The 50,284-nt window shown below is 45.0% G+C and carries 42 protein-coding genes and 1 tRNA gene (1 of these 43 running past the window's edge); 16 read left to right on the top strand and 27 right to left on the bottom strand.

The window, feature by feature from the left end; translation table 11 throughout:
* Window positions 1-993: the 3' end of a carboxypeptidase regulatory-like domain-containing protein gene (locus P2W76_RS13370; protein ID WP_276348328.1), read on the top strand. 1,725 nt of this gene lie to the left of the window's left edge; only the last 993 of its 2,718 coding nucleotides appear in the window; its start codon lies beyond the left edge, outside the window; its stop codon occupies window positions 991-993.
* Window positions 994-1,161: 168 nt separating this feature from the next.
* Here the strand turns inward: P2W76_RS13370 and lepB are convergent, their stop codons facing one another.
* From lepB to P2W76_RS13395, 5 genes are read right to left on the bottom strand one after another with little or no spacing between them, the layout of a single operon-like run.
* Entirely contained in the window at window positions 1,162-2,268 is a 1,107-nt protein-coding gene (gene lepB, locus P2W76_RS13375) for a signal peptidase I (RefSeq protein WP_276348329.1), read from the bottom strand.
* A gap of 21 nt (window positions 2,269-2,289) precedes the next feature.
* The gene (gene dapB / locus P2W76_RS13380) at window positions 2,290-3,033 is read right to left on the bottom strand and encodes a 4-hydroxy-tetrahydrodipicolinate reductase (protein ID WP_276348330.1); all 744 of its coding nucleotides are present in this window, start codon (window positions 3,031-3,033) and stop codon (window positions 2,290-2,292) included.
* Between the two features lie 33 nt (window positions 3,034-3,066).
* Window positions 3,067-3,687, bottom strand: a complete 621-nt coding sequence (locus P2W76_RS13385; RefSeq protein ID WP_276348331.1) for a DUF5683 domain-containing protein — start codon at window positions 3,685-3,687, stop codon at window positions 3,067-3,069.
* Window positions 3,687-4,589, bottom strand: a complete 903-nt coding sequence (locus tag P2W76_RS13390; protein WP_276348332.1) for a ParB/RepB/Spo0J family partition protein — start codon at window positions 4,587-4,589, stop codon at window positions 3,687-3,689. Before P2W76_RS13390 ends, P2W76_RS13385 begins: the two co-directional genes overlap by 1 nt.
* 7 nt (window positions 4,590-4,596) lie before the next feature.
* The gene (locus tag P2W76_RS13395; RefSeq protein ID WP_276348333.1) at window positions 4,597-5,400 is read right to left on the bottom strand and encodes an AAA family ATPase; all 804 of its coding nucleotides are present in this window, start codon (window positions 5,398-5,400) and stop codon (window positions 4,597-4,599) included.
* 177 nt (window positions 5,401-5,577) lie between these two features.
* Here P2W76_RS13395 and P2W76_RS13400 point away from each other — a divergent pair, with 177 nt between their 5' ends.
* On the top strand, window positions 5,578-6,099 hold the full coding sequence (locus P2W76_RS13400) for an NADPH-dependent FMN reductase (protein ID WP_276348334.1): 522 nt from the start codon (window positions 5,578-5,580) through the stop codon (window positions 6,097-6,099).
* Window positions 6,100-6,316: 217 nt separating this feature from the next.
* Here P2W76_RS13400 and P2W76_RS13405 read toward each other — a convergent pair whose 3' ends face one another.
* The 3 genes from P2W76_RS13405 to leuS all read right to left on the bottom strand — a co-directional run bounded on the left by P2W76_RS13405 (window position 6,317) and on the right by leuS (window position 12,752).
* Complete coding sequence (locus P2W76_RS13405; protein WP_276348335.1) at window positions 6,317-7,246, bottom strand: cobalamin-binding protein; 930 nt, start codon at window positions 7,244-7,246, stop codon at window positions 6,317-6,319.
* A gap of 108 nt (window positions 7,247-7,354) precedes the next feature.
* Window positions 7,355-9,844 carry a TonB-dependent receptor gene (locus P2W76_RS13410; RefSeq protein WP_276348336.1) on the bottom strand — a complete coding sequence of 830 codons (2,490 nt, stop codon included), beginning with the start codon at window positions 9,842-9,844 and terminating at the stop codon, window positions 7,355-7,357.
* A 121-nt stretch (window positions 9,845-9,965) separates the two neighbouring features.
* Entirely contained in the window at window positions 9,966-12,752 is a 2,787-nt protein-coding gene (gene leuS, locus P2W76_RS13415) for a leucine--tRNA ligase (protein WP_276348337.1), read from the bottom strand.
* A gap of 252 nt (window positions 12,753-13,004) precedes the next feature.
* Between leuS and P2W76_RS13420 the strand changes: the two genes are divergently transcribed.
* The 7 genes from P2W76_RS13420 (at window position 13,005) to P2W76_RS13450 (ending at window position 18,978) form a co-directional block, all read left to right on the top strand.
* Window positions 13,005-13,883, top strand: coding sequence for a permease-like cell division protein FtsX (locus tag P2W76_RS13420; protein ID WP_276348338.1), 879 nt, complete (start codon window positions 13,005-13,007; stop codon window positions 13,881-13,883).
* The gene (locus tag P2W76_RS13425; RefSeq protein WP_276348339.1) at window positions 13,883-14,119 is read left to right on the top strand and encodes a DUF3098 domain-containing protein; all 237 of its coding nucleotides are present in this window, start codon (window positions 13,883-13,885) and stop codon (window positions 14,117-14,119) included. The genes P2W76_RS13420 and P2W76_RS13425 overlap by 1 nt, the downstream gene beginning before the upstream one ends.
* Window positions 14,119-14,913, top strand: a complete 795-nt coding sequence (locus P2W76_RS13430) for an undecaprenyl-diphosphate phosphatase (protein ID WP_276348340.1) — start codon at window positions 14,119-14,121, stop codon at window positions 14,911-14,913. The genes P2W76_RS13425 and P2W76_RS13430 overlap by 1 nt, the downstream gene beginning before the upstream one ends.
* On the top strand, window positions 14,913-15,638 hold the full coding sequence (gene truB, locus P2W76_RS13435) for a tRNA pseudouridine(55) synthase TruB (protein ID WP_276348341.1): 726 nt from the start codon (window positions 14,913-14,915) through the stop codon (window positions 15,636-15,638). Before P2W76_RS13430 ends, truB begins: the two co-directional genes overlap by 1 nt.
* Before the next feature lie 35 nt (window positions 15,639-15,673).
* Window positions 15,674-16,615 carry a bifunctional riboflavin kinase/FAD synthetase gene (locus tag P2W76_RS13440; protein ID WP_276348342.1) on the top strand — a complete coding sequence of 314 codons (942 nt, stop codon included), beginning with the start codon at window positions 15,674-15,676 and terminating at the stop codon, window positions 16,613-16,615.
* Between the two features lie 41 nt (window positions 16,616-16,656).
* Window positions 16,657-17,712 (top strand): DUF2157 domain-containing protein, encoded by a 1,056-nt coding sequence (locus tag P2W76_RS13445; protein ID WP_276348343.1) that lies wholly within the window; start codon window positions 16,657-16,659, stop codon window positions 17,710-17,712.
* A gap of 426 nt (window positions 17,713-18,138) precedes the next feature.
* Complete coding sequence (locus P2W76_RS13450; RefSeq protein ID WP_276348344.1) at window positions 18,139-18,978, top strand: sugar phosphate isomerase/epimerase; 840 nt, start codon at window positions 18,139-18,141, stop codon at window positions 18,976-18,978.
* A gap of 79 nt (window positions 18,979-19,057) precedes the next feature.
* Here the strand turns inward: P2W76_RS13450 and P2W76_RS13455 are convergent, their stop codons facing one another.
* From P2W76_RS13455 to P2W76_RS13505, 11 genes are all read right to left on the bottom strand, one after another.
* Window positions 19,058-19,591 carry a YceI family protein gene (locus P2W76_RS13455; RefSeq protein WP_276348345.1) on the bottom strand — a complete coding sequence of 178 codons (534 nt, stop codon included), beginning with the start codon at window positions 19,589-19,591 and terminating at the stop codon, window positions 19,058-19,060.
* Window positions 19,592-19,817: 226 nt separating this feature from the next.
* On the bottom strand, window positions 19,818-20,234 hold the full coding sequence (locus tag P2W76_RS13460; protein WP_276348346.1) for an OsmC family protein: 417 nt from the start codon (window positions 20,232-20,234) through the stop codon (window positions 19,818-19,820).
* 87 nt (window positions 20,235-20,321) lie between these two features.
* Window positions 20,322-21,572, bottom strand: coding sequence for a GTP-binding protein (locus tag P2W76_RS13465; protein WP_276348347.1), 1,251 nt, complete (start codon window positions 21,570-21,572; stop codon window positions 20,322-20,324).
* A 2-nt stretch (window positions 21,573-21,574) separates the two neighbouring features.
* Window positions 21,575-22,480: a sulfate adenylyltransferase subunit CysD gene (gene cysD, locus P2W76_RS13470; RefSeq protein WP_276348348.1), complete on the bottom strand. Its 906-nt coding sequence runs from the start codon at window positions 22,478-22,480 to the stop codon at window positions 21,575-21,577.
* A gap of 107 nt (window positions 22,481-22,587) precedes the next feature.
* The gene (locus tag P2W76_RS13475; protein WP_276348349.1) at window positions 22,588-23,286 is read right to left on the bottom strand and encodes a phosphoadenylyl-sulfate reductase; all 699 of its coding nucleotides are present in this window, start codon (window positions 23,284-23,286) and stop codon (window positions 22,588-22,590) included.
* Between the two features lie 10 nt (window positions 23,287-23,296).
* Window positions 23,297-24,463 carry an aminotransferase class I/II-fold pyridoxal phosphate-dependent enzyme gene (locus P2W76_RS13480; protein WP_276348350.1) on the bottom strand — a complete coding sequence of 389 codons (1,167 nt, stop codon included), beginning with the start codon at window positions 24,461-24,463 and terminating at the stop codon, window positions 23,297-23,299.
* A 24-nt stretch (window positions 24,464-24,487) separates the two neighbouring features.
* Window positions 24,488-25,225 (bottom strand): bifunctional precorrin-2 dehydrogenase/sirohydrochlorin ferrochelatase, encoded by a 738-nt coding sequence (locus P2W76_RS13485; protein ID WP_276348351.1) that lies wholly within the window; start codon window positions 25,223-25,225, stop codon window positions 24,488-24,490.
* The gene (cobA, locus tag P2W76_RS13490; protein ID WP_276348352.1) at window positions 25,209-25,988 is read right to left on the bottom strand and encodes a uroporphyrinogen-III C-methyltransferase; all 780 of its coding nucleotides are present in this window, start codon (window positions 25,986-25,988) and stop codon (window positions 25,209-25,211) included. Before cobA ends, P2W76_RS13485 begins: the two co-directional genes overlap by 17 nt.
* Window positions 25,985-28,087, bottom strand: a complete 2,103-nt coding sequence (locus P2W76_RS13495; protein ID WP_276348353.1) for a nitrite/sulfite reductase — start codon at window positions 28,085-28,087, stop codon at window positions 25,985-25,987. Before P2W76_RS13495 ends, cobA begins: the two co-directional genes overlap by 4 nt.
* 218 nt (window positions 28,088-28,305) lie before the next feature.
* Window positions 28,306-28,749 carry an Rrf2 family transcriptional regulator gene (locus P2W76_RS13500; RefSeq protein WP_276348354.1) on the bottom strand — a complete coding sequence of 148 codons (444 nt, stop codon included), beginning with the start codon at window positions 28,747-28,749 and terminating at the stop codon, window positions 28,306-28,308.
* A 101-nt stretch (window positions 28,750-28,850) separates the two neighbouring features.
* Window positions 28,851-30,131: an MFS transporter gene (locus tag P2W76_RS13505; RefSeq protein ID WP_276348355.1), complete on the bottom strand. Its 1,281-nt coding sequence runs from the start codon at window positions 30,129-30,131 to the stop codon at window positions 28,851-28,853.
* Between the two features lie 234 nt (window positions 30,132-30,365).
* On the opposite strand from P2W76_RS13505, the gene P2W76_RS13510 reads away from it, so the two are divergent.
* Window positions 30,366-31,463, top strand: coding sequence for an SGNH/GDSL hydrolase family protein (locus P2W76_RS13510; RefSeq protein WP_276348356.1), 1,098 nt, complete (start codon window positions 30,366-30,368; stop codon window positions 31,461-31,463).
* A 17-nt stretch (window positions 31,464-31,480) separates the two neighbouring features.
* Here the strand turns inward: P2W76_RS13510 and uvrA are convergent, their stop codons facing one another.
* A complete protein-coding gene (uvrA, locus tag P2W76_RS13515; RefSeq protein ID WP_276348357.1) occupies window positions 31,481-34,285 on the bottom strand; it encodes an excinuclease ABC subunit UvrA in 2,805 nt (934 codons plus the stop codon).
* Window positions 34,286-34,535: 250 nt separating this feature from the next.
* Here uvrA and P2W76_RS13520 point away from each other — a divergent pair, with 250 nt between their 5' ends.
* From P2W76_RS13520 to recA, 3 genes are all read left to right on the top strand, one after another.
* Window positions 34,536-35,123, top strand: coding sequence for a sigma-70 family RNA polymerase sigma factor (locus P2W76_RS13520; protein WP_276348382.1), 588 nt, complete (start codon window positions 34,536-34,538; stop codon window positions 35,121-35,123).
* Between the two features lie 442 nt (window positions 35,124-35,565).
* Window positions 35,566-36,354, top strand: coding sequence for an endonuclease III (gene nth, locus P2W76_RS13525; protein WP_276348358.1), 789 nt, complete (start codon window positions 35,566-35,568; stop codon window positions 36,352-36,354).
* A 61-nt stretch (window positions 36,355-36,415) separates the two neighbouring features.
* Window positions 36,416-37,426: a recombinase RecA gene (gene recA, locus P2W76_RS13530; RefSeq protein ID WP_276348359.1), complete on the top strand. Its 1,011-nt coding sequence runs from the start codon at window positions 36,416-36,418 to the stop codon at window positions 37,424-37,426.
* Between the two features lie 85 nt (window positions 37,427-37,511).
* On the opposite strand, the gene P2W76_RS13535 is transcribed toward recA, so the two are convergent.
* From P2W76_RS13535 to tsaD, 4 genes are all read right to left on the bottom strand, one after another.
* Window positions 37,512-38,813 carry an acetylxylan esterase gene (locus tag P2W76_RS13535; RefSeq protein ID WP_276348360.1) on the bottom strand — a complete coding sequence of 434 codons (1,302 nt, stop codon included), beginning with the start codon at window positions 38,811-38,813 and terminating at the stop codon, window positions 37,512-37,514.
* 230 nt (window positions 38,814-39,043) lie between these two features.
* Window positions 39,044-39,307: a hypothetical protein gene (locus tag P2W76_RS13540; RefSeq protein WP_276348361.1), complete on the bottom strand. Its 264-nt coding sequence runs from the start codon at window positions 39,305-39,307 to the stop codon at window positions 39,044-39,046.
* 122 nt (window positions 39,308-39,429) lie between these two features.
* Entirely contained in the window at window positions 39,430-39,603 is a 174-nt protein-coding gene (locus P2W76_RS13545; RefSeq protein WP_276348362.1) for a hypothetical protein, read from the bottom strand.
* A 33-nt stretch (window positions 39,604-39,636) separates the two neighbouring features.
* Entirely contained in the window at window positions 39,637-40,638 is a 1,002-nt protein-coding gene (tsaD, locus tag P2W76_RS13550; RefSeq protein WP_276348363.1) for a tRNA (adenosine(37)-N6)-threonylcarbamoyltransferase complex transferase subunit TsaD, read from the bottom strand.
* A gap of 105 nt (window positions 40,639-40,743) precedes the next feature.
* Here tsaD and P2W76_RS13555 point away from each other — a divergent pair, with 105 nt between their 5' ends.
* Complete coding sequence (locus P2W76_RS13555) at window positions 40,744-45,171, top strand: translocation/assembly module TamB domain-containing protein (RefSeq protein ID WP_276348364.1); 4,428 nt, start codon at window positions 40,744-40,746, stop codon at window positions 45,169-45,171.
* Here P2W76_RS13555 and P2W76_RS13560 read toward each other — a convergent pair whose 3' ends face one another.
* The 3 genes from P2W76_RS13560 to P2W76_RS13570 form a co-directional block, all read right to left on the bottom strand.
* Complete coding sequence (locus tag P2W76_RS13560; protein WP_276348365.1) at window positions 45,172-46,377, bottom strand: bifunctional 3,4-dihydroxy-2-butanone-4-phosphate synthase/GTP cyclohydrolase II; 1,206 nt, start codon at window positions 46,375-46,377, stop codon at window positions 45,172-45,174.
* 289 nt (window positions 46,378-46,666) lie between these two features.
* The gene (locus P2W76_RS13565) at window positions 46,667-48,094 is read right to left on the bottom strand and encodes an LptF/LptG family permease (RefSeq protein ID WP_276348366.1); all 1,428 of its coding nucleotides are present in this window, start codon (window positions 48,092-48,094) and stop codon (window positions 46,667-46,669) included.
* Window positions 48,095-48,123: 29 nt separating this feature from the next.
* On the bottom strand, window positions 48,124-48,504 hold the full coding sequence (locus tag P2W76_RS13570; protein WP_276348367.1) for an START-like domain-containing protein: 381 nt from the start codon (window positions 48,502-48,504) through the stop codon (window positions 48,124-48,126).
* 275 nt (window positions 48,505-48,779) lie between these two features.
* Between P2W76_RS13570 and P2W76_RS13575 the strand changes: the two genes are divergently transcribed.
* Both P2W76_RS13575 and P2W76_RS13580 read left to right on the top strand, forming a co-directional pair.
* Window positions 48,780-48,853 (top strand) — tRNA-Met (locus P2W76_RS13575).
* Window positions 48,854-48,921: 68 nt separating this feature from the next.
* Window positions 48,922-50,004 (top strand): site-specific integrase, encoded by a 1,083-nt coding sequence (locus P2W76_RS13580; protein ID WP_276348368.1) that lies wholly within the window; start codon window positions 48,922-48,924, stop codon window positions 50,002-50,004.
* The last annotated feature ends 280 nt before the right edge of the window (window positions 50,005-50,284 follow it).

Here is a 50,284-nt window from a genome sequence, read left to right on the forward strand (position 1 = left end):
AAAGGGACCTTAAAACTCGTTGTGCCGAAAAACAGGTTCTATGCAGAGACGACTACGGATGTTAACGGAGTGTTCAGATTCAAGAATGTGGTCGTCCCAGACTCAGCAGAAGCATCTATAACGGCAAGAACCTCGACAGGTTCAAAAAACATGATGATCATGCTTGACGGATCTGCCTTTCCAGCTATCATAAAAAATGTCAATGCTCCTGACGAGACGCTGAACATAGACAGTATACTTGATCCCTATCTTCAAAATAGCGAGCGACAGTACAGGCTGGCTACCCAGATGCTTCAGGAAGTGGTTGTGAAAGCCGCACCGGTCAAAAAAGCCAGCCATACTGATTATCCGGCATTGACCGGCTTAAGTATGCTCGCCGACCATACGATAGATACTGAACGGTTTAAGGGCTGCAATGTAATGATCAGCTGCCTGCAGGGAGCTGCAATGGGTCTTACTTTTGCCGACAACAATTTCTTCGTTACCCGCGTTTACAACAGCGGCCTTCGGGTGCCGGTGGCTATTTTCTTAGACGGGATGCAAATCGAACCTACCTTCCTCAACAATATCGTTCCCGCGGACGTAGAAAGTGTCGAGATCTTCCTGAAGGATGACTTAGGCCTGGTTAACCGCGCATATGGCACGAACGGGGTTTTATCTATTTATACTAAGAAGGATGTTAAAAAGGCTGTGACGGCAGATGACCTTAAGAAATTATTCCCTCCGAACAACGTGTTGACCTTTACCCCTCAGGGTTTCATCAAGAGCCGCGAATTCTACTCGCCTAAATATGCCACCCCCGAAAGCCGGACCGCTGGTTCAGACCTCCGCACAACGATCTACTGGAATCCCAAGATCTTTACGGATCAGAACGGAAATATGGCGTTCGACTTCTATACCGGCGACAATAAAGGGACGTATAAGGCTACGGTTGAAGGGACCGATATCGATGGGAATTTAGCCCGGTTTATTTACCGGTATAAGGTTGAGTAGTCCTTGAAGAAGTGATCGGTGTGAAGGGGAGGCCAGCAATCAACGTGAAACAGTGACCTGTAATCAGTGACCTGACGACCGATCGCACCCGATTACCGATTACCGATTACCGATTACTGATCACTGATTAGTGATTAGTGATTAGTGATTAGTGATTACTGATCACTCCTAATGTATCCCTCCCAATATCCGGCTCCACCTGATCTTATCAAAGAATGTCCCGTTGGCGTCCCAGCTCATCCATACGAATAAAGCCTTTCCTACGATATGGTCTTCCGGGACAAATCCCCAGTAACGCGAATCCAGTGAGTTATCACGATTATCGCCCATCATCCAGTAGTAATTCATTTTAAAGGTATAGCTGTTCGTTTTCTTTCCATTGATGATAAAGTCGTTTCCCGAGCGCTCCACCTTGTTCCCTTCATAAAGCGTAATACTGCGTTCGTACAGGGGATAATTGGTGCTATCCAGCTTCACAGTCCACCCTTCCTTAGGGATGATTATCGGTCCTGAATTGTCTGCCGACCAGTTAAAAGCAGGATGGTGCGGAAATATCTGGCGGTCTGCTGCACCTATATATTTCTGCACCGACTTAACATTACTCCATTTCCTTACTGTTTCCGCGTCTGCTGCTGTCATATTGAAGAAGTATTCGTCAGCCGCAGAACGCTGCGCTTCGATCTTCATATCTTCAAGGGTCTGTGGATTAAATTCAGAACCATCGGATTGGACCTTGTAATACTTCTCTCCAAACTCAGGTACTTCAGCAGGCTTGCTGTTGACCATAACCTGCGCATTAACGATCTGCACCGTATCTCCGCCGATGGCGAGGCAGCGCTTTATGTAATTCTCGCGCTTATCAACCGGACGTGAAAGCGGCGCATCAGCATCCATCGGGTAATTGAATACCACCACATCATTGCGTTTTATGCTTCCAAGGCCTGGCAAACGCCTGTACTTCCACTGGATACCATCATAGTAGGCTTTTGTCCCCGTAATCGGCATGGTATGATGTGCAAACGGAAAAGATATCGGTGTGATAGGCAGCCGTGCACCATAATTTACTTTACTGACAAACAGAAAATCGCCGACAAGCAGTGTTTTTTCCATTGAACCGGTTGGAATAGTGTAAGCTTCGATAAAAAGTCCGCGGATCAAAGTGGCCGCAATAACAGCAAATAATATTGCATCGAACCACTCCCTTCCTGCACTTTTCTTAACTTTCTTTTTCTTGTTTTCCTCAGATTTATCTTTATTCCAAAACTTCCAGTTCATATTGTTATTTATAACAAAAAATTAAACGCTAAAATCAAACATATCCGTGATATTAAAAAATCCGGTTTTATCATGTACCCATTCGGCTGCTAAAACCGCCCCAAGAGCAAAGCCTGCCCTGCTGTGCGCTGCATGCTTGAACTCAATTTCATCCACTTCCGAACTGTAAATGACCGTATGTGTGCCGGGCACATCCTCAATACGGTGCGACTCGATCAGTAACTGATCTGGCTTGGTGATCAACTCCTCCCCCGATCCGATAAGCTCATTAACCCATTCACTTTTCCGGTCAAGTTCACCCAGGATGCCTTCTGCGATACTCATCGCCGTACCACTTGGCGAATCAAGCTTCTCCGTATGATGGATTTCGTCTACCTGCACCTCGTACTGAGGGTAGCGGTTCATGATCTTCGCAAGGACCTTGTTCACGAAGAAGAACACGTTGACCCCAACACTAAAGTTTGAGCCATATAACAATGTATTGCTTCCTTCGATGCATTGATCTTTGACCTCCTGTAAGCGGCCATACCAGCCGGTAGTTCCTACAACGATAGGTACGCCGGCGTCAAAGCAGGTATTTATGTTGGTCATTACAGAATCAGGCGTACTGAAATCTATAGCGACATCGGCTTTTCTAAGATTCGGGACATTTAAGTCGTCCAAATTATCAATATTAACTTTTAACACAACTTCGTGCCCGCGCTCGCTGGCAAACTCTTCGATTATCCTTCCCATCTTCCCGTACCCCAAAATAGCTATTTTCATCTTATAAAGTTTGATATCCTGTTTATAGAAATGTTACAAAGACAACTTAACCCTGAATCCGACAGTGGTTGCCGACGGTGTATGCGCATTATAAATTGTGCCGGGTTGAATAAAAGGGTCAACTTTCAGCGACAGATCGTTTGAGACGTCAAACCTGAAGAACTTGGCGTCGACATAAGCATCTATGATCTGCACTGCGTAGAAAGCAACGCCGGCAAGTATGGATAGATCGCGCGACCTCCGGTAGTCATCCTTTATTCCGATTATCCCTTCATTAGAGTAGCCCACCCAGTCGGGATTCGCCTTAGTGGGGTCGTCCTGCCTATACTGGGCCTCTTTCAGGAAAATTTTATAATATCTTTGATTGAACTCATAAACAAGGCCAATTCCCACGAAACCACCGTAGACAAGGGGAACCTTCCACCAGCGCTTATTGTAGATCTGTCCGAGTCCGGGGACTATAGCCGATCTCCTGGCAGCGATCCGCGGCCTTGCTTCATCCGCAAGCCGGGCCGAGTCTTTGACAACTCCGTCGGAAGTAACCTGCTGGCCGGTTGCCTTTTTTGAGGGAATAGAATCAGTATTCTGGGCAAAAGCTTCTGTCTGCGCCGAAAGACACAAGAAAAATAATAAGCTAAGCCATTTACCAATCATTACCAGTCGAGCATTTCCAGGATCCGGTTCAGGTCGTCATCCGACATAAACCCGATTTCAATAGAACCCGCGTTCTTGTCTTTTAGTTTTAACTTAACGTTTGTGCCGAATTTCGATGCAAGATCGTCCTGGATCTTCATATATTGAAACGAGATCCCGTCCTTCTTTACTGAGGAGGCTTTTGGTTTGCCCGACTTCTCGATCTGCCGTACTAATTCTTCGACCTTTCTAACCGAAAGCCCGCGGTTTATGATCTCCTGGAAGATATACAACTGTTGGTCAGGGTTCTCAACCGATATAAGGGCGCGTGCATGCCCCATAGATATCTCTTTGTCGCGAATAGCTGCCTGTATTGCAGGCGGGAGCTTGAGAAGACGGAGGTAGTTTGTAATCGTTGAACGGTTCTTGCTGACCCTGCTGCCCAATTCTTCCTGTTTCAGGTCGCACTCATCGATCATCCGCTGAAAGCTAAGGGCCACCTCTATTGCATTCAGGTTTTCACGCTGAATATTTTCGATAAGCGCCATCTCCAGCATCTGCTGGTCATTTGCAGTACGGACATAAGCAGGTATTTCCGTCAGGCCGGCAAGTTTTGAAGCGCGTAAACGCCGTTCGCCTGATATCAGCTGGTAGGAATTCTGCCCGGACTGCCGTACGGTTATGGGCTGGATAAGACCCTGGAGTTTAATTGAGTCCGCCAGCTCGTGTAAGGCTTCAGGATCAAAATCAGTCCGGGGCTGAAAAGGGTTTACCGTAACCTGGCTTATCTTAACAAAACTAATAGATCCCAAAGAAGTGCTTTCACTGCTGATCTGCTGCTTCCTCTCGGTTTCCGGCAGGTCTGAATCATCCAATAATGCACGTAGTCCTTTTCCCAGTCCTGTTTTCTTCTGATGGATCATAAAATAATTATACTAATGCTTCCTTTTCGGCTTCTTCACTTGACAATAATCCATTTTTACGGATGATCTCGCGGGCCAGATTGAGATAATTGATCGCTCCTTTACAATTTGCATCATGCATGATCACGGAGATACCATAGCTTGGCGCCTCGCTTAGACGCGTATTGCGCTGGATTATCGTATCGAACACCAGGTCCTGGAAGTGGGTTTTCACCTCTTCTACAACCTGGTTTGACAAACGCAGGCGGACATCATACATCGTAAGAAGGATACCTTCTATCTGCAATTCGGTATTTAAACGGTTTTGAACGATTTTGATTGTGTTTAACAGCTTTCCGAGGCCTTCAAGTGCGAAATACTCGCATTGTACCGGGATTATAACGGAATCTGCCGCCGTAAGGGCGTTTATGGTGATCAACCCGAGTGAGGGTGAGCAATCTATAATGATAAAATCGTAGTTATCACGGATCCTGTCGAGCACCGCCTTCATCTTATATTCGCGGTTTGTCAGGTTGATCATTTCTATCTCAGCACCCACAAGATCGATATGAGCAGGCAGCAGATCCAGGTTTGGGGTATCCGTACTTTGTATCGCATCAGCAGGGTCTATCTCATTGATGATACACTCGTAAATACTTGATTTTATTGTACGCGGATCGTACCCAATACCAGAGGTTGAGTTGGCCTGCGGATCTGCATCCACCAACAAAGTACGATACTCAAGCACAGCCAGACTGGCAGCCAAATTTATGGAAGAAGTCGTTTTCCCAACTCCACCTTTTTGGTTAGCTAACGCGATGATTTTACCCATATAATAGAAGATAATTACAAATAACTGATATTAAGTAGACCAAAAAATATGGTTAAAGCACTAAAAAAGACTACTTTTGATACGTTTGAATGGCTTTTTACCAAGGACTAAAGATAGCAAACTTATGACTATTTAACCTGCGGGGCGATTTTCGTTTTGCACATCTTATCAACAAAAATGATCACCATAATTTCAGGGACAAACCGCGAAGGGAGTTATACGTTACGGCTGTCTGAATATTACCAGCGCCAATTAACCGCCAAAGGTTATGAGGCCGACCTGCTCTCTCTTACCGACCTGCCCCACCACCTGATTGGCACCGACCTGTACGGTCAGCGCAGCGAGGCATTCCAGCCGATCCAGGACAAGGTTAGCCTGACCAGCAAATTCCTCTTTATTTTTCCCGAGTACAATGGGGGCTTCCCGGGTATCCTGAAAACTTTTGTGGATGCCTGCAAGTTCCCGGAAAGCTTTTACGGCAAAAAGGCCGCCCTCGTAGGATTATCATCAGGGAAATACGGCAATGTACGGGGCGTGGATCATTTCACGGGGATCTGTCATTACGTGAACATGCACGTCTTACCGCTGAGGATACACATCCCGGCTATTCATAAAGAATTAGATGAAAACGGGGATCTTTTTAAAGAAGACACCATCCGGTTTACCAATCAGCAGATCGATCAGTTCATTGCCTTTTAGGGACATTAAACGGCTAAAGCAGATACTTCCCAGGGACCTGGAAGGGTTCTGGAAGGGCTCTTGTTGGGCGATTATTGGGCTAAAGGGGTCAAAAACGCGGTTTTCGCCCAACAAGACCCCTGGAAGAGCCCTACAAAACCCCTTTTTTAGACCATTTGCCGATCTGGTATAAAACAGCTTTTCATATCTCCCTCTTCATCCCTCCGGCTTTAAGCCATCAGGCCAGGTTGAATTTAATCCAGCCCTCTCCTTCATAACCAAAAACAAACTGCTTCGGGTTGATGATCTCAGCGAGGATCTCGATGCTATCTGTTAACCTGGGACCAGAGCGGTTGAAATACTGGTTACCATCAGCAATATAGACCCGGTTGTTCTTCACCGCTTTAAGATCTTGCCAGCCCGGAAGATCCAGTAAGAGGCTAATTTCCTGCAGGGTTCGTGGTATTGAAAACCCACAGGGCATGACAATAATTATCTCCGGATCGGAATTGGCGACGTCAACAAAATCAACAAATGGAGAATGCTTGCCATTGACAGCAAGCAGCAGCTCACCCCCGGCAACCTCCACCAGTTCGGGCGTCCAGTTTCCGGCTATCATCAGTGGTGCCAGCCATTCGATACAGGCAACGCGTGGCTTTTCGGAAATAAATTTAAGCTTATGGCGAATAATATCTATTCTTTCGCCGGCCCGTTCGAGGAGATCGTCTGCACGCTCGCTCACTCCAAAGACCGCCGCTATATTTTTAATATCGTTGTAAACATCTCCAAGCACATTTGGCTCCAGGGAGATTATCCGGCATTCTTTATCAAGCAGGCCTTCAAGTGCCGCTTCCACGTCCTTTAGGCTTACCGCGCAAACCTCGCATTGGGCCTGGGTAATGATCACATCGGGATCCAACCGGCGGATCATCTCTCTATCGATCGTATAGATTGACAGAGCATCGCTAAGTATCTCTTTCACCTGTCTGTCGATTTCCTGACTGTCAGACCCCGAAATAAATTTAGCGGATGAGCATACGGGGAGCTCCCTTATGCTTTCCGGGAAATCACATTCGTGCGAGCGGCCAATAAGCTGGCTTTCCAGGCCAAGCGCACAAATAATTTCGGTAGCAGCGGGCAAGAGGGAAATAACTTTCAGATCAGCCATAGTATAGATTTCGGCAAATGTACATAAACCCCTTCTCAACAAAAAAACTCCATCAATTCTGATAGAGTTTCTCTTTTGTCTTTACTCTTTATTCTTTGCTCCTGACTCTTACTGATTTCCTGTATTCTGCTCGTTCTGCTTCAAATCGTCATTTGTTACACCGCGTTTCTTACGGGGGGCTTGCATGGTCATCTTTCCGAAACGATAGCTGAAGCTCATTCCGAATGACCTGAATGGAAGGGAGAAATTGCTTGTCTGTGTAAAATCAGTTCCGCTAATGTTCTGACGGAAGTTCTTATTCTCATTAAACGGATCGATCACCGTCAGGCCAATACTGCCCTTTTTTGCAAGAATCTCTTTTTTCAAACCCAGGTTCCACATATTGAACGATGGATTTCTGCCCTGCGAGGTGCGGCGCGGCGAGTTGGTGATGAGGAATGTTTCAAACGTCAGACCTTTTGGAAAAGCGTATGAGCCCATCAGGAACCCATTGTACAACAACTGCACACCGGAATTAGGATTAGCCACAACCACAGTATTATTCGTGCTGATATCGTAGGTAAAGACATTGAAATTTCCGCGGAGGGTAAGCGGCTTCACAGGGTTTATCTGGCCGAAAAAGTTAAATCCTACAGAGTTATTTGTTCCTACGTTACGATAAGTTGTCCTTGATCCTGAAACTGTATTACCCGTGGTCGGGTCGGTAACGGTAGTAGGAATCACAAAACTTTCGATAATATCATTGGTGCGGCGATAGAACAGCGATCCGTTTACCACCGTGGTTTTAACGAACATTGAATAATTAAGCTCGATGTTGTGAGACAGTTCCGGTTTCAGCGAAGGGTTACCCTGCGATTGATTAAAGATATCTGCACTGTTCAGGAACGGGTTCAGGTAAAACAGGCTTGGCCTTTGCAGACGCTGGTTGTAGCTCACTTTAAGAGTTGAATAGTTCTTAAACGTCCGTGATATCACAAAGCTCGGTACTAAATTATAATAGCTGCTGCTAAATGGAGACACACCTGTTCCGGCGCTCCTGGCATCGCCTTCGATCTCGGTAGCTTCGTACCTCGCTCCTGCCCTGATGCCGTATTTCTTCGCCAGGGTAAAGCCTACCGTCGCGTAAGCAGAATATACATCCTGGTTGTAGTCGTATACATAAGTACGTGCGGCGATGGGCGTGAACTCACCTGTAGTTGAATTTAAATTACGGGTGCGGTTATCGCTGACAATATCTCTCAAAATTCCTTTAACACCTGTTTCCAGGATAAGCTTTTTGAACGGATGTGTATAATCGATCTGTACGGTGTTTTCTGTATTATCAGCATCATTATTACCATACTCGTCTATAGCGGTATTAGAGAAGTCAGTTGTATAATCATTCATCTGAACGCTGTGGGTCAGCTGATAAGCGATGGAGATCTGCTGGTCTTTCTTTTTAAATTTATGCAGATAGTCGCTGCTCCAGTCAATACCATTCATCTCGATGGAATTATCGCTCAGCCGGGTAAAGATCACAGGCGCGCCCCCAAAGGAATTCTCGTTGATATTACTGCCGTCGACCTTTGTATTAAACCCGTTCAGGCGTAAGTTCGAACTGATTGAATTAAAGCTGTTAAAATCATAATCTGCGCCGATCGAACCATTGGCGGCAAGCCTGTCTGACTCGCTCTTCCCGGTCTGGCTTAAAACCTGCGAGCCATTATTGGCTGCACGTTTGAATGAAATTGTACTTGTTTGTGGCCATGAATAAAACCCGCCTCCGTTTGCCGTTACCGCAAGACGGCCCGTTTTTGCATTAAGATTGACATTTCCGCTGTTCTGACGGGTGCCTACTCCCGCATTTACCGATCCGCTGACGCCAGCAAGATTATTCTTTTTGGTAATGATATTGATGATACCAGAGGTACCTTCCGCATCATACTTGGCAGATGGAGATGTGATCACCTCCACATTTTTTATCTGGTCGGCCGGAATAGCTTTTAAAGCGTCAGCCATATTGTTTGCCATAGAACCTGATGGTTTACCATTAATAAGGACCTTCACATTCTGACTTCCTCTCAGAGATACATTTCCTTCGAAATCTACGGAAAGGAGCGGCACTTTACGCAATACATCGGTTGCATTACCCCCGGCGATTGCTACATCCTGCTCAGCATTATAAACAAGCTTATCGATCTTAGTTTCCACGATGGGAGCTGTACCGGTAACTACTACCTCGCCAAGGGCTTTTGCGTTTGGTGACAGAAAGATCCTGCCGAGATTCAGATCCGGCCTGGCTGCTGTAGTTTTCACAGAGTCAATGACCTTTGTCTGATACCCGAGGAAAGCGATGGTAACGCGGTAAGTGCCCGCTGCAATGTTTTCAATTTTAAAGGCACCCTTATCGTCAGTAAGGGCTCCGTTTGTAGACCGGGTCGTACCGGCAGGGCCGAGGGCGATAGTCGCGTAGTCTATCGGAGCTTTAGAAAGAGAGTCCAGTATAGTTCCGGTTATCCTTCCGGTAACAGAGCTGGCCGCAGGTGCGCCCGGGCCCTGTGCCGAAACAGAGTCAATAATGGATATAAGGACTAATAATAGTAATAAACGTTTCATCATAATTGAATTTGAAATTAGTCGCGGCAGCACATCAATTGTTACACCTTTGCCATTATTTCTTGGATAAAAAAAAGGCTGACTCCTCATGTCAAAACACGAGGAGTCAGCCTGCAGTACCAGATCAGACAACAACGTTGATAATCTTCCCTTTTACAAATATTACCTTCTTGGGGGTCTTGCCATCCATATAGCGCAGTATATCTTCATTGGCAAGCACAATAGCCTCCACTTCGGGCTGCGGCAAACCAAGTGAAATATTCAGGTTCAGGCGGGTCTTGCCGTTGATTGATACCGGGTAAGAAAATTCGTTTTCAACCAGGTATTCCGCATTAAAAGCAGGGTAATTCGCCACAGAGATAGTTCCTGCCTGATTTCCCAGCAGGGTCCATAATTCCTCTGTAATATGAGGTGCATAGGGCTGCAGTACAATGACCAGATCCTGGAGTATTTGCCTTTTGTTGCACTTCAGATCTGTAAGCTCATTCACGCAGATCATGAAGCTCGAAACCGATGTATTAAACGAAAACCGTTCGATATCTTCTTCAACTTTGCGGATGATCTTGTGCAGCGCTTTAAACTCTGCTTTTGAAGGCTCTTCATCCGATACCCTGAAGTTAAATTCATCATCGTGGAACAGTTTCCAGAATTTCCGGAGGAACTTAAAAACACCCTCTATTCCGTTCGTATTCCATGGTTTGCTTTGTTCAAGCGGACCAAGGAACATTTCATACATACGAAGCGTATCCGCGCCGAAACGTTCAGTCAGTTCATCAGGATTAACCACATTGAATTTGGACTTAGACATCTTTTCGATCTCTACGCCACATATATATTTCCCGTTTTCGAGGATAAACTCCGCATTTTCAAATTCGGGCCGGAAGGCTTTAAATTTCGTGAGGTCAAGAATCTCGTTCTCAACGATATTTACATCCACGTGCATAGCAGATGCTTTATATTGTGATCGTAATCCTGCCGAAACAAAAGTATTAGTTCCTTTACCTTCAGCATCAATTAAGCGATATACGAAGTTAGATCTTCCCTGGATCATCCCCTGGTTGATGAGCTTCTTAAAAGGCTCCTCTTCGATAACATATCCAAGGTCTTTGAGGAATTTGTTCCAGAAACGGCTGTATAACAAATGACCTGTCGCATGCTCCGATCCCCCGATATATAAATCCACATCTTTCCAGTAGGCGATTGCATCTTTCGAAGCAAACTCACCTTCATTCCGGGCATCCATGTATCTGAACCAATACCAGCTGGAGCCTGCCCAGCCGGGCATGGTGCTTAATTCATATTCCAGCTCTCCACGGTACTTCCAGTTGTCGGCGCGGCCAAGCGGCGGTTCACCGCTTTCAGTTGGCAGGTATTTATCAACCTCGGGGAGTACTAAGGGCAGTTCAGCTGCGTCGATCAGCTGTGGTAAGCCGTCTTTGAAATATACAGGAACGGGTTCACCCCAGTAACGCTGTCTTCCAAAAATTGCATCACGAAGTCGATAATTCACTTTGGCTTTACCAGCACCCAGCTCTTCAAGCTTTTCGATCAGCTTAGTAGTAGCGGCTTTGTAATCAAGCCCGTTAATGATGCCTGAATTAATATATTTCCCTTCTTTAGTGGGATCTGCCTGTTCGTCCAGCCCTACCTGGGCATCTGAAATCGCCACGATCGGCAGGCCGAACTTAGTAGCAAAAAGCCAGTCACGCTGGTCGCCGGAAGGAACAGCCATCACCGCACCGGTTCCGTATCCGGCAAGAACATAATCTGCTATCCAAACAGGGATCTGTTCACCGCTAACCGGATGAAGTGCATACGATCCGGTAAAGGCTCCAGACACCGTTTTAGTATCTGCCATACGATCAAGCTCACTTTTCTTCTTAGTCTGATCGATGTAATTCGTTATTTCAGCTTTCCTGTCAGGGGTGGTAAGTGATTCTACCAGCTCATGTTCAGGAGCAAGTACCAGGAAAGTAGTTCCATAAATGGTATCCACCCGGGTTGTAAACACTTCTATGAATTCAGGCCTGTTTTTCAGTCCGAACTTTACCAGTGCGCCTACGCTCTTACCTATCCAGTTACGTTGCATCTCTTTCAAGGGTTCCGGCCAATCAACAGTGTCCAGTCCTTGAATTAGACGATCTGCATAAGCTGTGATGCGCATGCTCCACTGCATCATTTTCTTTTGTTCAACCGGATAACCACCCCGCTCAGAGAATCCATCTTTTACTTCATCATTAGCCAGAACAGTTCCCAGGGCCGGGCACCAGTTCACGGTACTCTCGCGCAGGTAAGTAAGACGGTATTTAAGCAATTCGACCTGCTTTTCTTCGTCAGACTTTTCCCTCCATTCTTCGGCTGTGAAACTGCTTGTATCATCATCGCAAACAGCTTTGATCCCTTCGCTGCCCGCACGTCCAAACTTCTCAGTAAGACTTTCAATGCTCTCGGCTTTATCTGTATCCAGGTTATACCATGAGTTGAACAAAAGCATAAAGATCCATTGGGTCCACTTATAATACCCCGGATCACTTGTACGGACTTCCCGGCTCCAATCAAAGGAAAAACCGAGATTATCGAGTTGCTCCCTATACCTGTTAATATTCGCTTCTGTAGTTATTGCCGGGTGCTGACCGGTCTGAATGGCGTACTGTTCTGCAGGCAGTCCGAAAGAGTCATATCCCATGGGATGCAGTACATTAAAGCCTTTGAGCCTTTTATACCGTGAAAAAATATCGGAAGCTATGTATCCAAGAGGATGGCCGACATGCAAACCCGCACCTGAAGGGTAAGGGAACATATCCAGTACATAATATTTGGGTTTTGCTGAATGATTGTCAACTTTAAAAGTCTGATTGTCGGCCCAGAATCTTTGCCACTTCTTCTCTATTTCCCTGAATTGATAATCCATCTTATTAAACTAAGGTGCGAAAATACTTAGAAAAGTTGAAAGTGGAGAGTTGAAAATTGAAAGTGGAGTTCTGCGTGATACGTTAACATGCTGAAGCGAAAAGCTAAATGCTAAAAATCTGCCAGCCGCGATAAGCTGGCATCTCGGATCTCGTTGCTCACAGCTCTTTAACAAACTTTAACTCATATTAACATTCAAATTCCTACGTTTATAAGAGTGAAATCTTTATTTTCGCGATTATAATACAAGCTCATGGAAGAATTTGAAGGAAGCACCTCATCCAGAAAGACTAAAACCATTTATGTTTCGACTGTGATTTCCATTGCATTAGTTTTACTCATGACAGGCTTGCTGGGCCTGATTTTGGTGCATGCAAAAAATCTCTCGAATTATGTTAAGGAGAATATAGTCCTGAATATTATCGTGAACGAGGGTGCCAAAGAAGTTGACATTGCAGCTCTTCAAAAACAACTCGACGCCAATCCCTACGTTCTAAAAACTCAGTATGTAAGTAAAGAACTTGCAGCCAGAAATCTTACAAAGGATCTGGGAGAAGACTTTGTGGAATTCCTGGGTTATAACCCGCTTTTATCATCAATTGATGTTTATATGAAGGCCGATTATGCCAACAACGCAAGTATTCAGACCTTTACATCGCAACTAAATAAAAACCCGCTGGTTAAAGAAGTGATTTATCAGAAATCACTGATCGATATGGTCAATCAAAACATCAGGGGAATCGGCCTGGTGATCCTGGCCTTTGCCGGGATATTATTGATCATTGCAGTGGCCCTGATTAACAATACTATACGTCTTGCAATTTATTCCCAGCGCTTTCTTATCAAAAGCATGCAGCTGGTGGGTGCTACGAGAGGTTTTATTCGTAAGCCCTTCCTGGCGTACGGCATCATGCATGGATTATTGGCCGGCCTGATTGCTATAATTTTGCTGCTCTTAACACTTTATTTCGCTCAGCAACAGGTTCCGGAAATGATCATTTTACGGAATTGGTTTGAGTTTATAATTGTCTTCGCGGGAGTTATTGGCATTGGCATACTGATATCGGGCTTAAGTACCTATTTCGCTGTCAGTAAGTTCCTTCGTTTAAAAATACATGACCTTTACAGATAATGGCACAGAAAAACACCACGGTTAAAGAAACCAACCAACAGCCTTTTGTATTTGCAAAAATCAACTATGTGCTTATGATCGTCAGTATCCTGATCGTCATTCTGGGTTTTATAATTATGACTGGCGACGCGGATATCTATAGCTCCGGCAAAATAGTGATCGCCCCAATAATCGTTTTGACAGGCTTCGCCATCGGCTTCATTGCAATTCTTAAAAAACCTGCAAATAATAGTTAATGACGGTTTTTCAGGCGATCATTCTGGCGATTATTGAAGGCCTGACTGAGTTTTTACCGGTTTCATCGACCGGCCACATGATCCTTGGCTCCTCTTTAATGGGCATAGAGTCAAACAAGTTCGTTAAGTTGTTCACCGTGGCAATACAATTAGGAGCGATCCTGTCTGTTATTGTACTTTACTTCAACCGGTTTTTTCAGACGCTGGACTTTTATTTCAAGCTCCTGGTAGCTTTTATACCGGCTGTTATTTTCGGGTTGTTATTAAGCAGTAAAATAGACCAGCTGCTTGAAAGTCCCCTGGGTGTTGCGATCGCCCTGCTCATCGGTGGTGTGATCCTCCTCTTTGTAGATAAATGGTTCAAAAACGGCACTATCGACGATACAAATGATATCAGCTATAGCACCGCGTTTAAAATCGGCTTGTTCCAATGTCTTTCAATGATACCGGGTACCTCCCGTTCGGCTGCTACAATTGTCGGGGGCATGGCTCAGCGGCTGACCAGGAAAGCGGCGGCGGAATTTTCTTTTTTTCTGGCTGTACCAACCATGTTTGGCGCTACTGTAAAAAAGCTCTATGATTTTTATAAAGACGGCTACGTGATCAGCAATGAAGAAATTAAGTTGTTGTTTATAGGCAATGTTGTAGCGTTTATTATAGCCATGCTTGCTATAAAATACTTTATAAGCTTCCTGCAAAAAAGAGGCTTCCGGCTATTCGGATGGTACAGAATCGTTGTCGGCGGTGTGCTGTTGGTACTGCTTCTCTCCGGATACGATCTACAAGTTATCTAATGGGCGAACCCGAAGAACGAATATTTCCGGACTTTAACTTTGCTGAGGGCGAAATGCTTCTCATAGACAAGCCCTACAAATGGACGAGCTTCGACGTGGTGGGGAAAATACGCAATGCATTTAAGCCGGTTAAACTTAAGGTAGGGCATGCCGGAACGCTGGACCCTCTCGCGACCGGGCTACTTATTATCTGTACCGGCAAATTAACTAAAAAGATTGACGAGTTCCAGGCGCAGGAAAAGGAATACACAGGCACCATGATCTTAGGAGCAAATACCCCATCCTACGATATGGAAACCGCGGTTAACGAAACATTTGCTATCGACCACCTTACTGACGAAGAGATAAACGCAAACACGATGCACTTTACCGGCGATCTGGATCAATATCCACCGGCCCATTCAGCCGTGAAAGTTGACGGGGAGCGACTTTATATGAAGGCGCGACGGGGTGAAGATGTCGAATTAAAGACCAGAAAAGTGAGTATACGGGTTTTTGAGATCACGAGAATAGAACTGCCGGAAGTGGATTTCAGGGTAGTGTGCAGTAAGGGCACTTACATCCGCTCTCTCGTACATGATTTTGGCAGATCGTTGAACAACGCAGCTTACCTAAGTTCTTTACGACGTACAAAAAGCGGGGATTATGATGTATCCAATGCATTCGGTGTGATGGAACTGGTAACTCATATCAGACAGCTTAAAGAAGACGGGAAGTTAAAATAATTATTTAAAGCGCTATTTTTGTGCTCTCCTGAATAATGAAGATATATCATCATATAGACGATTTTATAAAAATCAACAAGGCCGTCGTTACAATAGGTACTTTTGATGGTGTTCATATAGGGCACCAGAAGATCATCAGCCGGCTTACAGAGATTTCACGTCAGAAAGGCGGAGAAACGGTTATTCTAACTTTTTTTCCCCACCCACGGATGATACTGCACCCGGAGGACAAGGCCATCAAACTTATAAATACGATATCCGAAAAAGCGGAAAGACTTGAGGCACTTGGAATCGACCATTTGATAATAACACCATTTTCGCGCGACTTTTCTAATCAAACTCCGGAAGAATATGTGAGCAACGTTTTGGTGGATAAGATCGGCACTAAACACATAGTGATCGGATATGACCACCGCTTCGGAAAGGATCGCGAGGGCGGTCTGGAAGATCTTCAAAAGTTCTCACAGGATTTTGGGTTTGAGGTGGAAGAGATCCCGGAGCAGGACATTAACGATGTTGCTGTAAGCTCGTCGAAGATCAGAACTGCCATCCTGAGCGGTGATGTGAAAACAGCCAATGATTTCCTGGGCTATCCCTTCCATCTTACCGGGAAAGTGATAAAAGGTGATCAGATCGGACGCAGTTTAGGATACCCCACAGCGAACCTGTTTGTCGAAGAAACTTACAAACTTATCCCTGCTGATGGGATCTACGCCGTTGAAGTCGTGGTTCAGCCTGGCTCGACAGTTGAAAAAACGGAATATGGGATGGCTTATATCGGTGCCCGGCCTACTATCAACGGTATGTCGCGAAATATTGAAGTAAACATTTTCGACTTCAACGAGGATATTTATGGCGAGACGATCCGGCTTAAATTCCTCGATTTTGTCCGCGCAGATGAGAAGTTCAATTCGATCGAAGAGCTGAAAGATCAACTGGGCAAAGATGAAAAAGCTGTGAGAGCCATCCTGTTCTGAGCCAAATAGCTTAATTTTATCTTTTAATCTGTTAAAACGTCTTGGCTAAACTAAATCTTGATAAGCAGGAGTGCGATTTTCTGGATACAACGATCCGTCACTGGCAGGCAGATGGGCTTATTGACGCGGAAACCGCAGGAAAACTTCAGGGATCTTATGAAACTAAAGGGTTCGACTGGAAACGGCTCGCACAATACTCTTTCTGGGTGGCGCTTGCCTGCGGGATCATCGCAATAGCTTCCCTGATCATCGATGATGTGGTGATTAACTGGCTTAAAAAGCTATACGATACACCGGACATTATTATCAGTCTTATCTCTGGACTGCTTGCTGGGGCGCTTCTTTACGAAGGCAATAAGCGGAAGCAAAAATATCCTGAGCGGGTATTCAGCAACGAAGCAATAATATTCTTCGGCGTGCTTTTCACGGCCAGCTGCATTGCCTTCCTGGGCAAGACATTCGATAACGGCAAGGGGCATTTTTCCATCCTTTTCCTTCTGTCGGTAGTAGTGTATTGCTTTCTTGCTACAAAGTATAAATCCAGGCTTATATGGGCATTTGCCCTGGTTTCCTTAGGAAGCTGGTTCGGCACCGAGACAGGTTATCAAACAGACTGGAGTCATTATTTCCTGGGAATGAATTATCCGCTCCGGTTCGTTGTATTTGGCTTTCTGCTTGTCGCTTTCAGTTTCACTATGAGTGGGATAAAAAAGATAGCTGAATTTCGTGATCTGACCTATATAATCGGGCTTCTCTACCTTTTCGTTTCATTGTGGCTCCTTTCAATCTTCGGAAATTTCGGAAGCTTGGAAGACTGGCTGAAAATAAAACAGATCGAATTGTTCTACTGGGGCATTATTTCCGTGCTCATCTCAATTGGCTTTACTATTTACGGACTACGCAGGAAAGACTTTATTGCAAGGGAGTTTGGGATCACGTTTCTACTGATCAATCTTTACAGCAGATATTTCGAGTATTTATGGGACGTCACGGATAAAACTATATTCTTCGCTGTGCTGGCCTTATCCTTCTGGCTCATCGGCCGTAAAGCCGAAAAAATCTGGAATGTCGAATTTTTGAAACCAAAGGCGAATTAATATATAGGGCAGAATTTCACGACCTGGCTTTCGGCAATAACACCGGGCTTTCGCTACAAACTTTGCGCCCTTTGCTGTCCGAACGGTTTTAGCCGGGCGGGCGTGTACTTTGCGTCCTACTATAGAACTCATTTTACGTACCGACCGAAACTTAAACGCAGAGGACGCAAAGTACAACGCAGAGTTCGCAAAGGTTTGCAAAAATATGCCCCTAAAACTTGGTTTTAAGCCATACTCTGCGTCCTTTGCACGGAACTTTGCGGCCTTTGCGTTTAAAACAGGCGCCCAGCAAGTTCTTTAAGTATACAACATAGGGCTTGCCTATATCACACTATACGCTTAAATAGGCGTCTCGAAAGCTGATATCGACGAAACATTTCAGTTTTCCCTTCGAATTTCCTAATTTGACGTCCAAACTACCATCCTATGAAAACACGCCGCGATTTCTTAAAAAATGCCGGAACTCTTGCACTGGCTTCTATTGTTATGCCTGAATTAACATTTGCCACCGCCAAAGTAAAAAACCCTGGCCTCCAGCTATATTCAGTCCGTACGGAGATGATGGCTGATGCGAAGGGAACGTTAAAGCAGCTGGCTGGTCTCGGAATTAAACAGATAGAGTCGGCTAGAAGCACCAAGGGCAACTATTATGGTCTGACAGGCAAGGAAATGAGGGACACCTGTAAAGAGCTTGACATGACCTTGCGTAGCGGGCATGTTGCCATAGATGCGAAATGGCAGCAAACCCTCGATGAAGCTGCCGAATCAGGCCAGGAATACCTGATCTGTTCGAGCCTGCCGGGCGCCGGCCAAACGGTCGACAACTACAAACGGGTAGCAGATCTCTTCAACAAGCATGGCGAAGAATGCCGGAAACAAGGCATTAAATTCGGATATCATAATCACGATTACGAGTTTGAAAAGGTTGACGGACAGGTTTTATATGACGTTTTAATGGATAACACCGATCCTAAACTGGTTTACATGGAGCTGGACCTTGGATGGGTTGTAGCCAGCGGTATCAACCCGCTTGATTATTTCAAAAAATATAAAGGCCGTTTCCCCCTCTGGCATCTTAAGGATATGAATATGCAAAAGAAGCATAGTACAGAATACGGCAAGGGAGCGCTCGATATTCCAAAGATGCTGGAACATCAGAACGAATCCGGTCTAAAATACTTTTTTATGGAGCAGGAAGAATATGCTAAGAGTCCAATGGAAAGTATCAAGTATAATATGGACTATCTGGAACGCATAAGAATTTAAACAGCAGATGTGTAGCCGCCTTTAAAACAAAAAAAGGCCATTCGCCCATCACGAATAGCCTTACGAGAAAAAAATATTTTTACGCTTGTTTTGCGAATTGCAGGTTGATGTTCAATTTGATCTCATCACCTACTACAATTGCGCCTGCTTCGGTCACTGCACTCCAGGTTAAATCAAATTCCTTACGGCTGATCTTTCCTGTAATTTCGAAGCCTGCTTTTTCGTTACCGTACGCATCTGTAGCAACACCACCTAATTCAACATCCAGCTTTACCGGCTTCGTTACGTTCTTAACGGTAAGATCTCCGGTCAGCTCATAATCATCACCTTTTTTAATGAATGACGTAGATTTGAAACTGATGACAGGAAATTTCTCCGCATCAAAGAAATCCGCAGATCTTAAATGTGCATCGCGTTGTTCCTGATTTGTGTCGATGCTGTTAGCATCCAGTGAGAACTCGATGTCGGCATTCGAAAAGTCTTCGCTTTCGGTTTCGAAACTGCCGTTAAACACTTTAAAAGTGCCGGTTACTGTGGAAATCACAAGGTGCTTTACCTTGAAAAGAACCTCTGAGTGAGTAGGGTCTAATACCCATTTAGTTTTTACTGACATATTGTTTTAGTTTTTAGATAGGCAAAGATAAGGCGATAGATGTTGCAACATGTAACACAAGTGTAAATTTTATATGAAGTAAGAAATAAGAGTAGAATACCGCCTGCAACTAGCGGTTATACTCTAAAAGAACCATAAATGAGGGTATTTGTGTGAAATGGAGAATAATAAATCAGAGCGGAAGCTGAAGGCAAGCCAGCCTTGCCTTTGTTCCTTGCTCCTTGTTCTACTCTAATATCAATGAATACGTAATCTCCACGCCGCCGGCAGCAAGCATATCATGCACCGAGCAATATTTCTTAACGGCGAGTTCTGCTGCTCTGTTGGCTTTGTCCTGATCAATTGTGCCCTTCAGCGTAAAGATCATGTGGATCTTTGTGAAAACAGTTGGGATCTGTTCACGGCGTTCGCCCTCAACTGATACAGAAAAATCCTGGAGGTCCTGTTTCTGCTTTTTCAGGATGCTTACCAGGTCGAGCGAGCTGCAGGACGCCAAAGCCATTAATACCATTTCCATGGGTCTTACACCCAGGCCAAGGCCCCCAATATCTGGTGAGCCATCGATTTGGACCTTTACTGTTGAAGATGGAGCTGACGCTTCGAAATGAACCGCATCGTTTACTCTTTTTAATTCTACTTTCACGGGCTGATCTTAATTAATAAATTTCAAAATGACATTTAAAGCGCAACTCTATCCACGAAACATCTAAAAGCTGGTATTGCAAGCGATCTATTCGACAGAAGCCCTGAACATCAAAGCCCCAACGGTAAGATTTGTGCGGCTGTCAATCAAAATTGCTCCGCCGTTTTGCTTATTCTCATGATAGAGATCGAAAGCTAGGGCATCAGCAGTTTTAATAACAACACGGCCAATATCATTCAACTGAAAAGTATCTGCCGGGATCTTCTCCAGAGTGTTAATATTAACCTTATGAAGCATTTCGCGAATCTTACATTTCGTTTGCTTACTGTTATGCTGAACCAGATACATGATTGAATCGTCCAGGGGCTTGGTATCCATCCAGCAAAGATCGGCTTCAATAAGCTGAGATACGATGGGTTCGTGAGATGAATTTACCAGGATATCGCCACGGCTGATATCCACATTATCTTTAAGATGCAGCGTCACCGACATACCGCTATGGATCTCCTGCTGGTCCTGTCCAAAGGTTTCGATCCTGCTGATCTCGGATCTTACACCCGACGGAAGAATTGTGACCTTATCATTCACGTGGAAGCTGCCACTGGACACCCGGCCGGCATACCCACGATAGTCATGCAGTTCGTCCGTTTGAGGCCTGATCACCCACTGTACGGGCATTCTGGCCTGGGGAGATTTTTCATCTTCGTTTACCTCGATAGTTTCCAAATGGTCCAACAAACTCTTCCCGGTATACCATGGCATATTCACAGACACGTTTACCACATTATCCCCTTTTAGTGCACTAACGGGTATGTATGTAACCTCGTTCAAATGAAGCTTTGAAGCTATTTCAGAATAAGCTTTATGAATGTTGTCAAATGTTTCCTGGCTATAATTAACCATATCCATCTTATTGACACAAACAACCACGTGCTTTAATTCAAGAAGTGATACGATAAATGAATGCCTTACCGTCTGTTCAACCACGCCATTTCTTGCATCGACAAGAATAATAGCAAGATTCGAATTAGAAGCTCCGGTAACCATATTTCTCGTGTACTGAATATGCCCCGGGGTATCAGCAATTATAAACTTTCTGTTGTCGGTCTGGAAATATTTATAGGCTACGTCAATAGTTATTCCCTGCTCACGTTCCGCTTTCAGGCCGTCAGTTAAAATGGCTAAATCAATAGTTCCGTCGTCGTTCTTACGGTTCGACTGCTGAAGAGCTTCCAGCTGATCGGCTAATATAGATTCACTATCGAAAAGAAGTCTGCCGATAAGAGTACTCTTACCATCGTCCACGCTTCCTGCTGTAAAAAATTTTAGTAAATCCATGATTAAAAATATCCTCCCTTTTTACGATCTTCCATTGCAGCCTCAGAAACCTTATCATCCATACGGGCGCCTCTTTCGCTGATCTTTGACGCCTTTATTTCTTCAATTATATCATCTATTAAAAATGCATCTGACTCTACAGCCGCTGTACAGGTCATGTCGCCCACGGTCCTGAACCGTACATTTTTATTTGCTATAACATCCTGCTCATCCATATTAAGGAACTCCGCAGCAGCCATTAATTGGCCATTTCTTGTAATAACATCCCGCTGATGTGCAAAATAGATAGAAGGAAGTTCGATTTCCTCTCTGCGGATATAATTCCAAACATCCAGCTCCGTCCAGTTACTGATCGGGAAAACTCTTACGTTTTCCCCTTTGTGGATCTTACCATTGTAAACGTTCCACAACTCCGGGCGCTGGCGCTTGGGATCCCATTGGCCGAACTCATCGCGAACGGAAAAGATCCTTTCTTTAGCTCGCGCCTTCTCCTCATCCCTGCGGGCACCGCCTATACAAGCGTCGAACTTATTAGCTGCAATCGTATCCAGCAGGGTTACCGTCTGCAAAGCATTTCTGCTCGCATTCTTACCTTTCTGCTCGATCACCTTACCCTGATCAATAGAATCCTGCACATAACCTACAATGAGCTTCTCACCCAATCGATCGATCATCTTATCGCGATAGGTGATCGTTTCCGGAAAATTATGCCCGGTATCAATGTGTACCAGCGGAAATGGGAATTTCCCCGGCCTGAACGCCTTTTCTGCAAGCCTCACTAATGTGATTGAATCCTTCCCGCCGGAAAATAATAATGCTGGTTTTTCAAACTGGCCGGCTACTTCCCGCAATATGTGTATTGCTTCGGCTTCCAGCTGGTCTAAATACGTCGTGTCCTGTTTATTCATATTTTTATTAATTCACCTGGGCTTTTAACCCCTTATCCGATAACTGCCGGATCCGCCCAAGGCGGACAGCCCCCTTTAAAGGAAGGGAGACAATATCCTTTATTAATCTATTGCGCAGTGTGTAATCCGCACTCTTTTTTACTCTGATCTTCCCACCACCATCTTCCGGCGCGGAAATCCTCGCCCTCCCGTACGGCGCGTGTGCACGGGGCACAACCAATACTTGGAAAACCTTTATCATGCAGCGGGTTGTAAGGGACATTATTTTCCCTGATATACTCCTTAACCTGTTCCAGGGTCCAATCGAAGATGGGGTGATACTTTAGTATCTGATTCCCTTCATCCCACTCTACGTTGTCCATATGTTCGCGGTTCAGGGACTGGTCTGCACGGATTCCCGTGATCCACACGGAGTTACCGGCAAGTGCGCGCTTCAGCGGCTCCACCTTACGGATGCCGCAGCATTCTTTACGATTTTCTACCGACTCATAGAAGCTGCTTGGACCCTTTGAACTGATCATGTTCTCTACAGCCTGGGTATTGGGGTAATAAGCATGGATCTGCTTGCCGTACATTTCCAGCGTGCGGTTCCATACGTAGTAAGTTTCAGGAAACAGACGACCTGTTTCCAGTGTAAACACCTTTATAGGAAGGTCATTCTTGAAAATTATGTGCGATATTACCTGATCCTCCCAGCCAAAGCTTGTTGAAAACACAACCTTCCCGGGGTACCGGTCCACTATATAATTCAGCGATTCCACTATCCCTAAACCTTTTATTCCCTGAAGTAAATCCGCCGTATTCATATATCAAATATTATTTCGACCTGTCTAAAGCTGTGGTCAGATCCTTAACAATGTCATTTACGTCCTCAAGCCCAACAGAAACGCGAATACTGCCTGGGAAAATCCCAATCTGGGCTCTTTCATCATCTGTTAATTTCGAATGAGTGGTCGATACCGGATGGGTTGCAATAGTCCGGGTGTCACCCAGGTTAGAAGATAAACTAATCATCTCCAGGGCATCGAGAAATCTCATAGCCCGTTCCATTCCTCCCTTTAAAATAAAAGTCACAACTCCGCCCCCCTGTTTCATCTGGCGTTTTGCCAGCTCATATTGAGGGTGCGAAGGAAGAAAAGGATACCTAACCACTTCAACATCTTCATGCTGTTCTAAAGCTTCCGCAACTGACAGCGCATTGCTGCAATGCCGATCCATACGTACCGGAAGAGTTTCCAGACTTTTGGAGAATATCCAGGCGTTAAAAGCCGACATTGCCGGTCCTGTATGCCTGATGAAAAACATCATTTCTTTAATAAGATCTTGCCGGCCAACTACCACACCGCCTAAAACCCGTCCCTGCCCATCCATATACTTCGTGGAAGAGTGGCTTACAAGATCCGCTCCGTATTCAATAGGCTTTTGCAGATATGGTGTCGCAAAGCAATTATCAACATTTAAAATAAAATTATGCTTCTTCTTCAAGCCACCAAGCCACTCCAGGTCAACCAATTCCAGGCCTGGATTCGAAGGGGTTTCCAAAAACACCATTTTCGTTTCCGGACGGAGTGCCTTTTCAAAATCTTCCGGTTTAGAAGCATCTACATATGTTGTGGTGATTCCCCATCTGGGTAAAAGCTGAGTAAACAGCTGGTGCGTTGAACCAAATATGGAACGGAAGGCAACGATGTGGTCACCGCTTTTCAGTAATCCCGCAAAAGAAGCGAAGACGGCAGCCATTCCCGAAGAAAATGCCAGCCCGGCCTCCGCGCCTTCCGAATCACAAACCTTCTGAATAAACTCAGAAGTATTGGGATTTGAATAACGCGAATAAATATTACCCTGAACCTCCTCCGTGAACATCGCCCTTCCGTGCTCTGCATCATCAAACATAAAACTGGATGTAAGATATAACGGCACAGAATGTTCCCTTTGCGAAGACCGCTGGGTTTGGGTGCGGATGAATTTGGATGATTCTTTCATTTTATGAGATTTCGGCAAAAATACTTATTTATCTAAACTAAAAAGACCCTGGAACACAGAATAAAGCAGAGCCGTGCCAATCGCTCCAAGCGCCGCACCGGTCAGGATCCACTTTATTTTCGCAGTGGCGCTATGCCCTTTGACAGGAGTTACCAGAACTGCCGTTGCCTTATTCAATTCGCTTACCTTATTAGCAAAGTCGCCACTAAGCGTATTCCTTAGCTGGTTCATTTGCTGAAGACTTATATCAAGCCCGCCCGGTAAATTTTCCTGAAAAACCTCTTTCAGGCGCTTAGCGATAGTGGGTGATTTTCCATTTGTAGAGATCCCAATCTTCAGATCACCCTTTTTAACAATGGATCCTAAATAGAAATCGCACAGATCCGGTTTATCGGCTACGTTGATTAAAAGATGCCGGTCTCTGGCAAAGCTCCTTATTTCAGCGTTCAGGGTATTATTACCCGTTGCAATTATCACCAGATCCTGCCCCTCCAGATCAGAAGGATCAAATTTCCTGTGATTTGTCTTTATTTGAGGATATCTGCCTGCCAGCTCAACAACCTCAGCTGAGAATCGCTCAGCTACGATAGTTATTTGACTTTCCGGACTGTTTGCTATCAGTGCATTGAGCTTTTCAAGTCCGACATTTCCGGCGCCAACAAGCAGGACCCTGAGCTCATTGAGCTTAAGAAATACCGGAAACAACTGGTTTCCAGCTGCATCTTTATCTTTATCGATATTTTCTTTACTCAGAACACTCATAAAATGCCCTGATCGGCTGATACAAGGAATGCAGGCCAACCACCTCACCGAAAATGATCAGTGCAGGAGAATCTATTTTCTGATCCGCTGCAGCTTCTGCAATTGTAGCAGCGGTGCCGACAACAATCTTCTCGTTCGCCATCGAGCCGTTCTGGATTACTGCAACCGGTAACCTTCCTTTGCCCTCTGCTTCAAATATCGCAGCGATCTCTTTTAACTTCTTTACTCCCATCAATACCACAACCGTGGCATCTGTTTTTGCTGCAGCATAAAGATCTTTAGACACCTCCCCGTTAGTCGTTGTACCCGTGATCACCCAAAAGCTTTCGCTGGTACCGCGATGCGTAACAGGAATTCCCTGTAAGGCAGGAACAGAAATGCTTGATGAAATCCCGGGAACAACTTCAGCAGGAATGCTGTAAGAAGCGGCAATTTCCAGCTCTTCAAAACCGCGGCCAAAAACGAACGGATCACCACCTTTGAGGCGCACAACGTGCCCGTAATTAAGCGCGTAATCGATCATTAACTTATTAACAGCCTGCTGAGAATATGAATGATCTCCTGATCTTTTACCTACGTAGACTTTAATTGCATGCTCCGGAGCAAAATCGAGCAATTCGTTATTCACCAGGGCATCGTATAGCACTACATCAGCAGACTTCAGGATACGCACACCTTTTAGACTAATAAGCTCCGCATCACCCGGGCCTGCACCAACCAAGGTAATTCTTGGCTCTTTTACTATTTTATCTGTAACTATCATGATTGTAGAAGCGCCTCTCTGTTCGCTCTGACTTGTTTAACAAAATTAACTGCCGCCTCTCTGTAGCTCTGTGCGAACTCTGCACTTGGCTCATTTTTATTGATCTGCAATACCAGTTCCTGGAAGCTGCTGTAGTTGTATAGCTCTCTATTTTCTCCGTACTGCTCATCAAAATCACGCAATATCCCAATCTGGGTATTACAGTTTACGCCCTTGTCGAGCAGCAATGCTTTAGCGGCACTAACGAATACACTGTATGTATGAGAAATTGCATCAGCATAAGCTCCTGCAGCGAACGACTCATCAGCCCACGACATCTTCTCGTCGGTTTCTAATAAAAGTGTTGCCACCAGGTCTATCATAACGCCCGCACATTCTCCGACACCTATAGCTGTATGGTAGGTTTCAACATGCCCCCAATCCACAAATTCCTCAGGAACAAGTGTATTAAGGTCGGCAATTGGTTTGAGCATCTGATAGAAGTAATCTTTCCCCTGACGGTCGTAATATTCGTGGAAACTTTCTTCTTCTGTTGAATTGCTTTCGTAATCGTCAAGAACTGCCCGTAAAACAAGAGTTGCCCTTTTAGACGGCACCTTAATGACTTTATCAGCAACCCGGCCATGGCCATTTCCCACCGTTCCGCCACCTAGCAGTACCTGAACTGAGGGAAGTACTTTACCTTGTGCTTTTAACGAAGCACCGTGAAATCCGATGTGTGCCAAGCCATGCTGTCCGCATGAATTCATACACCCACTTATTTTTATATTGATCTCCTTATTATATATCAGATGGTGATACTCGGTCTTGATCAGTTCGCCAAGTACCCGGGCAAGCTCCATACTATTTGATATCCCCAGGTTACACGTATCTGTACCCGGACAGGTAGTCACGTCAGACACACTATCAAAACCAGGATCGGCCATTCCAAGCTTGTTCAGATTATTGAAAAGCAACGGTAAAGCTTCCTTACGGACAAACTTCAGCAATAAACCCTGATTTTGTGTGATACGGATCTCATCCGCTACCAGGTCCCTAATAGCTGCAACGAACTCACGCGTTCTCTCTGAAGGTATATCTCCCACAGGAACTTTCACATACACGCCGAAAAAGCCTGTTTGTTTTTGCTCAAATACATTCGTGGCGAGCCATTCATCATATTGCACCTGGTTGTCAGGCTGGATACCTGAAAAGTCGCCTGCTTCCGGGATATTGGGAAGCGGGACGGTATCACGATTCACGACAAAACTTTTCGACTTATTGGCCGTTCTCTCTTCTTCAATTAAACGGATAATCTCCTCTAATCCTAATTTCTGGATCAGGAATTTAAACCTGGCTTTATTCCTGTTATTTCTCTCTCCATATCTGTCAAACACACGAAGCACCGATTCGGCATATGGGATCGCCTGATCTTCAGGCAGGAACTCATGTACTACAAAGCCAAGCATTGGCTGAGCACCCAGACTACCTCCCAGCATTACTTTAAAGCCGCGCTGTTCCTCACCGTCGACCACCTTCACCTTTGGCACAAAGCCAATATCATGTATATAGGTAAAGGCGGTGTCTTCCTCATTGGAAGAAAACGCCATCTTAAACTTTCTGCCCATCTCCTGACAAATAGGATTCCGTAAGAAATATTCGAAAGTTGCCTGAGCATAAGGAGAAACATCAAAGGCCTCTTTAGGATCGATACCCGCTGTCGGTGAAGCAGTGACGTTTCTAACTGTATTTCCGCACGCTTCGCGGGTAGTGATACTATCTTCAGAAAGCTTTGCCCACAGCTCCGGTGTCTTATCCAGGCTCACGAAGTGTATTTGTATATCCTGGCGGGTAGTTAAGTGCAGGTTGCTGCTGGCATATTCATCTGATATATCGGCTATACGTAGCAATTGTTTAAACGTAACCTTACCAAAAGGCAGTTTAATACGGATCATTTGAACGCCTGGCTGACGCTGGCCATAGATTCCCCTCGCCAAACGAAGACTCCTGAATTTATCTTCATGTATCTCGCCCTCGCGAAATGCCCGGATCTTCTTCTCAAGATATATAATATCCCGCTCTACAATAGGATTCTCTAATTCTGTTCTAAAACTTTGCATACGTACTAACGAGTTGTATAAAAAAACCTCTTCTACCGATAGTTGAAGAGGTTATGTATAGTATTAAATGTTATATCTAATCTTCTTCAATTCTCAAATCAAACACTTCTTATAACAACATCCCGTTGTAAGAACATGGAACATATAGGTGCGTTTGATTTTCATTTGCCAAATATAAGATAAAGTATATAGAAATGGTAGTCTATTTTTTACTTTTTTTACTCTTGCGTGTCATTTAACAAAGTGTTTTCCCTGGTGATGATATCAGCTATGCTGGTTTCACTAAGCACCTTCAACGTTGCGTTCCTGACATCAAGGAAAACATCCCGCACACCGCAAGTACCTTCGTTGATACATTCATCGCATTTCTGGTAAAAATTAAGGCTTACACACGGCAGCAGGGAGACCGGCCCACCTGTTAAGCGAAGTACCTGCACCAGGAAAATTTCCGACGGGTCTTTTATCAAACCATAGCCTCCGCCTGAACCCTTTTTACTAAATAGCAGTCCGGCGTTACGAAGATCCAGAAGTATCTGTTCCAGGAATTTTTTGGGAATATTCTCTTCCGACGCAATCCTTGAAATCTGCAAAGGCGCCTTACCGAAATTCTTCCCAAGTACCACAAGGGCTTTTAAAGCATAGCGTGTCTTTTTTGAAAGCATAGGGTGATATGTACTTTTTTACTAATCTGCAAATTACGGAAATTCTTTTGGAATAGCTATGAGCTGTGAGCAATGGGCTATGAGCTTTCGGGTATCAGGTATCAGCTAGGCACCAGCTCATTTTCAGTTTTCAGTTTTCCACTTTCAGCTGTCTGAGCCTTGACAAGTATGCTGACCCTATAAAGCAGAAATATCGATATCCCCGAAAGGATCACGATTACATACCCCAGAGTATCATAATGCTCCAGTGGGCTGAATTTATCTTTCTGCACTACGATCATACCCCCAACGGCAGCCGCCAAGCCGCCGGCTATCTGCTGCAATGAGGCGTTTATACTCATGAATGCACCCCTGTCTTCCTTGCCCGGCAAGGCTGAGGACAGCGCGATTGCCGGCACCATGCGGCTCATTATGCCGATCATAAAACCGACATTCATCACGAGCACCAGAATAAATGGTGTGGGGCCCATATTGGTATAAATGATCACCACGATACTCAGCCACACAGACGCAATCGCGAATAACTTCAACTTGTCAAACCGGTCGCTCAGTTTGCCGGCGATTGGCATAATGATCAGCGAGCATATCCCGGAGAACATGAATAACAATGGAAGCTGGTGTTCCGTAACCCCGAGGTTATTTATCGCAAACGCACTTCCCCAGGGCATCATCATGAACCCTCCCAGCGAAAGAAAAGCTGTTGCTAAAAAGCCTATCCTGTAATTCCGCTGGGCAACAGTATGCCATAAATGACCCAGCGCACTGCGATCCGTTTGAATCGATAAGTGCTTATCAATGGGCTGCAGCTTAAACCCGATAACCAGCCATATTACTATTGCCAGGGCGACAATCATTAAAAACGGCGACTGCCATCCCCATATATTGGCAATGTATAAGCTGATGGGTATTCCCAGCACCTGACTGGCGCCAAAGCCCATTTGCAGAAATCCCATCACCCGCCCGCGTTTCTCAATAGGAAACAGGTCAGTAACTATGGCCATCGAAATGGATCCGATCACGCCGCCAAAAAGACCCGTGAAGATCCTGGCCGCCAGAAGCGTGGGATACGTGGTGGCTAAGCCGCAGAACAAAGTCCCGACGATGAAACCTATATAAAAGAAGAGCAGTAACTTCTTGCGGTCAAAACGGTCGGCAAAACCAGCGGTGAGCAAACCGGATAGTCCGGCACTGAATGCATAAGCCGAGACAGAAAAACCAAACTGCGAGGTAGAGAGGTTCATCGACTTCATCAGCATATCGCCCAGCGGCGACATCACCATAAAATCCAGAACAACCGTAAACTGGGTTAAAGCAAGCAATATAATGACAAGTATTTCGTAGGAGGAGAATTTGTCTTTGGATGTGGGGGTCGACGTTGTCATGTTCTTCTTAATTTGACCTGAGGTATGAGGTATAAGGCATGAGGTATAAGGTATAAGCTGGGTGGAGATGCACAACGAATATACAGGTGTCGGAAATCCATCCGACCTCATACCTCTTCCCTCAGACCTCCGATTCCCAGCCCAATCTAGTAATTTCCGCTCATTTTCAAATGATACGGAAGTACTTAATGAATTTCCCGGGAAACCCTTATATTGCTTTCCTAAATCTATACAATGAAAAGATATACTTACGTTCTGATCCTTTGCTGCTTTTACACATTCTCCCTCGCACAACAAACACCGGCGAAAAAAGACGACAGTAAATATTACGGTAAGGAAAGTTTCCTGATTGAAGGTACAGGAGTTGCCGAAGCTGATAAAGAAAGCCCCTACGATCGTTTGCCCGCATCATACCAAAATAAAGTACGCAAACCGGTATGGAACCTTTCAAAGAATTCGGCGGGTATATCCCTGCGATTCAACACGAACTCCTCATCCATTAAAGTAAAATGGGGCGTTCTGAATGATATAAAGATGAACCATATGCCCGAAACAGGCATCAAAGGCGTGGATCTTTACTGCAAATTGAATGGAGTATGGACCTACGTAAATACCGGCCGGCCTACCGGCAAAGAAAACGTGGCAACATTAACCAGTTCGCTCATACCAGGGGAGCGAGAATTTAAACTCTATTTACCTCTATATGATGGAACCACCCACGTAGAAATAGGGATAGACAGCTCAAGCACGATAAGCAAGCCGGCACCGGAAAAGCAATTACCTATTGTTTTTTATGGTACCAGCATCCTGCAGGGCGGCTGTGCATCACGTCCGGGAATGGCTTTTACCAATATTATCTCGAGGAAGCTCAATGTTGACTGTATTAATTTCGGCTTCAGCGGCAACGGCATGATGGATCCGCCAATAGCAGAGCTCATCTCGGGAATCAAGGCATCCTATTATGTAATTGATTGCCTGCCTAACATGAATCCCAAACAGGTAACTGATAGCGTCATGCCACTCGCAAAAGCCATCAGGGCGAAGAATCCCAACACTCCGATCGTATTTGTAGAAAATATTGAATACGCGCGGATCCTGTTTGAACCGCCTCTGAAAAAATCGATGGAGGATAAGAACCGGGCGCTAAAAACCGAGTTCGACAAGCTGGTGAAAGGTGGGATGAAAAACCTTATTTACATCAGTGCTAAAGGCTCTATCGGCACAGATAACGAAGGCACGGTTGATGGAACTCACATGACTGATCTGGGCTTTATGCGATATGCGGAGTATTTGGTCGGGAAGTTTAAGGAGAATAAATTGGTGGTGCGGTGATGAGTTCCAATCTCACCCTACCCCTTAAACCTCTCCTTTAAAAAACTCCCCGTATACGAATTCTTCTCCTTAATCAAATCCTCCGGCGTACCTTCAAACACCACATTACCGCCCCTGTCACCGCCTTCCGGGCCGATATCGATCACCCAGTCGGCGCATTTGATCACATCCATATTGTGCTCTATCACGATGATCGTATTACCCTGATCTATCAGCGCATCGAATGATTTCAGCAGCTTCTTAATGTCGTGAAAATGCAGCCCGGTGGTTGGCTCGTCAAAAATAAAGAGTGTCTTACTACTGTTATTCCCTTTAACCAGGAAAGAGGCGAGCTTTATCCGTTGAGCCTCACCGCCCGATAAAGTGTTGGACGATTGTCCCAGGTGCACATATCCCAATCCCACGTCAACCAGCGGCTTAATCTTTGAAATGATCTTTGGCTCACTTTCGAAAAACTGGAGCGCCTCATCAATAGTCATGTCAAGCACTTCAAAAACATTCTTCTCCTTATAGGTAATGTCCAGGATATGCTGCTTAAAGCGCTTGCCGTCGCAGGCTTCACATGGGAGAAAAATATCCGCCATAAACTGCATCTCAATCTTTACTTCCCCTTCGCCCTGGCAAACGTCACACCGCCCGCCTTCAACATTGAATGAAAAAGCTGAGGGTTTAAGCCCGGACGCTTTTGCCGAGCCCTGCGATGCATATAAGTTCCTGATCTCATCCCAGGCTTTCACGTAGGTAACCGGGTTGGAACGCGACGACCGGCCGATAGGGTTCTGATCCACAATTTCTACCTGCTCCACTTTCGCATAATCTCCTCCTATGGAATCATAAGCGCCGGTTTGTTCGCCGGAATAGTTTCCAATAGCTTTTTGTAGGGCCGGCTGCAGGATCCGTTTGATCAGGGAGGTTTTTCCTGAACCTGAAACACCCGAAACAACGCTTAAAACATTCAGCGGGAATTTCACATTCACATGCTTAAGATTATTCTCCCTCGCTCCTTTTATCTCGATGAAATCATGCCATTTCCGTCTCTGCTTCGGAATGTCTATCGACTTCTCCCCGCTCAGATATTTGCCGGTCAGGCTATTTTCGTCCTTTAATATCTCGTCAAATGTCCCCGTGAAAACAAGATTACCTCCATGAGTACCTGCCTCGGGCCCGATATCTATAATGTGATCGGCTGCGTGCATAATCTCCTCCTCATGCTCCACTACCAAAACCGTATTGCCCACATCCCTCAAGGATTTTAAAACCCCGATCAGGCGGTGAGTATCACGGGGGTGAAGCCCAATGCTGGGCTCGTCCAGCACATATACCGAACCTACTAATGAACTTCCCAACGAAGTTGCCAGGTTAATCCGTTGCGACTCGCCGCCCGACAAGGTATTTGAAAGCCTGTTCAGTGTCAGATAGCCTAAACCTACATCATTCAGGAATTTGATCCGGTTGCTGATCTCCATTAATAAGCGCTTAGCGATCTTTTGTCTTGACGGATCGAGCTCCAGGGTATCAAAAAACTCCCAGGCTTTATCCAGCGGCATCAATACAATATCAGTGATCGACATGTCATTGATCTTTACATAGGAAGCGTCTTCGCGCAAACGGCTGCCCTTACATTCAGGACAGGTTGTCTTACCCCGGTATCGCGAAAGCATAACGCGATACTGTATTTTGTATGTCTGAGCCTCAAGCTCCTTAAAAAAATCGTCTAAACCACTGAAAAAGCTGTTCCCCGTCCAGAGCAATTTTCTTTGCTCATCGGTAAGCTGATTATACGCGCGATGAATCGGGAAATCGAACTTCAGGGCACTTTTCACCAGCTTATTAAGCCATTCCCCCATTTTTTCGCCTCTCCAGGGTGCTATGGCACCATCATAGATAGATTTGCTCTTGTCAGGAACAACCAGGTCTTCATCTATTCCGATCACCTTTCCATATCCTTCACAACGCTTACATGCCCCATAAGGATTATTAAAGCTGAAGAAGTTTGGCGTAGGCTCCTCGAATCGCATACCATCCAGCTCGAAACGGTCGCAAAAAAGATGAACATTGCCGTTTTCCTCGACCAGGCAATCACCCCGGCCTTCAAAAAATGCTGTCTGCGCTGAATCAGCCATCCGACTTACTGTTTCCTCATCGCCCGCAACCGAAAGCCGGTCTATAACAATCTTAACATCTGCATCAGTACCGGATTTTTTGTTTCCGGTCGACTTATCATCCAGCAGTTCCTCAATCTTTGATAATTTACCATCTATTACAACCCTCGTAAACCCTTTTTGAAGAAGAACAGCGAGTTCTTCTTTCAGCGATCTCTGATTATGTGCATGCAGGGGGCACAATATTGTTACAGATGTATCTGGTGTTAAAGCGGAGATAAAATTGACCACATCGGTCACCGTATCTTTCCTGACTTCTTTGCCTGAAACCGGCGACAGTGTCCGGCCGATCCGCGAGAAAAGCAGCTTCAGATAATCGTAGATCTCTGTCGAAGTGCCCACGGTAGACCTTGGGTTACTCGTGATCACCTTCTGTTCAATAGCAATTGCAGGCGCGATACCCTTAATAAAATCCACGTCAGGCTTATTCATACGGCCCATGAACTGCCGGGCATAAGAGGAAAGGCTCTCTACATAGCGCCTCTGACCTTCGGCATAAAGCGTATCAAAAGCCAGCGATGACTTTCCCGAACCTGACATCCCGGTAATAACAACCAGTTTATTTTTGGGAATCGCAACATCTATATTCTTTAAGTTGTGCACCCTGGCCCCTTTGATAATGATATTTTTAGCCGGGTCCTTTTCCGCTTCTCTGCTCATTCAGTAAACCTATATTCTTTTATATTACGTATATGTAAATATATGCGCGATTTGAATTTGCAAAAATACGGCTATATGAGCTTAAAACCGAAGATTGAATAATTATTCTTTGATATTGGCAAAATAATTGTTTCATTTGGGATTAATAACCAGATCAACCAACCATAAATAGGAGAAAAACTATCGGATAAACTCTACTTCATTAACTTTTGATAATATTATAAAAAAGGGAATTTAGAGTATGAGTTCTATAAAACTTCAATCGAAGAGCGATCAGGATCTGGTGCATCAGTATTTAGAGGGTCATGAATCCAGTCTGGAGGAATTGATCCGCCGTCACAAAACAAAAATTTACACATCAATTTATTTATTGGTAAAAGACTCCTATCTCGCGGAGGATATTTTTCAGGATGCTTTTATAAAGGTTATTAATACGCTGAAGGCGGGGAAATATAACGAGGAAGGCAAGTTCCTGCCATGGGTTATCCGGATTGCACACAATCTGGTGATCGATCATTTCCGTAAAGAGAAACGTACGCCGGTAGTTACTACTGTAGAGGGCTTTGATATTTTTGAAGTCTTAAAGTTCTATGATGAGAGTACTGAAGACCGGATCATACGTGAGCAAACTCACAAGGACCTAAGGGAACTCATTCATCTTTTACCTCCCGAACAGAAAGAAGTCCTGATCATGCGCCATTATGGAGAGCTGAGCTTCAAGGAGATTGCTGACATTACCGATGTGAGTATCAATACCGCGCTGGGCCGCATGCGTTATGCCCTGAATAACCTTCGCAAAATGATGATGAGCAAGGAACTGAGTTTGAAGAATACGTAGAGATACGAGATGCGAGAAGCGAGCTTTGAGGCTCGTTATATCTTAAGACCCGTTTCTCGTTTCGCGTTTCCCGCCTTCCTAATAAAAGTGTAAATTATTTCACTTTAGATATAACATTCGTAAATTAAGTACGTTTAAAATTAAAACCTTTATGTGCTTATGATAGAAACCTCTACTCCAACAACAAATTCTTTACAAAACGACATGGTTCAAAACACTGCTACAGCCGAAGACCTCGGTGAAGAGGAACAGTCTTTCTATGATTCGATTAAAAAAAATCTGAATACAATAGTTAGAACTCCAGGCAAAGATGTCATCGCCCGAATATTGAAATACTCAAAATCGGTGTAAGAATTCCCAAAAAAGCCAGCTCAAGAGCTGGCTTTTTTGATTGTTAATAATTTCAAAACAGATTTCTGCTTCATCTGCCTATCTTTAGCGCGTGCTAAGAAAAGACCGTTATAAAGCCTTTGTCGACTATTTCTCATCCCACCAACCGGACGCAGAAACAGAATTAAACTATGGCAATCCCTTTGAGCTTCTTGTTGCTGTAATCTTGTCGGCTCAATGCACCGACAAGCGGATTAACCTGGTTACTCCGAAACTTTTTGAACGCTTTCCCGACCCGCAGAGCCTGGCGCAATCCACACCCGAAGAAGTCTTTACCTATATCCGCAGCGTCAGCTATCCTAACAATAAAGCCAAACACCTGGTGGGAATGGCTCAAAAGCTACTCTCCGAATTCAATGGTGTAGTGCCTTCAGAAATTGATGACCTGCAGAAGATGCCCGGCGTGGGACGAAAGACAGCGAATGTGATCGCATCCGTAATTTATAACGCCCCGGCGATGGCCGTTGATACCCACGTTTTCAGAGTAGCAAACCGTATCGGGCTCACCAGGAACGCGACCACACCCCTCGCTGTAGAGAAGCAGCTGGTAAAATACCTACCGCAGGATAAAATCTATGTAGCACATCACTGGTTAATTCTTCATGGACGATATATTTGCGTGGCAAGGAACCCGAAATGCCACATCTGCCCGCTTACCTGGTTTTGCAAATATTATCAGCAGAGCCAGACAGAAACGGCACTTTTAAAACAAGAGGCCAGGCTTAAAAGCAAAAAGCTCGCAGCTAAGAAAAAGAACGAGGGCAGCAAAACGGGAAGAATATTAAAAAAGCTGGCGGAGAATACCCTGCGAAAGATGGAAGACGATCAGAAAAAAATATAATGATAATATTTTTAGCATTTTAAATAATTATTTTTACTTTTGATAATATTAAACTAAAATAATGAGTAACGCAGATAAATTAAAGGCTTTACAGCTTACGCTGGACAAACTTGAAAAATCATACGGTAAAGGCACTGTCATGAAACTCGGCGACGATGCTGTAGAACCCATAGAATCCATTTCTACGGGCTCCATCAGCCTTGACATTGCATTAGGCATTGGCGGTCTCCCGAAAGGCAGGGTGATCGAGGTCTACGGGCCTGAATCATCCGGTAAAACGACTTTAGCTATCCATGCAATCGCCGAAGCTCAAAAAAAAGGGGGAATCGCTGCATTCATTGATGCAGAGCATGCCTTTGATAAGTTTTACGCGAGCAAATTGGGCGTTGATATAGAAAACCTGCTTATCTCTCAACCTGACAACGGCGAGCAGGCATTAGAAATTGCGGATAACCTTATCCGTTCAGGAGCGATTGACATCATCGTAATTGACTCGGTTGCTGCCCTTGTTCCGAAAGCTGAGATAGAAGGTGAAATGGGTGATTCTAAAATGGGCCTCCACGCCCGTTTAATGTCGCAAGCCCTTCGTAAATTAACCGGGACTATTTCAAAAACCGGCTGCTGCTGTATATTCATTAACCAGTTACGTGATAAGATCGGGGTTATGTTCGGAAGCCCTGAAACCACTACAGGTGGAAATGCTCTGAAATTTTATGCTTCGGTACGTTTAGATATCCGCCGGATCTCTCAGATTAAGGACACTGACGAGGTTTCAGGAAACAGGGTGAAAGTGAAGGTCGTGAAAAATAAACTTGCTCCTCCTTTCCGTATCGCAGAATTTGATGTCATGTTCGGCGAGGGTATATCAAAAGCCGGGGAGATCATCGACCTGGGGGTCGACTTTGATATCATTAAAAAAGCTGGTTCATGGTTCAGCTACGGCGATACCAAATTAGGCCAGGGACGGGATGCTGTAAAAGCGCTGCTCTTAGATAACCCGGATCTGATGGACGAATTGGAAACCAGGATTAAGGCAACGGTTACGGCTGATCATCTGGAAGAGAAGTTGTAAAACGAGATATATAACAGGAAAGCCCCCGATTCGATCAGGGGCTTTTTTAGTTTACGCAGGTTCCAGCTTTCGCTGGAATAACAACTTATTTTACCCCCAACTTCGCCTGCAGCCATCTCTCCATTCCTTCCCTTTGCTCAGGAAATTGCCAGTGGCCCGTTTCCAGAAATAAATCCAAAGATTTTGGAGCGGTAATCACATTATAGGCGGCATGCATCGATGTTGGCGGACAGGTTTCATCATTAAAGCCCCAGGTATATTTTCCGGGAACTTTAAGAAGCCGGGCGAAATTAACCACGTCATAGTAACCGGTAGTTCTGATCTTATCTTTCGTGCTTATAGCATTAACGTTGTCTTTATTAAACATATGAGGCCACCCTCCGGCACGGCCTATAAGGAAGCCGGTCAGGTCGCTCAAGGCAGGATAGTACGCTCCGAGGAACTTAACCCTCGGATCAAGAGCTGCCGTAATTATTGAAAGGGCGCCCCCCTGGCTTCCGCCGGTAACCCCCAGGTTAGTGCCGTCAAACTGCGGAAGGCTCGTAAGAAAGTCATTCGCCCGCACACAGCCCATATATACCCGCTTGAAATAATATCTTTCCGGATCCTCCAGGTTAAATGTCTGGTAGCCTGACAAAGCACCACCCGAAAGATTGGCATACTGGCTAAGATCCATGTTAACCGGTATACCGTGAATACCGATCTCCAGTGTAATGACACCTTTCTCTGCGGTAGCAATATCCCCGTTATATGGTCTTATTCCTGCACCAGGAACCCGCAGCAATGCCGGATACTTTCCTTCCTTCTTAGGCACGGATAGTATCCCGTAAAGGCGCGCGCCTGGCCTGAAGTTCTGAAGATTAATATGATAGACATTAACTTTCTCCGTCGAGCGTTCAGGCATCAAGGTCATCCGCGCGTCCATCGGAATCTTTGCCAGGTCGGCCTTGGCATTGTCCCAAAACTGAACGAAGTCAGCAGGGTTTTCGCCCGCCGGTTTGATCATCGCAGGATCAAATCCAGCCGTTGCCAGTCCGCGGTATCTTTTACCATTAAATTCAGCATAAACCACACATCGCAGAAATCCCGGTTTGGTCATCGTTCCGCCGTCAATAGTGAAGCGGCCCTCGTTGGATACCATGGAGTCAACTTTGACAGGGGGCATTTTTTCAGGTCCCACCTCGTACCTGACCTTCACATTTTTCAAGGGATTACCCGCGTGCGTGATGTTTACCGTAAACTTTACTTTCTCGCCGGGGCGGTACTCCCAGTTGGTATGATCCGGCGCTACCATTACTTTTACAAGCTGCTCGGCTGGCTGACCAAAGCTTTCCTGCATTCCTATGAAAAGGAACAGGAGGAATAATACAGATTTAAAATGTCTCATTGATAAAAATTTAATTCTGCAATAAGTTGCATTTAATTTTCACAATAAGCAATATCTGGGAAGGATTTTTGAAAGAAGGTCCAAGGGAGAGGTTCCTCTCGTCGTTCGGAATGACGATGATCTTTCTAGGAACCTCCAACCTGCCTGTAATAAATGTAAGAGGTCGTCTTATAACAACAAGGGGAAACTAAAATAGCTTCCCCTTGTCCTTTTAAACGATCACGTTCGTTTTAAGAATACTTTCTGGCATCCTCAAGCAATCCATTGGCTTTATGTCCAATAAACTCCGAGGCCTCTTTGCCAGCTGCTGCCAATACTGAACCTTTTTCAGATCCGACAGCCATTAATTTATCCGTAACATCCTTCACGGTATTCAGCAAACTTGACCAGTTCTGCTTTCCGTTCTCTGTACTCATAAAATACCAGGTGGCTGCTCCCGCTGCGACGCCGGCAATAATTGCTAAAGCAATCTTCGAATTTTTGTCATTTTTCATCAGCAAGTAGTTTTGTTTAATAGTGATGATCTGCAGAACTCATGCAGATTCCGTAATTCTCATTTCGGAATAAATATCCAATACCCTGCCAAAGTCAACAAAGAGCAGCGATTGCCTTATTTTTATTTGCCCCTGGTCATGAGGTACATAAACATGACTCCGGCTATGACCATAAAAGCTAACACCATAAGTCCTATTTTGCCTTTACGTTTATCCTCTTTCATCAGCCAGATCAGAAAACCTACCAGCGGGATCAGGAAAATAAGAAAGAAGATGATACTTGGAGCACTCAGCATAATTGTTGTATAAATGTGTTGGCAAAGGTATTATTAAAAATGCATCCGGGCTAAGGGAGCTACGTCCTGGCCGGCAAATTCCTTATTTAAATATTTATAATGCCCCGCTATCGCAATCATACCCGCGTTGTCGGTACAATATTGAAACTGGGGAATGAATACCTTCCAGTTGTGAATGGCGGCGGCCTCCTGAAGTGCGCTTCTTAATCCTGAATTCGCAGAAACCCCACCTGCTATGGCTATCCGGCTGATCTGGTACTCGGCTGCTGCCTTTTTTATTTTATTGAGTAAAATGGTAATGATCCGGTTCTGCACTGAAGCGCAGATATCATTTATGTTCTTAACCAGGAAATCCGGGTCAGCCTTTACCTGATCCCGCACAAAATACATAATGGACGTTTTCAGGCCACTGAAGCTAAAATCAAGGCCGGGAATCTGAGGCTCCGGGAATTTATAGGCATCCGGATTGCCGTCCTTCGCATATTTATCGATAAGCGGTCCGCCGGGATAAGGCAAGCCAAGGATTTTCGCAGTTTTGTCGAACGCCTCACCTGCAGCATCATCGGTAGTCTGCCCGATAACCTCCATATCGAAATAGTCTTTTACGAGCACAATCTGGGTATGCCCGCCCGACACGGTAAGACATAGAAAAGGGAAAGAGGGTTTATCGTCATCTATAAAGTGCGCCAGGATATGAGCCTGCATATGATTCACTTCTATTAGCGGCAGGTGGTTCGCCAGGGCAAAGGCCTTTGCAAAGGACGTTCCAACCAATAATGAGCCTAATAAACCCGGGCCGCGAGTAAAAGCTACGGCATCAATGTCATTTTTATGTATTTTTGCCTTGGATATAGCCTCCTGCACTGCCGGAACTATATTCTGCTGGTGAACGCGGGATGCCAACTCGGGCACAACGCCTCCATAATTTTGATGGACAAGCTGGTTAGCAATAATATTAGACGATATTTTACCGTCTATACAAATAGATGCTGATGTATCGTCGCAGGACGATTCAATGCCTAGGATTATTGCCAAAACTATATAGTTAAAAAGATGTTATCTGACTAAAAATACAAATTTATCAAAAAAGCTCTAAAAATAACCCTTTGGATACTGGCGACTCTCATATTGCTGGTAGCGGTGTTTATTTTTTCCCTCCAGTTTCGTACGGTACAGACATTTTTTGCCAAGAAAGCTGCAAAATACCTGTCTGAAAAGCTACAGACGAAAGTCGAGGTGGGCGGCTTGTATGTCAGGCCTTTTAAATCCCTTGTCCTGGATAGCCTGTACATTGAAGACCGGGAAAAAGACACTTTATTGTTTTCCCCAAGGCTTACCGTGGATCTTAACCTCCTCTCGCTCAAGCTGCGGAAAGTATCGGTAAATACCATTCAGATGGATAACGGAAAGTTTCACCTGAAGCAGTACCGCGACTCCGCAACGAACGTGGAGTTTATCATTAACTATTTCGACACCGGCGACCCTACTCCTTCGGCAAAACCCAGGAGGCCCTACGATGTAACTATCGATAAGATAGTGCTCAATAATATTGCCTTTAAATACCAGAACTTCAACAATACCAAGCCCGTCAAGGGGGTTAATTTTAATGATATCGATCTTCGTGCCCTGAGCACCAGCATCCTGAATCTCGACACAAAGAACCACCTCGTTAAGGCCGGATTCCGTAATCTCACCTTCCGGGAGAAGAGTGGCTTCTATCTGAAGAACCTGACAACAAACGCAACGATCGATACCAACCAGATGGAGTTTAAGGAGCTATTGCTGGAAACCCAGACAACCCGGCTTTCGGACTACCTTCTGATGAAATACAGCACGTTCAAAGACTTTGGGAAGTTCATCAGCAAGGTGTATATGAAGGCGCATTTTAATAATGCGAAGGTGAACAGCTCTGACGTGACCTACTTTGCTCCCCAGCTGGCCAGCTCCAACATAATCCTGGAGCTCGACGGAGATGCGTCCGGTTTTGTGAATGACCTGAAGGCCCGGAACCTCGCTGTCAGGAGCGGTCAGGCGACCTATCTGAAGGGTGATTTTAATATCAAAGGCCTCCCTTCAATTAAAAACACCATGCTGGATCTGAACTTTGATCAGGTCTCGACCAATAAGAAGGACCTCGACCTGATCATTGCCAGGGCCACCGGTTCCAAAAAACAATATATACCAGCCATCGCCTCGAAATTCGGAAACGTAAGCTTTAAAGGAAGGTTTACTGGTTTCATGAATGATTTCATTGCATTTGGTGAGATCAAGACCCGTTTGGGAAGAGTGGTGACCGATGTCAACATGAAGATCAGCCCTGCCGGCTATCCGAGGTATACAGGCGTTGTCAAGGCCTATGACTTTAACCTGGGCGAACTTCTCGACAGGAAGGACCTCGGGCGAACTACCCTCGTAGCAAATATTGACGGCAGCGGATTTAAGCTGAACTCGCTGGAAGAAAAACTAAAAAGTAGTATCCGGTATTTTGACTATAAAGGCTATCGCTACAGCAATATCAATGTTAACGGCAGCTTCATTAATAATCTTTTCAAGGGCATTATTAAAGTCAATGACAGGAATGTTAAGCTGGACTTTGATGGCAGTATCGACCTGAACCCGAAGCTGCCGGTATTTAATTTTAGCGCTGTTATCCGCGGTGCTAACCTCCATACTCTAAATTTCACGAAAGATACCGTACAGATCGATGCTGACCTGACGACCAATTTCACCGGCTCAAACCTCGATAATATTGAGGGCGAAGTTGATATCAACAGTATACGGATGACCAATACTGAAAATTCGTTTGTGGTCGATTCTGTTAACCTGCGGGCGGTAGGCATAGGGACAAACCGTGAGCTGAAGATCCAGTCAGACATCCTTGACGCCAGTATCAAGGGCGAGTACGACCTCAACACCTTCCCCTCATACTTCAAGTCGGTAGCCGCCAGATATATCCCCTCCCTCAGGCTCAATTACGTCAAGCCCGGCACTCAGAATTTTGAGTTCAGCCTGAACATAAAATATTTTGAGCCCCTGAGCATGCTCCTCGTTCCTCAGCTGAAGATCCCTGAGCAGGCAAACTTCAACGGCAAGTTCGTTTCCGCTGAGAACATCGCTAACCTGAATGGATTCATTAAACTTATCGAGTACAATAAAATAAAAGTTAACAATCTGATCATTGATGAAAGCACCTCGGCAGACGCAATGAACATATTCATAACCTCCGACAGGATAGACATCACCGACAGTCTTTATATTAAGAACGTCAACATTGCAAACATCCTGAGGAACGATAGCCTGAACCTCAACATCAAGCTGTCTGATAAGAATGCCACCAACCAGCTGGATTTAAACTCACTGATCGAATTTACGGAGACGGGCGATGAGAAGATCCGCCTGAGTGTTTTACCGTCGGATGTCATCATCAACCGCGAAGTGTGGAAGATCCAGGAGAAAGTGAGCTTTAGTTTCGACGAAGGAAGGGGACCTAATGATAATTTCAACCTGTTCAGGAGAACCAAGATCACCGGCTTCGAACTGTTTCGGGATAACCAGATGCTTACCATCGATGGTATCATCTCCAAAAACCCCGGCGACGAACTGCTGATAGGCTTTAATAAATTTAAGCTCACTACGTTTAACTCCCTGACCAAACCACTGGGAATTTCGTTGCGTGGAGAGCTGAACGGCGATGCAAAATTTGCAGGCATCCTGGATAAGCCGAATGTGGAATCTGAGATCAAAATTGATACCCTTCACTACAATAACATTCTGATTGGCGACCTTACACTTTCAGCAGGACTGGATAACGCGACCAATTTGATCAATGTAGAAGTCGACATTGAGAACCAGGGGGTAAGGACCCTCGATATCGACGGAACCTATGACGCTAATGCCGATCAGAACCGGCTGGATATGAACGTCATGATGAATAATAACGAAGTTATTATTTTCCAGCCATTCCTAAAAAACCTGGTTTCGGACATGAAAGGCAAGGTCTCGGCCGACCTGAAAGTTACCGGGAAGCTCACCAATCCGCAGATCAACGGCCGGCTGTCGCTTATAGACGCAGGTATGACGGTTAACTATCTGAAGACGCCTTATCGCATCTCGGACGATGTGGAAGTGGAAAACAGTATCATTAAGCTAACTAATCTGCGCCTGAAAGACATCAGGGGTAATGAAGCATTGGTGAACGGCACTGTTGACATGGCCAATCCGAACATTCCCGACATACGCATTGCAATCGTAGCTGATAATTTCATGGCGTTAAATACTACCTCCAAAGACAACCCCCTATATTACGGGGTTGCCTACGGCACAGGAGTATTTAATTTCAACGGGCCGACTAACGACATGAAGATCGACATTGACGCGGAAACAAAGGCCGGAACAGTGTTTAACATCCCCCTGAATGCGTCAGCCACGGTGAACAAGAACGATTTTATAACGTTTGTTGCCAAAGACTCCTCACTGAACAAGCCAAAGGAAACTTCGTTCAAGGGCTTAACGATGAATTTTGCACTCAAGGTAGATGAGGCTTCGGAAGTGAACATCTTCACGGAAATGGGAAAGCTCTCCGGCCGGGGAAATTCGCAGCTGAGCTTAAAGATCACCAGCCTGGGCGATTTTGAAATGTTCGGAGATTACCTGATATCAAGTGGTAAGTTCGACTTTACTGCGCAGGATTTTATCAATAAGATCTTTAAGATCAGCGAGGGCGGATCGATCCGCTGGACGGGCAACCCGCAGGAAGCACAGATCAACCTGAAAGCAATCTATGACGTCCGCGCCAGTCTTGCTCCTTTATACCGTGCTGCTAACCGGCCTACTCAACAGGATCAGCGTGTACCGGTAGAAGCGGTGATGAACCTTAGCGGCCCGCTGCTGACACCGGTCATCAAATTTGACATCAACTTTCCGAGTGATGCGTACGTAAAGGATGAACTTCAATCTTACCTCGGCGATGAGAACAACCTCAACCAGCAAACCCTGAGCCTTATCGTCAGGCGCTCCTTTGCCGACGGAAGCGGAAGTGCTTCACTGGAGGCTGCGCAGTCGACCATCATAAACGCCGGAACTGAGCTTGTCTTCAACCAGCTGAATACGATCATCGCCCAGTCGCTGAACCTGACTACCGTCGACTTTAATATCCGCTCGTTCAATGATGCGAGCGCCACATTCAGGTTATTGAACGACAGGCTGATACTTACGGGCGGCATTACCGACCGGGCAACAAGCGAAAACGATTTCGCCGACTTCCAGCTCTTTGGCAGCTCAAACGTAGCCCGCGACGTGGAAGCACTGTACCTCATTAAAAAAGACGGAAGCCTGGTACTCCGGGCATCAAACAAAATTACTAACCGGAATTTCCTGAACATCAACAATAACAGCCCTTATGTCAGCGCACTCGGGTTGGTATACAGAAAAGATTTTGACAACCTCAGGGAGCTGCTTGCATTCCTGATCGGGCAGAAAAGAAGCGAAGAACGCCAGCCAGAACAGGATAAACCTAAGAATACCGAAGCGATCAAGCCGGAAGATATTACCCAGCCTGAAGAAAAATAACTAGCTGTTCTTCATAATGGTGTGGCCCATTTTATCTCTCTTAGTCTTTAGGTAAAGCTCGTTATGCTCGTTTGATTGTATCTCAATCGGCACATTTGAGTCTACCTCAAGGCCATAACCGATCAGACCCGAGCGCTTGGTCGGATTGTTCGACATCAGCTTCATCTTTTTAATTCCCAGGCTGCGCAGAATTTGCGCACCGATCCCATAATCGCGCTGGTCCATCGGGAAGCCCAGCTGGAGATTGGCATCAACGGTATCAAGGCCGTTTTCCTGCAAGTTATATGCGTGAAGTTTATTGATCAGCCCAATGCCGCGCCCCTCCTGGTTCATATAAATAACTACGCCCTTCCCTTCCTTTTCAATCATCTCCATGGCTTTATGAAGCTGCGGACCGCAATCACAGCGGCAGGATCCAAATATATCGCCTGTTATGCAAGAACTATGCACTCTGACAAGCACCGGCTCATCCTCTTCCCAACTACCCTTTACAAGCGCCAGGTGCTGCTCGCCCGAATTTATCTGCGTATATGCAGCCATTTCGAAATCGCCCCATTGGGTTGGTAGCTTAACTGCAACTTCCTTTTTGATCAGGGATTCCGTTTTCAGCCTGTAGGATATCAGATCCTTTATGCTGATGATCTTAAGCTTAAACTGTTTGGCGATAAGAAGCAGGTCCGGTAGGCGCGCCATTTCCCCGTCTTCTTTAAGGATCTCTACCAATACTCCGGCCGGCGCCAGGCCAGCCATCTCAGCCAGGTCGACCGCTGCCTCAGTATGCCCTGCACGGCGCAGCACTCCACCTTTTTTTGCTATGAGCGGGAAAATATGCCCGGGACGGCCCAGCTCGTCCGGGTTTGTCGTAGGATCGATTAAAGCTTGAACCGTTTTTGACCTGTCGGAAGCAGAAATACCTGTTGTACAGCCATGTCCGATGAGATCGACCGATACCGTAAAATTAGTCTCAAACACAGCCGTGTTATTACCAACCATCAGGTCCAGCTTCAGCTCCTGGCAGCGCTCCTCGGTAAGAGGTGCACAGATCAAACCGCGGCCGTGGGTGGCCATAAAATTAATGATCTCAGGTGTTGCATTAGAAGCGGCGGTAAGGAAGTCGCCTTCATTCTCCCTGTCCTCATCATCAACAACGATAATTACTTTACCTGCTTTTATATCGCTTATAGCGTCTTCAATCGTATTAAACATATCGTGGGTATAAAGCGGTTATGATTTTAGCTCCGCTTAATTTGAGCGCAAAATTACGGAAATAGTTTGGGAGTGTCATTTCCGGGAAAGGAATTAGGTCAGGGGAATGCAATAAGTGATCAGTAATCAGTAATCAGTGGCTACGCCAAGTAATCGGTCAGTAGTGATGGGAAACCCGTAAATGGAGAATAGTCACTTGGTCAGTAAAGGTACGTTCAGCGGACACTCATCACTAATTACTTATAACCTATTGCCTATCACCTATTGCCTATTACCTATTACCTATTACTCAAACTCCTTCCTTTTTCGAAAACAAACGCTTAAACCACCTCTTATAATAATCAATATCAAACAGCACCGAGTCTGCTGTAGCCTTGTAGGTAAGAAAAGCACCCAGCGGAGCCAGTGCAAATATTGCCACCCACATTCCGATAGAAGGGCTGAGCGAACCCTGTTTAACAGATTTCTCGCCTATAGTAGAAATGATATGATAGATCAGGAAAAACAGCACCGACATCACCACAGGGAGGCCAAGACCGCCTTTCCGGATAATAGCGCCTAAAGGAGCGCCAATAAAGAACAGCACCATACAGGAAACAGCAAGCGTAAACTTCCGGTTAAGTTCGATCAGGAAGCCCCTGATACGGACCTTGTTGTCTTCCGTATACATCTGCTTCCGCCCTACTATATCCTTAACCGTCCGGATCTGGTCCTTGGCACTCTGCACCGATTGCAATTGCTTGTTGGCAGGTATTAGCTCCAGCACATTCCGGTATTTTTTTATCGGCTTTGCCGCGCTTTTTTTACCTAATGAATCCGTGCGATACGTCTTTGCCAGCAAGGTCAGATCATGGTAGGTCGACCTGATATTACTGTCGTTCTTGTGCTCGAAGGAGTCCCGGAAAAACTTAAGCTGCCGGAGGCTCATCATGGCGTAATTATTTTTGAACAGCTCCTCGTCGGTTCGCTTCATCTGGAAGCTCGACAGATCAAATTTCTGTTCAGTCTCCTTAAATATGGTGCGCATTAGACGCTGCCGCGGATTATAATTCCCCGATGTGCCAGGGCTTTCTTCATAGCGGTAACCATCCTTGAGTTTAAGCACCAGCATCTGGTTATCGTCGGTCATGAACATCTGGCCTTCCTTCGCCAATAAGGTACTCAGATTCCCATTGCTGGCGTTACGATTATAGATCATGACATCATGCAAGGTCTGGTCCGGATCTTTCTTCCTGACACGGATGGCAAAGCCCGGGATACTATTATTAAAAATACCCTCCTTGATCAGGAAGGCAGCTTTTTGATTTCTGACATCATATAAGAGAGATCCCATTTTGAGGTTAGCTTTGGGAAGCATATAATCCGAAAAGAGAAATGCACCTATGCCGAGTATCCCCACAGTGATGATCAGCGGCATCATGGCCTTCTGCAGGGAAATGCCGGCCGACTTAATAGCCACCAACTCATAGTTCTCGCCCAGGCTGCCAAAAGTCATAATAGATGAAAGGAGGATGGCAAGGGGGAGCGCCATGGCAACATTGGTAGCCGAAGCATAAAGCAGCAGCTGCAAGATCACGTGCCATTCAAAACCCTTCCCAATCAGATCGTCGATGTATTTAAACAAAAATAACATCAGCAAAATGAACATCACAATGAAAAAGGTGACGATAAAAGGCCTGATAAAAGCCTTAAACACTAATAAATGGACTTTCTTCATTAGGTGTAAAAATAGGGAAAATTTATTCCCTAAGCACCCAGCACGCTGATGAGGTATTGAATTTGATTATCCCAGATAAGTTTCCGGTCCTGCATGGTATCTTCTGTGGCAAAGTCGGTAATGGAAAGGGCAACATCATTCGTCAGTTCGTCCTGAACTACTTCCATTTCAAAGTAGCAATGAGGCTCATCATCCAGCCACTTGAACTTAACCAGCTTATTCTCCTTGATCGACAACAGTTTCGCCTTCTGCTGTTCACCATCCCAGGTAAAGGTATAAACCTGGTCGCGGTACGTCACGTCGTCAGCAAACCACTGCGCTAAACCGTTAGGTTCGTTAAGAAAACCAAATAATATCTTAGGAGATGATTTTACTTCATACTCAACATTAAACTTCTTCTTTTCTGACATCCTGTAATTATTTGATCTTGTGAGGCGATTTTTTTATGATTAGTTTCTAAAGAAAAGTAATTTCCTCTATATTTGCAACTCTCTTTAAAAAGGGGGTTTGATTGACAAGATAATTGTTGCATTCGACAATTAGTTAAAACATAACCAATTAAGAGAAAATAATTTTGGCGGGGTATCCGCCCAAGGCGGAACAGGATTCATATCCGCCCGAGGCGGACGGCAGTTCAACTGCTTAATTAAATAGGATTAGTATAAAGTAATAACGTAGATAACAAGGCGGGGTAGCTCAGATGGTTAGAGCGCAGGATTCATAACCCTGAGGTCGGCAGTTCGATCCTGCTCCCCGCTACTGCAATAAGCCACTTTAGGGTGGCTTTTGTTGTTTCTAAGCCTTAAGTGCGCCAAATAGTGCGCCAAATGTACACCAAACCACAGATCAAAAAGGCTAATAACAGATACTACATCGAATTTTATTATAGGGGTGAAAGGTTGAGGGAATACAACGGAAGTAAGCTCTCATTACAAATTTTCCCTAACAGAGCAAATACTGCGAAGGAGAGAACTCTGCTTTTACAAGAGTTGAAAACAGAATTTGCCAAAGCTCTCGAAGATAATTGGAATCCATTTACAGGTCAGAAAGTTGTTCCTCAGAAAGAAATGACTTTGGAACAGGTTATCACTAACAAGCTGAATACCATTTCAACAGGAAATTATAGCAGAACCTATCAGGCAGCAATCAGATCCCTCGGGGACAAAATTTTGAAGTTCCTGACGAAATATGAGAAAAAGGCTACTCTCGAGCAACTGGAAACACAGCGACTCCTCATATTTCTTGACAAGTTCAATTCGTCGAATCGAAACTACATGAACAAAAGACAGTATTTGAACGTCCTTGTTCCTGGCACGATAGCTAAAACACCTCGTAAGAAATACGCAGAGATATTACATCAGACTTATGAGGCTGAAGAAATGAAAGCCATATTAGGCTATTTGAAAGAAAATTATCATAAGCTCTACACTGTGGCATTGCTGACTTACGGATGCTTCGTTCGGCCTCATGAAGAGGCTCGTTTATTGCAAAAGTACCAGATAAAGGAACAAAAAATATTTCTCTCAGGTGACGAAAATAAGGGTAAAAAGGTCAGAGTGATTCATATCCCGGACTACGTTTACGAGGTTTTACTTCCTTATATAGATAATTGTGCAGAACCTAATCATTATTTATTCTCTGGAGAACCTACTCCCGTAAATTTTGATTACTTCAGAACACAATGGAGTAGAGCAAAAAGTCAGATGTTAAAGGCGAAACTGATACAAAAGAACCAAACTCTTTACTCCTTCCGTCATACAGGTGCCGTTAAAGTTTACAGACAAACTAAAGACGCACACATTGTCCAGCAATTGCTAGGTCATTCAAGCCTGACAGTTACATTGAAATATCTCAGAGGATTGGGTGAAACAAATACTTTGCAGTTGAGAGAATTCATGCCGACATTATAATATGAATCCTGTCTTTTATAAGGACAGGATTTTTTACTTTCACCAATAAATGCTAGAATTTAACGTAAACCACTCAAGGATCAAACGTTACATCGCCAAATACTTTCATTACCAAGCAAATGAGTATTTCGGTGTGGAGGACGCCGGACCATTAACACCAGATATAAAGTGTAGCCTGTAAGCTTCCCTGAAATTGTAAGCTTCCCTGAAATTAAGACATGAAGTAATTAGACAAAAAGTTTAATTTCAAATGTCATAAAATGAAAAAGCAGCAATTCAC

Source organism: Daejeonella sp. JGW-45 (assembly GCF_029360805.1).
Lineage (GTDB): Bacteria > Bacteroidota > Bacteroidia > Sphingobacteriales > Sphingobacteriaceae > Daejeonella.

What these genes read in the sequence shown, in the direction of transcription:
- recA (WP_276348359.1), top strand. Translation starts at nt 36,416, where the DNA reads ATGAGTAACGCAGATAAATTAAAGGCTTTACAGCTTACGCTGGACAAA.
- lepB (WP_276348329.1), bottom strand. Translation starts at nt 2,268, where the DNA reads ATGAACTGGAAGTTTTGGAATAAAGATAAATCTGAGGAAAACAAGAAA.
- P2W76_RS13500 (WP_276348354.1), bottom strand. Translation starts at nt 28,749, where the DNA reads ATGCTTTCAAAAAAGACACGCTATGCTTTAAAAGCCCTTGTGGTACTT.
- P2W76_RS13455 (WP_276348345.1), bottom strand. Translation starts at nt 19,591, where the DNA reads ATGTCAGTAAAAACTAAATGGGTATTAGACCCTACTCACTCAGAGGTT.
- uvrA (WP_276348357.1), bottom strand. Translation starts at nt 34,285, where the DNA reads ATGAGCAGAGAAGCGGAAAAGGACCCGGCTAAAAATATCATTATCAAA.
- P2W76_RS13540 (WP_276348361.1), bottom strand. Translation starts at nt 39,307, where the DNA reads ATGAAAAATGACAAAAATTCGAAGATTGCTTTAGCAATTATTGCCGGC.
- P2W76_RS13405 (WP_276348335.1), bottom strand. Translation starts at nt 7,246, where the DNA reads ATGGCTGATCTGAAAGTTATTTCCCTCTTGCCCGCTGCTACCGAAATT.
- P2W76_RS13475 (WP_276348349.1), bottom strand. Translation starts at nt 23,286, where the DNA reads ATGAATACGGCGGATTTACTTCAGGGAATAAAAGGTTTAGGGATAGTG.
- P2W76_RS13440 (WP_276348342.1), top strand. Translation starts at nt 15,674, where the DNA reads ATGAAGATATATCATCATATAGACGATTTTATAAAAATCAACAAGGCC.
- cysD (WP_276348348.1), bottom strand. Translation starts at nt 22,480, where the DNA reads ATGAATAAACAGGACACGACGTATTTAGACCAGCTGGAAGCCGAAGCA.
- truB (WP_276348341.1), top strand. Translation starts at nt 14,913, where the DNA reads ATGGGCGAACCCGAAGAACGAATATTTCCGGACTTTAACTTTGCTGAG.
- P2W76_RS13410 (WP_276348336.1), bottom strand. Translation starts at nt 9,844, where the DNA reads ATGATGAAACGTTTATTACTATTATTAGTCCTTATATCCATTATTGAC.
- P2W76_RS13400 (WP_276348334.1), top strand. Translation starts at nt 5,578, where the DNA reads ATGATCACCATAATTTCAGGGACAAACCGCGAAGGGAGTTATACGTTA.
- leuS (WP_276348337.1), bottom strand. Translation starts at nt 12,752, where the DNA reads ATGGATTATCAATTCAGGGAAATAGAGAAGAAGTGGCAAAGATTCTGG.
- P2W76_RS13505 (WP_276348355.1), bottom strand. Translation starts at nt 30,131, where the DNA reads ATGACAACGTCGACCCCCACATCCAAAGACAAATTCTCCTCCTACGAA.
- dapB (WP_276348330.1), bottom strand. Translation starts at nt 3,033, where the DNA reads ATGAAAATAGCTATTTTGGGGTACGGGAAGATGGGAAGGATAATCGAA.
- P2W76_RS13430 (WP_276348340.1), top strand. Translation starts at nt 14,119, where the DNA reads ATGACGGTTTTTCAGGCGATCATTCTGGCGATTATTGAAGGCCTGACT.
- P2W76_RS13450 (WP_276348344.1), top strand. Translation starts at nt 18,139, where the DNA reads ATGAAAACACGCCGCGATTTCTTAAAAAATGCCGGAACTCTTGCACTG.
- P2W76_RS13535 (WP_276348360.1), bottom strand. Translation starts at nt 38,813, where the DNA reads ATGAGACATTTTAAATCTGTATTATTCCTCCTGTTCCTTTTCATAGGA.
- P2W76_RS13495 (WP_276348353.1), bottom strand. Translation starts at nt 28,087, where the DNA reads ATGCAAAGTTTTAGAACAGAATTAGAGAATCCTATTGTAGAGCGGGAT.
- P2W76_RS13395 (WP_276348333.1), bottom strand. Translation starts at nt 5,400, where the DNA reads ATGGGTAAAATCATCGCGTTAGCTAACCAAAAAGGTGGAGTTGGGAAA.
- P2W76_RS13385 (WP_276348331.1), bottom strand. Translation starts at nt 3,687, where the DNA reads ATGATTGGTAAATGGCTTAGCTTATTATTTTTCTTGTGTCTTTCGGCG.
- P2W76_RS13480 (WP_276348350.1), bottom strand. Translation starts at nt 24,463, where the DNA reads ATGAAAGAATCATCCAAATTCATCCGCACCCAAACCCAGCGGTCTTCG.
- P2W76_RS13570 (WP_276348367.1), bottom strand. Translation starts at nt 48,504, where the DNA reads ATGTCAGAAAAGAAGAAGTTTAATGTTGAGTATGAAGTAAAATCATCT.
- P2W76_RS13390 (WP_276348332.1), bottom strand. Translation starts at nt 4,589, where the DNA reads ATGATCCATCAGAAGAAAACAGGACTGGGAAAAGGACTACGTGCATTA.
- P2W76_RS13580 (WP_276348368.1), top strand. Translation starts at nt 48,922, where the DNA reads ATGTACACCAAACCACAGATCAAAAAGGCTAATAACAGATACTACATC.
- P2W76_RS13545 (WP_276348362.1), bottom strand. Translation starts at nt 39,603, where the DNA reads ATGCTGAGTGCTCCAAGTATCATCTTCTTTCTTATTTTCCTGATCCCG.
- P2W76_RS13465 (WP_276348347.1), bottom strand. Translation starts at nt 21,572, where the DNA reads ATGGATTTACTAAAATTTTTTACAGCAGGAAGCGTGGACGATGGTAAG.
- P2W76_RS13485 (WP_276348351.1), bottom strand. Translation starts at nt 25,225, where the DNA reads ATGAGTGTTCTGAGTAAAGAAAATATCGATAAAGATAAAGATGCAGCT.
- P2W76_RS13560 (WP_276348365.1), bottom strand. Translation starts at nt 46,377, where the DNA reads ATGTTTAATACGATTGAAGACGCTATAAGCGATATAAAAGCAGGTAAA.
- P2W76_RS13425 (WP_276348339.1), top strand. Translation starts at nt 13,883, where the DNA reads ATGGCACAGAAAAACACCACGGTTAAAGAAACCAACCAACAGCCTTTT.
- cobA (WP_276348352.1), bottom strand. Translation starts at nt 25,988, where the DNA reads ATGATAGTTACAGATAAAATAGTAAAAGAGCCAAGAATTACCTTGGTT.
- P2W76_RS13510 (WP_276348356.1), top strand. Translation starts at nt 30,366, where the DNA reads ATGAAAAGATATACTTACGTTCTGATCCTTTGCTGCTTTTACACATTC.
- P2W76_RS13565 (WP_276348366.1), bottom strand. Translation starts at nt 48,094, where the DNA reads ATGAAGAAAGTCCATTTATTAGTGTTTAAGGCTTTTATCAGGCCTTTT.
- P2W76_RS13420 (WP_276348338.1), top strand. Translation starts at nt 13,005, where the DNA reads ATGGAAGAATTTGAAGGAAGCACCTCATCCAGAAAGACTAAAACCATT.